This is a genomic window from Endozoicomonas sp. ISHI1, assembly GCF_024606225.1.
Classification (GTDB): Bacteria; Pseudomonadota; Gammaproteobacteria; order Pseudomonadales; family Endozoicomonadaceae; genus Endozoicomonas_A.
The window spans coordinates 1-55,078 of the sequence record NZ_JAGRPU010000037.1; the positions used below are offsets into that span (position 1 = coordinate 1).

A 55,078-nucleotide genomic window follows, 5' to 3' on the forward strand; every position below is an offset into this window, starting at 1 on the left:
GCCAGCATCAAGGTTTTTCGTTTCTGTTTCATGAGGATCGCTACATGATCATTGAATCCTCCTGTGGCAGTGACAAAGCCTCCTGCCCGCTCCAAAAAATCAGGCTCAAGCATCCAGTCTTCAGCGTGTTGGGCCACAACAATGGCGCCCTCTGGCATAGAGCCTGCCGCTTGTTTTCTGGCCAGCCAGAGTGGCCCTGTGCAGAAGCCTTCGCTGACACCCTCACCGATGGCCAGGGTCTCCTGAGGTATAGGCATGGCGAAATCCATCCCGCCAGAGAGTCGGGTGACAGGACGTACCTGCAACAGGAACAGGCGACCCTGATGATCGATGGCAAACTCCACGTCCACAGGGCAGAGCAGCAGGTTTTCCAGCTCTGTCACCACTCGCCTGAGCTCTGAAACCATGTCATCACTGAGTTGTTGTTCGACGTCGTTTGATTGGGTATCGGCATCATCAATGCTTGTTTCCGAATAGCCGTTATTGTTCTTGTGCAGAACAAAGTGACTTGAGATCATTCCGGGAAAATATTGAGAGCTGCCAGCTTCTTCTGTAAGACCCTCGCGATAAATATCAATGCGGTGAGGCGTATTACCGGACTGCCCTGCCACAACACCTCTGGGTTGGCCGGGAGTGTATTCAATCCTGACGGTCTTATCCTGAAAGGATTGAAAACTCATGGCGACCCCACCATATCGGCAGTCAATGCACTGTTGGATGATAAGCGCCATGGGTGGAGGTATCACTCCGGGACAGACTTCAGGCCGGTAACCTGAGGCCATGACCTTAAGGCAGGTTCGTAAAATATCGTCTTCTTCCTGAACTAAAGAGAGGTATTTGCCTGCCTGGGCATCGCCGTAGTTATCTTCATTGATCCCGGAACTGCGGACAATAAGCGGCTGTGATGTTAATAGCCCGTGATCCCTGATGTGTCTCGCCGCTTCTGAATCTTTAACCTGCTTATAAAAGTCCTCACTGGCAATAAATTTCGCCACACCCGTCAGCCAGCTATCTCTTTTGGCTTGCTCTGAGAGCGGCAAAGCATTGAGGCATTCCCTGATGTTCGCCAGACTGATCTCTGCCTCCGGTTCATTGCCGATCCCGGGGAAATAGTGTTCAAGACCCCGGGTATCCAGAGGGTGTTGTTCAAGGGCATTCATAACGTGAGCAGTAACGCACTCGAAGGGGGGAACACGAAAACCGGCTTCCTTCATGCGCTGCAAAAACATCCCCTTGCCGCCAAGTTGTTCCCGACTGGCAGGAGAACAGTCAGCAGCCTCATTTGAAACAGGTGAACGGCAGGCACGCTTGGTTAGTGGCGTTGGGTCGGGAACGCCACCGGGATTAAGATCACTGAAATACCTTTTAGGTGAACGATTAGGTGAACGACTAGCCTCAGTAACCTGATTGGGATCAGTTGTCAGTCTTTGAAAACTTGCTGTGACATAATCAAAAATAGATTTTAACATCAAGATCCCCCCCCTTCATGTTATTACTCATCCATGATTTAATCGCTATCGCATGACGAATAAAACGATTACTTACTTAACTTTTGACAATGATATTTTTATAAAGTTCACTCGCCAGCCTGAAGCACGCAGTAGAAAAAACAACATCAGGGTTTGCACTGGTCAGCGTTGTCTGAATCGATCAGACCTTATTCGCAGATTATCTGAGGTATTGACGAAGTTCGGGGTTTCTTTGTTTTGCTGCCTCGATAAAAGCCGTATCATCTTTAAGCTCTGAAGCAGCATATTTGAAAGCTCGAGGATTTATTGCAATTAAGTCGAGCATACACTGGCGATCCTTCAATGCCTTTTGACTGGCATATGATAAGGCATAAATACTTTCAGCAATGGCCACTCGAATAATGTTTTTATCGCCTTTGAGTCTTTCACTTACAAACATCAGAGAAAATGAATTCTGTGCGACAGCGACCATTGCATGCTTATAATCATCCTTAAGTTTCAGACTGGCATATTGTATCTGAGTACCCGCTCGTCTGACTGATGCCATAACGACTTCGCTATCATCCCTCAGTTCTTCACTCACATATTTCAGTTGATCTGGATGTTTTTCTAACGCGGGTAATACTAAGTCTTTATCATTCAGAACCCGTTGACTGGCATATTTTAACCCATGCTTTAGCAGGGCATTCCTGACCTTTTCTTTATGATCCCCAAGCAACTGACCCGGTGGCGCATAAAACTGCAGATATTCACTGCAGGAGGGTTTGACAACAAAGAATTGACCTTTCAAATGGGAATATAAAAGCTCAACCAATTGCATAGCGCCTGAAGGATATCTGAATAAAAGATGTTGTAAGAGTTGCCTGCGGATGTCCGCATCGATCTCATTACTCTTGAACATTTCCCGAAGCTCGTCCTTCAATTCACGGCTCAAACACTTGGACAGACACTGAACATGATTAATAAACTGCTGGTGCTGGTTTCTTAATAACGAGTAGAAATCAGGAACAATGGTGCAAAAATCATAAGCGATTGTAAAAAGGCAATCTCGAAAGGCGAATCTATCAGCTTCTGTTGCAATATCTCTGTTAAGGCGTTGTGCAAGCAAGTCAAAGTTCCACTGATCTCCTTCAAAAATAACTTTATCCTTCAGCCAACGATCCAAATTATACATAGCATTTAACACAATGATCAGTTTTTCATAAGCCTCCTGCATAGTACCACGTGAACTCATTTGGGAGCATTCGACGAAAATTTCTCCCGCTACAGCGTTAAAACTCAGCTTCATGCTATCAGCATTTTTATCCAGTTCGATTGCTTTTAATAACTTCACCAGAAACCACATACGTTTTAACTTGCTGGGCTCATCACTGCCGTCAGGACTATCAAATTCGTCAGCAAATGTCAGCCGCAGGGTTCGTTCTTTCCCTCCTTCTGCGTATTCAAGTAGCTCGATAAGACAGAAATGATTTCCAAGCTTCTGATTAACAATCAAGGCATTATCCATAATGACGACAGTCGCTGGACGATGTGTTTTTTCAAGAAATGCTCTGTCGGATGGCCTCAATATCGACACATTTTCGTCCAGGGTCGTGCAATCAAGATAGGTGATGGACCCTTCCCTGGATATCCTGCCCTGACCCGCAGCAAGACTGACCGGAGCCAGCGCATTTACAAAGCGCTGATGCAGAGCAAAAATCAGGTCATGGACACTCCGCAGCTGCTCAGCCTCAGTGGGGTTCAGTGCCTGAAGACAGGATTGTAGCTGATGGCAGGCGGCCACCCACTGACGAAACGTTACCTGTCCTTCTTTGCCATCATCCGAGGGAAGGGTAATAGCCTTTAGCCCGGATTGGATGGTCTGTTCCAGCGTCACAAACCGGTTCATCAATTGCGGCAACTCATCCAGCCGTGACTTGAGCTGTTGTGAATCGCTGTTAACCGCCAGCCGCAAGAATGCCCCGTAGCCATTGAGCTGTGCTTTAGCCCCATGAATCAACCTTTGTACGATCTCCTCAGTTTCTGCCAATATCTTTGATCGTTGTGGCGACATGCTCAGTTTTATGGGGTTTGCCAGACAATCCAGTCCACCGCCGGGGGCAAAAAATGCCAACAGCCGGGCATTTTGATCCGTGAGCCATTGAAAACCGCTGGCGACCTTGCGGAATGCGCCCTCTGGGGGGGATAAATCATCCCGTGATGGGATGACCTTTGTTGACGGTAGATCAGAAAATGCAGTGGACAGGCTTCTGTGACAAGCCAGTTTTCCGGTAAGGTCACCGGCAACAATAAAGGCTCCGGGCTCATCGTTAAAACGGGCGCAGGCCAGCGTCGCCTGTTGGCCAGCCTCCTGAGAGGCCAATGCCGAATAATGGCCACCGGCCCGCATCAAGGGTATTTGTTCCTGTTTCAGCAGGATTGCCACATGATCATTGAATCCTGCTCCGGCCAAAACAAAACCTCCTGCCCGGTTCAGGAATTTGGACTCAAGCATCCAGTCTTCAGCGTGGTCAGCCAAGACAATAGCTCCCTCCGGCATTGAATCTACCTCTCGTCGATTGGCCAGCCAGAGGGGGCCAGTGCAATAGCCTTCGCTGATGCTCTCGCCAATGGCCAGAGCCTCTTTAGGTATGGGCATGGCAAAAGCCATGTCACCAGAGAGTCGGGTAATGGGGCGCACCTGCAACAGGAACAGGCGACCCTGATGATCGATGGCAAACTCCACATCCACGGGGCAGAGCAACAGGTTTTCCAGCTCTGTCACCACCTTTCTGAGGGTAGCAACCATTTTATCACTGAGTTTCTGTCCACCGTCGTTTGATTGGGCATTGGCATCATCAATTCTTATTTCCAAATAGCCGTTATTGCTCTTGTGCAGGGTAAAGTGACTTGAGATCGTCCCGGCGAAATATTGAGAGCTGTCAGCTTCTTCTTTGCGATCCTCGCGAAAAATATCAATGCGGTGAGGCGTGTTACCGGACTGCCCGGCCACTACGCCTTTGGGTTGACCGCGTGTGTACTCAACACTGACGGTATTATCCTGAAAAGATTTAAAGCTCATGGCGACACCGCCAAATCGACAGTCAATGCACTGCTGGATAATCAATGCCATAGGCTGCGGTACGCCTTCGCAACAGACTTCAGGCCGGTAAGCTGAAGCCATAACCTTGAGGCAAGTACATAAAATATCGTCTTCTTCCTGAACCACAGAGAGGTATTTGCCCGCCTGAGCGTCGCCGTAGTTATCTTCATTGATACCAGAACTGCGGACAATCACCGGTTGTGATGTGGAGAGTTCGTCCAGCTTACGACGCAAATGCCTGATTTGTCGGGCCGCTTCTGAATCTTTAACCTGTGCGTAGTAGTCATCACTGGCAACAAACTGCGCCAGACCCGCCAGCCAGTTATCCCTTTTGGTTTGCTCTGAAGATGGCATAGCATTGAGGCGCTCCCTGATGATCGCCAGACTGATCTCTGCCTCCGGTTCATTGCCGATCCCGGGGAAATAATGTTCAAGACCCCGGATATCCAGAGGGTGTTGTTCAAGGGCATTCACAACGTGAGCAGTAACGCACTCGAAGGGTGGAACACGAAAACCGGCTTCCTTCATGCGCTGCAAAAACATCCCCTTGCCGCCAAGTTGTTCCCGACTGGCAGGAGAACAGTCAGCAGCCTCATTTGAAACAGGTGAACGGCAGGCACGCTTGGTTAGTGGCGTTGGGTCGGGAACGCCACCGGGATTAAGATCACTGAAATACCTCTTAGGTGAACGATTAGCCTCAGTAACCTGATTGGGATCAGTTGTCAGTCTTTGAAAACTTGCTGTGACATCATCAAAAGTAGATTTTAACATCAAGATCCCTCCCCTTCATGTTATTATTCATCCATGATTTAATCGCTATCGCATGACGAATAAAACGATTACTTACTTAACTTTTGACAATGATATTTTTATAAAGTTCACTCGCCAGCCTGAAGCACGCAGTAGAAAAAACAACACCAGGCTGGCATCAGGGTTTGCACTGGTCAACGTTATCTGAATCGATCAGGCCTTATTCGCAAATTATCTAAGGTATTGACGAAGTTGCGGGTTTCTTTGTTTTGCTGCCTCAATAAAAGCCGTATCACCTTTAAGTCCTGAAACAGCATAATTGAAAGCTTGGGGATTTATTTCAATTAAGTCGAGCATGCACTGGCGATCCTCCAATACCTTTTGACTGGCATATGATAAGGGATAAATACTTTCAGCAATGGCCATTCTGATAATATTTTTATCGTCTCGAAGTCTTTTACTTGCATAACGCAGAGCCAAGGGACATTTAGCGATAGCGGCCTTAACGACATCGCTATCATTCTTCAGCTCTTCACTCAAATCTCCCAGTTCGCAGGGATCTCCTGAAAACGCGGGTAATACAAAGTTTTTATCATTCCGAACCCGCTGGCTGGCATATTCCAGCCCATGCTTCAGCAAGGTATTCCTGATCTTTTCTTTATGATCCCCAAGTGGCTGGCCCGGTGGTACATAAAACTCCAATCTGTAATTCCTGGATGGATTAATAACAAAGCATTGATTTCCGATGTCATACACTTGCTCAATCAATCTAACAGCGCTTACGGGATAAAATAATAAAAAATGGTGTAAGAGCTCCCTGCGGATGTCCTCGCTCATCTCAGCACTCATTAAGATTTCCTGCTCACTTTCTTTTGGTTTTCTCCCACGATCCAATGACAAATGATACATACCGAACCGATGGGCATAATGAGCAAATTGTTGATGGTGTTTGCTCAATAACCGACAGCAAGGGGCAGTCTTGGAGAAGGTGCTTTTATTTTGATAAGACATTGCGAAAAGGCAATGTTGAAAAGCGAATCTATCTGCCTCTGTCGCAACATCAGGATTAAGGCGCTGTGCAAATAAGTTAAAGTCCCACTGACCTCCTTCAAAAATGGGTCTGCCCTTCAGCTCAATATCCAGATTACACATAGCACGTAACACAATGATCAGTTTTTCAAAGGCATGCTGCATGGTTTCAGGTGATCTCATGCGGGAGCATTCGACGTTCATTTCACCCGCTACGGCGTTGCAACTCAGCTTCATGCTATCAGCATTTTTATCCAGTTCGATCTCCTTCAATAACTGCGCCAGAAACCACATACGCCGGAATTTGCCGGATTTCTCATCATTATCAGTTCTATCAAAGTCGTCAGAAAATTTCAGCCTCAAGGTTCGTCCTTTGCCCCCCTCTGCGTTTTCAAGTAGCTCGATAAGGCTCACATGACTGCCAAGATTCAGATTAACAATCACAGCTTCATCCATACTGATAACTGTCCCTGAACACCCTAATGCTTTGATTGATGTTTTGCAGGACTGCCTCAGTATTGGTGCCTTATCATCCGGCTTACCCGGAGCCCTGCAATCAACATAGGTAACGCGATCTTTCTTGGAAAGCCTGCCCTGACCCGAAGCCAGAGCGACCGGTGCCAATACCTCTACAAAACGCTGATGCAAGGAAAAAATCAGCTCATGGACACTTCGCACCTGCTCAGCGCTATCAGGGTTGAGTGCCTGAAGACAGGATTGAAGCTGATGACAGTCTGCCACCCACTGACGAAATATTCCCGGGGATAGCTGTCCTTCTTCGGCGGCTTGCACAGGAAGAATGATACTCTTTAACCCGGATTCGATGGTCTTTTTCAACATCTGGAACCGGTTGATCAGCTGCGGTAATTCATGCCGAAATGACTTGACCCTGTGTGAACGACTCTTGCCCGCCAGTTGCAAGAATGCCTGGCACCCGTCCAGCAGTGCTTCAGCCCCGTGAACCAGCCGTTTTACGCTGTCACAGGTCTCGGCCAGTAAATTTAATCTTTGTGGCGACATACTCAATTTTATCGGGTTTGCCAAACAACCCAGTCCGCCGCCGGAGGCAAAAAATGCCAACAAACGGGCATTTTGATCCGTGAGCCATTGAAAACCGCTGGCGACCTGACGGAACGTGTCTTCAGAGAGGGACAAATCATCCCGTGACGGGACAGCTGTTGCTAACGGCACATCATAAACAGCAGAGGATAGACTTCCATGACTGGCCAGTTTACCGGTAATGTCACCGGCAACAATAAAGGCTCCAGACTTACCCTTAAAGCGGGCGCAGACCAGTGTCGCCTGTTGGCCAACCTGAGCAACCACGGCCGCATAGTGACCATCGGCCAGCATCAAAGTTTTTCGTTGCTGTTTCATGAGGATCGCTACATGATCATTGAATCCTCCTACCGCAATGACAAAACCTCCTGCCCGCTCCAGGAACTCAGGCTCAAGCATCCACTCTTCAGCGTGGTGAGCCACGACAATAGCTCCCTCTGGCATAGAGTCTGTCGCCGGGTGTTTGGCCAGCCAGAGTGCCCCGGTGCAATAGCCTTCGCTGACACCCTCGCCGATGGCCAGAGTCTCTTCGGGTATGGGCATGGCGAAATCCATGCCGCCAGAAAGTCGGGTAACCGGACGAACCTGCAACAGAAACAGGCGACCCTGATGATCAATGGCAAACTCCACATCCACGGGGCAGCAAAACAGGTCTTCCAGCTCTGTCACCGCCCACCTGAGGTCTGAAATCATGTCATCAGTGAGTTGTTGTTCAACGTCGTTTGATTGGCCATCGGCATCATTCATTCTTGTTTCCGTATAGCCGTAATTGTTCTTGCACAGGGTGAAGTAACTTGAGATCGTTCCGGGAAAGTATTGAGAGCCGCCAGCTTCTTCTTTGCGATCCTCGCGATAAATATCAATGCGGTGAGGCGTGTTACCGGACTGCCCTGCCACTACACCTCTGGGTTGGCCGAGAGTGTACTCAACCCTGATGGTATTATCCTGAAAGGACCGAAAGCTCATGGCGACCCCACCATATTGGCAGTCAATGCACTGCTGGATGATCAGTGCCATGGGTGGAGGTATCAGTCCGGGACAGACTTCAGGTCGGTAACCTGAGGCCATAACCTTAAGACAGGTACGCAAAACATCCTCTTCTCCCTGAACTTCAGACAGATATTTGCCCGCCTGGGCATCGCCGTAATTGTCTTCATTGATGCCAGAACTGCGGACAATCACCGGCTGTGATGTTGATGGTCCGTGATCCCTGATGTGTCGGGCCGCTTCCGAATCTTTAACCTGCTTATAAAAGTCCTCACTGGCAATAAATTTCGCCAGACCCGCCAGCCAGCTATCTCTTTTGGTTTGCTCTGAAAGTGATAAAGCATTGAGGCGTTCCCTGATGTCCGCCAGACTGATCTCCGCCTTCGGTTCATCGATGATCCCGGGGAGATAGTGAGCCAGACATTGGACATCCAGAAGCTGTTGTTCCAGCTCATTGATGACCGAAGTGGTCACACACTGAAACGGTGGCACAGACAAACCGGCTTCCTTCATGCGCTGTAAAAACATTCCCTTGCCCCCAAGTTGTTCCCGGTTGGGGGGAAGAACAGCAGCCTGAGCTGAAACAGATGGACGGCAGAAACGCTTGGACAGTGACGTTTGGCTGAGCGGAACACTATGGGTAACAGAATCGCCGAGACGTTTTTTGGAAGCACGATCAGCCCCCCTGTCCTGCTTTGGTCCGGCTGGCAGGCTTTGAGGATTTGATCTGTCAATGTTTGCAGGCAAGGGTAACATAATGATAGCCCTATCAGGTTAATATTCATCCATAATTCAATGGCGAGCCATTGTTTTTGATTCGACAATAATGTTTTTATAAAGTTCACCCATCAGCTTCAGGCACGCAGTAGAAAAAAAACAGTAGGCTGACAACAGGGTTTTCAATGGTCAACGTTGTCCGGATCGATCAGACTTTATCCGCAGGTTATCTGTGGTATTGACGAACTTCGGGGTTTCTTTGTTCTGCTTCATTGATAAAAGCCTTATCATATTTAAGCTCGGCAGCAGCATAATTGAAAGCTCGAGGATTTTTTTCAATTAATTCGAGCATAAACCGGCGATCCTTCAATACCTTTTCAGTGACTAACAATAAGGAATGAATACTTTCAGCAATGGCTATTCGAATAATGTCTTTATCGCCTCGTAGTCTTTCACTGGCATACTGCAAAGATTCTGGATACTTTGCGATAGCGGCCATGACGACATAGCTATCATCCCTCAGCTTTTCACTCAAATATCGCAGTTCTGCGGGATATTCTGAAATGGCAGATAATGCAAAGTTTTTATCATTCAGAACCCGTTGGCTGGCATATTTCAGCCCATGCTTCACCACGGCATTCCTGATCTTTTCTTTATGATCCCCAAGTGGCTGGCCCGGTGGTGCATAAAACTCCAATCTGTAATTGTAAGATGGCTTGATAACAAAGCATTGATTCCCCATGTCATAGACTTGCTCAACCAGTTCAGTAGCTCTTATGGGAGTCAATAATAGAAGATGATTTAAGAGTTCCCTGCGGGTGTCCTCACCGATCTCATCACTCATTAAGATTTCCCGCGCACTTTCTTCCGGTGTTTCCCGACAAATTAACGACATGTGCCATATACTTAGCCGATGAACATAATGAGTAAATTGTTGATGGTGTTTGCTCAATAACTGACAGCAAGGGGCAGTATAGAGCCAGGCACTTTTAGTCCGACTGGACATTACGAATAGGCAATGTTGAAAGGCAAATCTATCCGTTTCTGTCGCAACATCACGATTAAGGCGTTGTGCAAGCAAATTAAAGTCCCACTGACCTCCTTCAAAAATGGGTATGCCCCTCAACTCAACATCCAGATCACACATAGAAGGTAAAACAATCATCAGTTGTTTAAAGGCCTCCTGCATGGTTTTAGTTGATAACATTTGGGCACATTCGACGGTCATTGCACCCGCTACGGCGTTGCAGCTCAACTTCATGCTATCAGCATTTTTATCCAGTTCGATCTCTCTTAATAATTGCGCCAGGAACCACATACGCTTGAACTTGCAGGATTTCTCCTTTTCATCATATCCATCAAATTTATCAGAAAATGTCAGTCTCAAGGTCCGTCCTTTCCCACCCTCTGCGCGTTCAAGCAGCTCAATAAGGCTCACATGACAGCCAAGTTTAAGGTTAACAATCACGGCTTCATCCATACTGATAACAGTCCCTGAACACCCTGATGCTTCGATTGATGTTTTGCAGGACATTTCCAGTAGTGGCGCCTTCTCATCCGGGTTACCCGGAGCCGTGCAATCAACATAGGTAACGCGACCTTTACTGGAAAGCTTGCCCTGAGCGGAAGCCTCAGCGACCGGTGCCAATGCCTTTACAAAACGCTGATGCAAGGCAAAAACCAGCTCATGGACGCTTTGCACCAGCTCGGCGCTCCCAGGGGTAAGTGCCTGAAGAGAGGACTGTAACTGATGACAGTCAGCTACCCACTGACGAAATATTCCCGGGGATAGCTGTCCTTCTTCGGCAGCTTGCATAGGAAGAATGATACTCTCTAAACGGGAGTGAATGGCCTGTTTCAACATCTCGAATCGGTGGATCAGTTGCGGTAACTCATCCCGCAATGACTTGACCCTGTGTGTACGGCTATTACCCGCCAGTTGCAAAAACGCATGATATCCATCCAGCAGTGCTTCAGCCCCATGAACCAGCCGTTTTACGCTGTCACAGGTCTTTGCCAGTAGCTTTGATCGTTGTGGCGACATGCTCAGTTTTACCGGGCTTGCCAGACAATCCAGTCCGCCGCCGGAGGCAAAAAATGCCAACAAACGGGCATTTTGATCCGTGAGCCATTGAAAACCGCTGGCGACCTGACTGAATGTGTCTTCAGAGGGGGACAAATCATCCCATGACGGGACAGCTGTTGCTAACGGCAAATCAGAGACAGCAGAAGACAGGCTTCTGTGACTCACCAGTTTACCGGTGATGTCACCGGCAACAACGAAGGCTCCGGGTTTTTCGTTAAAGCGGGCGCAGGCCAGCGTCGCCTGTTGGCCAACCCGGGCAGCCACTGCCGCATAGTGCCCACCGGCCAGCATCAAAGTTTTTCGTTGCTGTTTCATGAGGATCGCTACATGATCATTGAATCCTCCTGCGGCAGTGACAAAACCTCCTGCCCGCTCAAGAAACCGAGGCTCAAGCATCCAGTCTTCAGCGTGTCGGGCCACGACTATGGCACCCTCTGGCATAGAGTCTGCCGCTTGTTCTTTAGCCAGCCAGAGTGATCCGGTGCAAAAACCTTCGCTGACACCCTCACCGATGGCCAGGGTCTCTTCGGGTATGGGCATGGCGAAATCCATGCCGCCAGAAAGTCGGGTAACCGGTCGAACCTGCAACAAAAACAGGCGACCCTGATGATCAATGGCAAACTCCACATCCACGGGGCAGCACAACAGGTCTTCCAGCTCTGTCACCGCCCACCTGAGGTCTGAAATCATGTCATCAGTGAGTTGTTGTTCAACGTCGTTTGATTGGCCATCGGCATCATCCATTCTTGTTTCCGAATAGCCGTTATTGTTCTTGCACAGGGTGAAGTAACTTGAGATCGTTCCGGGAAAGTATTGAGAGCCGCCAGCTTCTTCTTTGCGATCCTCGCGATAAATATCAATGCGGTGAGGCGTGTTACCGGACTGCCCTGCCACTACACTTCCGGGTTGACCGGGAGTGTACTCAACCCTGATAGTATTATCCTGAAAGGACTTAAAGCTCATGGCGACCCCACCATATTGGCAGTCAATGCACTGTTGGATGATCAGTGCCATGGGTGGAGGTATCAGTCCGGGACAGACTTCAGGTCGGTAACCTGAGGCCATGACCTTAAGACAGGTACGCAAAACATCCTCTTCTCCCTGAACTTCAGAGAGATATTTGCCCGCCTGGGCATCGCCGTAATTGTCTTCATTGATGCCAGAACTGCGGACAATCACCGGCTGTGATGTTGATAGTCCGTGATCCCTGATGTGTCGGGCCGCTTCTGAATCTTTAACCTGCTCATAAAAGTCCTCACTGGCAATAAATGCCGCCAGACCCGCCAGCCAGCTATCTCTTTTGGTTTGCTCTGAAAGTGGCAAAGCATTGAGGCGCTCCCTGATGTTTGCCAGACTGATCTCTGCCTGCGGTTCATCGACGATCCAGGGGAGATCGTTTGCCAGACGCTGGATATCCAGAGGGTGTTGTTCCAGCGCATTCATGACCGAAGTGGTCACACACTGAAACGGTGGCACAGACAAACCGGCTTCCTTCATGCGCTGTAAAAACATTCCCTTGCCCCCAAGTTGTTCCCGGTTGTCAGGAGAACAATTAGCAGCCTGATCTGGAACAGGTGAGCGGCATTTGCGGTTGGAGAGTGGCGTTGCGTCGGGAACGCCAATGGGATCAAGATCATCGAAACAGCTTTCGGGTGAACTATCAGCTCCGGTATTCTGATCGCAGGCAGTTGCCAGACTTTGAGTATCTGATCTACCAATTATTGCTGGTGATAAAGGTAACATAAAGATATCCCTCTCATGTTAATATTCATCCATGATTCGACGGTAAGTCGTTACTTGTATCTGACAATATTGTTTTTATAAAGTTCACCCTTCAGCTTTAAGCATGCAGTAGAAAAAACAACAATAGGCTGGCAACAGGGTTTGCACGGGTCAACGTTGTCTGAATCAATCAGACCTTATTCGCAGGTTATCTGAGGTATTGACGAACTTCGGGGTTTCTTTGTTTTGCTTCATTGATAAACGCCTTATTATCTTTAAGCCCGGCAGCAGCATAACTGAAAGCTTCAGGATTTATTTCAATGAGTTCGAGCATACACCGGCGATCCTTTAAAAGCGTTTTACTGACATAGCTTAAGATAGAAACATTAAAAGCCACTAAGGTTTTAATAATGTTTTTATCATTTCGAATTCTGTCACTGGCATATTCCAGAGCTGCTGGATAATCTTTGATAGCGGCTATGACAACCTCTTCATTATCCCGTGGTTCGGGTCCGGCCTCTTGCAGACAATCGCCATCGATGGTGACTGCAGCCAGGACGACCTGTTTATCATTCTTTAGCTCTTCACTGACACCTTCCAGGCAAGATGGATCCAATGAAATGACTGCTAATACAAGCTCTTTATCATTTCGAATTCGTTGGCTAGCATATTTCATGCCAGCCCTGAGCAGAAAACTCTTGACCTTTTCTTTTTGTCCATCAGACAACTGCGCCGGTGGAAGATGAAACTCCAGACTGTAACTGTAGGACGGCTTGATAAAGTAATACTGATCTTTCAAATGAGGATACAAAAGCTCAACCCATTGATAAGCCTTATCAGGATCTAAGAATAAAAAATGATGGTATAGCTCCCTGAAGATTTCCTTAGAGTGTTGATCACTCATTAACACTTCGCAAAAATTGTCGTTCGATGTAGCTAGCCGTCGACCATAATCAATAAAATGTTGTTGACGGTTGCTTAATAACTGGTAGTAACCCGGATCAATTCGAATTCGCTCCCCCACAGACATTAGGAAAAGGCAATGCTGAAAGGCAAATCTATTGGCTTCTGCCGAAACACCGCTATTAAGGCGTTGTACAAGCGAGTTAAAGCTCCACTGACCTCCTTCAAAAATGGTTCTTTGACTAAAGAACAGATCCAAATTCCGGAGTGATCGTAACACCGTCGTCAGCTTTACAAACGCCTCCCGAATGATTGGACGTGATCTTATTCGGGGGCATTCGACGATAATTTCTCCCGCTATGGCGTTACAATTTAGCTTTATGCTATCCGCATTTTCATCCAGTTCGATCGCTTTCAGTGACTCCACCAGAAACCACATACGTTTGAACTTGCCGCGTGTAATACGGTCATCAGCACTACCAAATTGGTCAGAATATTTCAGCCGCAGGGTTCGTCCTTTCCCACCCTCTGCATGTTCAAGTAGCTCGATAACGCTCACATGAGATCCTAACCTCAGATTAACAATCAAGGCTTCATCCATAATGATGACAACCCCGTTAAGAATCATTAATGCATCGAGGGATGCTTTGCAGGCTGGACTCAATAGTGCTTCCGTTTCAGTCAGAGCCCTGCAATCGATATAGGTGATGCACTGTTCTGGAGAGATCCTGCCCTGACCCGAGGCCACTGTGACCGGTGAAAGCGCCTTTACGAAGCGCTGATGCAGGGCAAAAATCAGTTCATGCACGCTCCGGATCTGCTCAGCCTCATAAGGGTCGAGTGCCTGGAGACAGGATTGTAACTGATGACAGTCTGCCACCCAGTGACGAAATATTCCCGGGGATAGCTGCCCTTTTTCAGTGGCTTGCACTGGAAGGATGATACTCTTTAGCCCTGACCGGATAGTTCGTTTCAGCGTCTCGAACCGGCTGCTCAGTTGCAATAATTCATCCAGCAATATTTCGATCTCGGATGAAGCTCTGCTACCCGCCAGCCGCAGGAATGCATGATACCCATCCAGCAGAGCTTCAGCCCCATGAACCAGCCGTTTTACGCTGTCACAGGTCTCTGCCAGTAGCTTTGATCGTTGCGGCGACATGCTCAGTTTTATCGGGTTTGCCAGACAATCCAGTCCGCCGCCGGAGGCAAAAAATGCCAACAAACGGGCATTTTGATCCGTGAGCCATTGAAAACCGCTGGCGACCTTACTGAATGTGTCTTCAGAGGGGGACAAATCATCCCATGACGGGACAGCTGTTGCTAACGGCACATCAGAGACAGCAGAAGACAGGCTTCTGTGACTCGCCAGTTTTTCGGTAAGGTCACCGGCAATAATAAAGGCTCCGGGCTGACCGTTAAAGCGGGCGCAGGCCAGTGTCGCCTGTTGGCCATCATGAACGGCCACTGCTGCAAATTGTTCGCCGGCCAGCATTAAGGTTTTTACTTCCTGTCTCATAAGGATCGCTACATGATCATTAAATCCTCCTTCGGCAAAGACAAAACCCCCTGCCCGCTTCAGAAAGCCAGGCTCAAGCATCCACTCTTGAGCATGGTGGGCCACGACTATGGCTCCCTCTGGCATAGTGTCTGACGCTCCTTTTTTGGCCAGCCAGATGGAGCCGGTACAATAACCTTCGCTGACAGCCTCGCCACTGGCCAGACTGTCTTCCGGTACGGATACGGCAAATTCCATGCCGCCAGTGAGTCGGGTTATGGGGCGCACCTGAAACAGAAACAGACGATCCTGATGATCGATGCCAAATTCCACATCCACGGGGCAGCACAACAGATCTTCCAGCTTTGTCACCGCCTCCCTAAGGTCTGAAACCATATCATCACTGAGTTGTTGCTCAACGGCGTTTGATTGCGCACCGGCATCATCGATTCTTGTTTCCGAATAGCCGTTATTGTTCTTGCGCAAGGTGAAGTAACTTGAGATTGTTCCGGGAAAGTATTGAGAGCTGTCGGCTTCTTCTTTACGATCCTCGCGATAAATATCAATGCGGTGAGGCGTGTTGCCGGACTGCCCTGCCACTACACCTCTGGGTTGACCGAGAGTGTACTCAACCCTGATGGTATTATCCTGAAAGGACCGAAAGCTCATGGCGACCCCACCATATTGGCAATTAATGCACTGTTGAATGACCAGCGCCATAGGTGGAGATATCACTCCGGGACAGACTTCAGGCCGGTAACCTGAGGCCATGACCTTAAGACAGGTACGCAAAACATCCTCTTCTCCCTGAACTTCAGACAGGTATTTGCCCGCCTGGGCATCGCCGTAATCATCTTCATTGATCCCGGAACTGCGGACAATAAGCGGCTCTGATGTTGATAGTCCGTGCCCCCTGATGTGTCGGGCCACTTCTGAATCTTTAACCTGCTCATAAAAGTCCTCACTGGCAATAAATGCCGCCAGACCCGCCAGCCAGCTATCTCTTTTGGTTTGCTCTGAAGGTGGCAAAGCATTGAGGCGCTCCCTGATGTTCGCCAGACTGATCTTTGCCTCCGGTTCATCGACGATCCTCGGGAGACAGGGGCCTAAACGATGACTATCCAGCGGGTATTGCTCGAGAGCCTCCATGACCTGAGCGGTCACACACTGGAATGATGGAACAGGCAAATCGGCGTTCTCCATGCGCCACAAAAACAACCCCTTGCCCCCAAGTTGTTCCCGGTACATGAGAGCCTTATCTGAAGCAGAACGGCAGCTGCGCTTAACCAGCGACACTGGGTCAGTAATACTACTGGCACCAGGAGAACTTAATTGCCTTTTGGCTGAACGACTGACCCTGCTGGATGAACCAGAAGCCCCGGCATTCTGATTTTGATTCGTTCCCGGAATTTCAGGATCAAAGGTAGCAGGTAACATCAAGATATCCCTCTCATGTTAATATGAATCCATGTTTTGATAGCTGGCACATCAATAAACCACCTCCTTTTGACAATAATTTTTTAGTAAAGTTCACCCGGCAGCCTGAAGCAGGCAATAGAAAAATAACAATAAGCTGGCAACACGTTTTGCACTGGTCAACGTTGTCAGAGCCAATCAGACCTTATCCGAACATTTTCTGGTGTATTCAATCACTTTGGGATTTCTCAGAATGGCTGAATCGATAAAAGCTTTATCACGTTGAAGCTCGGCAGCCGCATATTTGAAAGCCAGAGGTTCCTTTGCAATTAAGTCGAGTATATAGTCGCGATCATTCAACACCGTTTCACTGGCATCCATTAAGAATTTAATGCTATGAGCAATGACACTATTAATAATATTTTTATCCCTTCGGATTCTTTCACTGGCATACCGAAGAGCTTCAGGACTTTTTTCGACAGCTGTCATAACAAACTCATAATCATCCTGAAGCTTCGGGCTGGCATGACCCATACAATAGCCATTCCGATTGACTGCGGCTAAGACAACTTCTTTATCTCTCTTCATTTCTTCACTTGCATATTGCAGATCAAGTGGATGTTTTGCAATGGCTTCTAATACCAGCTCTCTATCATTTCGTACACGTTGGCTGGCATATTTTAATCCGTGCTTCAGCAAAACATTCTTGAGCTTTTCTTTATTATCCGGAAGCGAGTGAAACGGGGGAATATAAAAATTCAGTCTGTAACTGTAGGATCGATTGATAATAAAGTATTGATTTCTCAGGTCATACACATGCTCAACCACTCGAATAGCGTTTTTGGGATCAAACAATAAAAAGTGATGCAAAACTTCCTTGCGGGCGTCCTCACTGATCTCATCACTCATTAACATTTTCCGAACACTGTCCTCCGGCTTTCTTCCGCATAATACTAACCACTGACACTCATCCAGTCGCTCAGCAAGATTAACAATCTGTTGGAGGTGGTCGCTTAATAACTGGCAGCAAGCGGGAGTAATACAGTAACCCTTTCTGTAAAACAATGAGAAAAGGCAATGTTGAAAGGCAAATCTATCGGCTTCTGTCACAACTTGCCTGTTAAGGCGTTGTGCAAGCAAGTTAAAGTCCCACTGATCTCCTTCAAAGATGGCAGTGTGTTCCAATTGTTGATCCAGATTAAACATAGCGTCTAGTACAATCAGCAGTTTTCCAAAGGCATCTTGCATGGTTTCACGTGATTCCATTCGGTGCCATTCGATGATTATTTCTCCTGCCACTGCGTTGCAAGACAACTTAATACCATCAGCATTTTTATCCAGTTCGATCGCTTTCAGTAACTGCACCAAAAACCACATACGTTTTAACTTGCCAACTTTATGATCGCAATAAAACTCATTAAACACGTCAGAAAATTTCAGCCGCAAGGTTCGCCCTTTTCCTCCCTCTGCGTGTTCAAGTAGCTCGATGAGACCCACGTGAAATCCTAACATCAGGTTTACAATCAGGACATCATCCAGACTGACGACAGTGGCTGAAAGCCCTGATTTTTTGATGGATGCCTTGCAGGAAGGACTCAACAGCGTCAACGTTTTACCCGGAGTCGTGCAATCAACATAGGTGACATCCCTTTCCCTGGTCAGCCTGCCGCGACCCGAAGCCAGAGCGACCGGTGCCAGTGCCTTTATGAAGCACTGATGCAGGGCAAAAATCAGCTCATGAACACTCAGAACCTGCTCAGCCTTTCGAGGATCGAGTGCTTGAAGACAGGATTGTAGCTGATGACAGGCTGACACCCACTGGCGAAACAGTCTCTGGGATACCTGCCCTTCCTCAGCGGCTTGCATGGGCAGAATGATACTCTCTAACCCGAATCCAATGGTTTGTTTCAGCGCCTCAAACCGGTTGCTCAGTTGCGATAAATCTTTCAGCAATGGCTTCACCCCGGATGAACCCTTTTCACCCGCCAGCAACAAAAAGGCCCGGTAACCTTTCAGCTGTGCTTCAGCCCCATAAATTAACCTTTTTACACTCTCCTTAGTCTCTGCCAGTATCTTTGATCGTTGCGGCGACATGCTCAGTTTTATGGGGTTTGCCAGACAATCCAGTCCGCCGCCGGAGGCAAAAAATGCCAACAAACGGGCATTTTGATCCGTGAGCCACTGAAAACCCCTGGCGACCTGACTGAATGTGTCTTCAGAGGGTGACAAATCATCCCATGACGGGACAGCTGTTGCTAACGGCACATCAGAGACAGCAGAAGACAGGCTTCTGTGACTCGCCAGTTTTTCGGTAAGGTCACCGGCAATAATAAAGGCTCCGGGCTGACCGTTAAAGCGGGCGCAGGCCAGTGTCGCCTGTTGGCCATCATGAACGGCCACTGCTGCAAATTGTTCGCCGGCCAGCATTAAGGTTTTTACTTCCTGTCTCATAAGGATCGCTACATGATCATTAAATCCTCCTTCGGCAAAGACAAAACCCCCTGCCCGCTTCAGAAAGCCAGGCTCAAGCATCCACTCTTGAGCATGGTGGGCCACGACTATGGCTCCCTCTGGCATAGTGTCTGACGCTCCTTTTTTGGCCAGCCAGATGGAGCCGGTACAATAACCTTCGCTGACAGCCTCGCCACTGGCCAGACTGTCTTCCGGTACGGATACGGCAAATTCCATGTCGCCAGTGAGTCGGGTTATGGGGCGCACCTGCAATAGGAACAGGCAACCCTGATGATCGATGGCAAACTCAACATCCACAGGGCAAAGCAACAGGCCTTCCAGCTTTGTCACCATCTCCCTGAGTGTTGAAACCGTATCATCACTGAGTATATGCCTTCCGTCGTCTGATTGAGGTTTCGCATCATCAATTCTTGTTTCCGAATAGCCGTTGTTTTCACTGTTTTTTTGGAGGATGAATGGATTTGAAACCGTTCCGGGAAAGTATTGCCAGCTTTTAGCGCCTTCTTCGCGAAAAATGTCAATGCGGTGGGGCGTATTACCTGACTGTCCTGCCACTACCCCCCTGGGCTGACCGGGTGTGTACTCAACCCTGACAGTATCATCCTGAAAGGATTGAAAGCTCATGGCGACCCCACCATATTGGCAGTCAATACACTGCTGAATGATCAGCGCCATGGGGGGTGGTATCACTCCGGGACAGACTTCAGGCCGGTAACCTGAGGCCATGACCTTAAGACAGGTACGCAAAACATCCTCTTCTCCCTGAACTTCAGAGAGGTATTTACCCGCCTGGGCATCGCCGTAGTCGTCTTCGTTGATGCCAGAACTGCGAACAATCAACGGCTGTGATGTCGAGAGTCCGATCAGCTGACTGCGCAGATCTCTCATATGCCGGGCCACTTCAGAATCTTTAACCTGTTCGTAAAAGTCACTGCTGGCAACAAAGGTCGCCAGACCCTCCAGCCATTCATTCCTTTTGTCTTGCTCTGAAGGTGGCAGGGTATTGAGGAGTTCCCTGATCTTCATCAGACTGCACTCCGCCTCTGGTTCAGGGACAATCCCCTGGAGGTAGCGCGCTAAACAATGGGTATCCAGCGGGTGTTGTTCAAGTGCATTCATTGCCCGGGCTGTAACACATTTGAACGGTGGCACAGGCACTTCTATTGCCTGCATACGCTGCAAAAACATTCCCTTACCCCCAAGTTGTTTCCGGTTGGATGGAGAATAGTCAGCAGCCTGATCTGAAAAAGATAAACTGCTGGCTCTGCAGATGCGCTTGACCAGTGGCGTTTCGTCGATCGCAACGCCAGTGGTATCAGGACCACCGAAATGACTTTGGAATGGACTACTGGCCCCAGTATCCTGAATTGGATTCTTTGTCAGTACGTGGTGATGTGATTTGTCAAATTCGGCAGGTAACACAACAATATCCCTTTTAAGTTAATATTCACCCATGATTTAGTAGCTTCCGCTTTAATTAATTACTTTCTTTTGACCATGATGTTTTCATAAAATTCACTCGTCGGCCTGAAGCAAGCAATAGAAAGAACCACAACAAGCAGGCAACATGGTTTGTAGTGGGGAACCTTGTCTGGATAGATCAGACCTTATTCGCAGATGATGCGGCGTATTCAAGAACTTCGGGGTTTCTTTGTTTTGCAGCCTCGATAAAAGCGGTATCATCTTTAAGCCCGGAAGCAACATATATGAAAGCTCGAGCATTCTTTGCAATTAAGTCCAGCATATACTCGCGATCACTCAATACCTTTTCACTGGCAAATGATAAGGTATCAATACTATCAGCAATGGCCATTCGAATAATGTCTTTATCAGTTCGGAGTCTTTCACTTGCATAACGCAGAGCCCAGGGATACTTTTCGACCGCAGCCACGACGATATCTCTGTTATCCCTCAGCTTTTCACTCAAATATTGCAGTTCCAGGGGATGTTCTGAAATGGCGTGTAATACAAAGTCTTTATCATTACGAACCCGTTGGCTGGCATATTCCAGCCCATGCTTGCGCAGGGCATTCATGACCTTTTCTTTATGATCCCCAAATGATGGGCCCGGTGGCGCATAAAACTCCAATCGGTAACGGTAAGATGGATTGATAACAAAGCATTGATTTCCCAGGCCATACACCTGCTCAACCAATCTGGTAGCGCTTTTAGGATTTAATAATAAAAAATGATGTAAGAGCTCCCTGCGGGTGTCCTCACTGATCGCATCACTCATTAACATTTCCCGCAGACTGTCTTCCGGTTTTTCCCGAAGAAACACTGACCACTGACACTCACCTAACCGCCGGGCATGACGAACAAACTGTTGGTGGTGTTTGCTTAATAAGCTGCGACAAGCGGCAGAAGTGTACCACCCCCCTCCACTCCGATAAGACATTAAGAAAAGGCAATGTTGAAAGGCAAATCTATCCGCTTCTGTCGCAACGTCACGATTAAGGCGTTGTGCAAGCAAGTTAAAGTCCCACTGACCTCCTTCAAAAATGGGCTTGTTCCCAAACTGACGATCCAGATTGTACATAGCACGTAACACCTTGATCAGTTTTTCAAAGGCATCCTGCATGATTTTCGGTGAGGTCATTCGGGAGCATTCGACGGTCATTTCACCTGCTACGGCGTTACAACCCAGCTTCATGTTATCGGTATTTTTATCCAGTTTGATCTCTTTCAATAATTGCCCCAGAAACCACATACGCCTTAACTTACCGGATTTACCATCGTCACCAGGTCGATCAAATTTGTCAGAAAATGTCAGCCGCAAGGTTCGTCCTTTACCCCCCTCCGCGTGTTCAAGTAGCTCTATAAGGCCCACATGACTTCCAAGATTCAGGTTAACAATCGAGGCTTCATCCATACTGATTACAATCCCTGAAAGCCCTAAATCTTCCATGTATTCTTTGCCAGACGGCCTCAATAGCGGTGACTTTTCACCCAACACACCCGGAGTCGTACAATCAACATAGGTGATGTCCTTTTTCGTGAAGATCCTGCCCTGACGCGAAGCCAGAGTGACCGGTGCCAATGCCTCTACAAAACGCTGATGCAAGGCAAAAATCAGCTCATGGACACTCTGCACCTTCTCAGCCCTCTCAGGGTTGAGAGCCTGAAGACAGGATTGCAGCTGATGGCAGCCTGCCATCCACGAACGAAACATTCCCCGGGATAGCAGCCCGTCTTCTGAGGCTTGTATGGGCAGAATGATACTCTTTGAATGGGATCGGATAGTCTTTTTCAGCAACTCGAACCGGTTGTTCAGTTGCGGTAATTCTTTCAGCAATCGCTTGACCTTGGGTGGACTGTTGTCGCCCGCCAGCAGCAAAAAGGCCCGATAACCCTTCAACAGTGCTTCAGCACCATGAATTAGCCGACTTACGTTATCCCTCGTCTCAGCCAGTCGTTTTGATCGTTGTGGCGACATGCTTAATTTTATGGGGTTTGCCAGACAATCCAGTCCACCCCCGGAGGCAAAAAACGACAATAGGCGGGCATTTTGATCCGTGAGCCATTGGAAACCGCTGGCGACCTGACAAAATGTGCCTTCAGGGGGAGACAAATCATCCCGTGATGGGAAGGCTTTGGTTAACGGCACATCGGAAACAGCAGAGGCCAGGCTTCTGTGACTGGCCAGTTTTTCAGTAATATCACCAGCCACAATGAAGGCACCAGATTTACTGTTAAAGCGGGCGCAGGCCAGCGTGACCTGCTGGCCATTCTGAGCGACTATTGACTTATACTTGCCACCCGCCAGCATTAAGGGCTTTTTTTCCTGTCTCACAAGGATCGCTACATGATCATTGAATCCGCCCTCGGCAATGACAAAACCACCTGCCCGCATCAGGAACCCGGACTCAAGCATCCAATCTTCGGCGTATCGGGCCACCACAATGGCTCCATGTGGCATAGCCTCTGTCTCTCGTTCTTTAGCCAGCCAGATGGCTCCGGTGCAATAACCTTCGCTGACGGCCTCGCCATTGGCCAGACTGTCTTCGGGTACGGGCATGGCAAAATCCATGCCGCCAGAAAGTCTGGTTATCGGACGCACCTGCAACAGGAACAGGTGACCCTGATGATCAATGGCAAACTCCACATCCACCGGGCAGAGCAACAGGTCTTCCAGCTTTGTCACCATCTCCCTGAGTGCTGAAACCGTGTCATCACTGAGTCGCTGCCCACCGTCGTCTGGTGGGGCATCTGACTTATAAATGATTGTCTCCGAATAGCCGTTATTATCCGTGTTTTTTTGAAGGATGAATTGACTTGAAACCGTCCCGGGAAAGTATTGAACGCTTTCAGCCCCTTCTTCGCCAGAAATATCGATGCGGTGGGGCGTGTTACCTGACTGTCCTGCCACAACACCCCTGGGCTGACCGGGTGTGTACTCAACCCTGATGGTATCATCCTGAAAGGATTGAAAGCTCATGGCGACCCCGCCATATCGGCAATCAATGCACTGCTGGATGATCAGTGCCATGGTGGGTGGTATCACTCCGGGACAAACTTCAGGCCGGTAACCTGAGGCCATGACCTTGAGACAGGTTCGCAGAACATCCTCTTCTCCCTGAACTTCCGAGAGGTATTTACCTGCCTGGGCATCGCCGTAGTTGTCCTCATTGATGCCAGAACTGCGGATAATCACCGGCTGTGACGTGGATTGTTCTTCAAGCTGACAGCGCAGATTCCTGATGTGGCAGGCTGCCTCAGAATCTTTAACCTGTTCGTAAAAGTCACTACTGACAATGAATTGTGTCAGACCCTCCAGCCATTTATCCATTTTGTTTTTCTCTGATGGTGGCGAGGTATTCAGGTATTCCCTGATTTTTATCAGACTCCACCCTGCTTCCGGTTCAAAGACGATCCCGGGTAGATAGCGGGCTAAACGATGGGAATCCAGAGGGTGTTGTTCAAGCGCATTCATTACCCGGGCTGAAACACATTTGAACGGCGGGACTGGCAGCTTTATTGCCGCCATGCGTTGCAAAAACATCCCCTTGCCCCCAAGTTGCTCACGGCTTGGGAGAGAATCGTTAGTAGCCTGATCTGAAATTGATAAACGGCAGGTGCGCTCGGTGAGTGACGTTGGGTCAGATAAGCCATTGGGATCAGGATCACTGAAATAATTTTTGGGTGAACTCTCAGTCCCATTAGTTGAACTGCCAGCTTGAGTATTCTGATTTGTGTTCGTTGTCAGGGTTGGAAAATCTGATCTGCCAACATTAGCAGGCAACATAAGGATATCCCTCTCATGTTAATATTCATCCATGCCTCAATGGCTGGTAGTTACCCTCATTCGACAATAATCTTTTTATAAAGTTCACCCGTCTGCCTGAAGCACACAATAGAAAAAACAACAGTAAGCTGGCAACACGGCCTAAAATGGTCAACCTTGTCTGAATGGATCAGACCTTGTTCGCAGATCGCTGAAATCAGTGGTTGCCGACAGACAATCCACTGAATTTGCACAGAGACACCTAAAACCTGACGTATCTAAGAACTTCAGGGTTTATTTGTTTTGCTGCCTCGATAAAAGCCTTATCACTTCCAAGCTCGAAAGCAACAAACATGAACACACGAGGATTCTGTGCAATTAAGGTCAGCATGTACTCGCGATCATTCAATAATGTTTTACTGGCACCTATTAAGATATCAATATTGACAGCCATTAAGCTTTCAATAAGGTTTTTATCGCTTCGGATTCTTTCAGCGGCATAACACAAAGCTTTCGGAGACTTTGCGACAGCGGCCTTGATGACATCAATATCATTCCTCAGATCGTCACTCAAATATGGCAGTTCTCCTGGATGTTCTGAAATGGTGGGCAATACAAAGTCTTTATCATTCCGAACCCGTGAACTGGCATATTTCAGTCCATGCTTGCGCAGGGTATTCATGACCTTTTCTTTATGATCCCCAAGCGGTGGACTCGGTGGCGCATAAAACTCCAATCCGTAACGGTAAGATGGATTAATAACAAAACACTGATTACCCAAGTCATAAAATTGCTCAACCACACTGATAGCGCTTTTAGGAACTAATAATAAAAAATGATGCAAGAGCTCCCTGCGGCTGCCCTCACTGATCTCATCACTCATTAACATTTCCCACAGACTGTCTTCCGGTTTTTCCTTAAGAAACACTGACCTCTTACACACACCCAACCGCCGGGCATGATGAGCAAACTGTTGGTGGTGTTCCTTCAAAAACCGCCAGCAAGGGTCAATGAGCCCACGAGTCCCACTCAGAAAAGACTTTACAAAAAGGCAATGTTGAAAGGCGAATCTATCCGCTTCTGTCGCTATATCACGATTAAGGCTTTGTGCCAGCAAGTTAAAGTCCCACCGACCTCCTTCAAAAATGGGCGTACCGTCTAAATCACAATCCAGATCAGACATGGCACGTAACACAATGATCAGTTTTTCAAAGGCATCATGCATGGTTTGAGGTGATTTCATTCGGGGGCATTCGACGGTCATTTTACCCGCTACAGCGTTGCAACCCAGCTTCATGCTACCCGCATTTTTATCCAGTCCGATCTCCTTCAATAATTGCGCCAGAAACCACATACGCCTGAACTTGCCGGGTTTATCACCGTAGGTTAAATCAAAGTTGTCGGAGAATGTCAGCCGCAAGGTTCGTCCTTTACCTCCCTCTGCGTGCTCAAGTAGCTCGATAAGACCCACATGAACCCCTAACTTCAGGTTAACAATCACGGCTTCATTCATACAGATGACAGTTCCTGAAAGTTTTAGCTCTTCCATAGATGCTTTTCCGGAAGAACTCAATAGCGTTGCCTTTTCACCCGGGGTCGTACAGTCGACATAAGTGATTTTATTTTTCGTAAACACCCTGCCCTGAGCCGAAGCCAGAGCGACCTGTGCCAATGCCTCTACAAAGCTCTTATGTAAGACAAAAATCAGCTCATGGACACTCTTCACCTTCTCAGCCTCAACAGGGTTGAGAGCTTGAAGACAGGATTGCATTTGATGACAGTCTGCCACCCACGGGCGAAACATTCTCCGAGATAACTGGCCGCCTTCAGCGGCTTGCATTGGCAGAATGATACTCTTTAAACCGGAGCGGATGGTCCGTTTCAGCGTCTCGAACCGGTATTCCAATTGCGGTAATTCTATCAGCAATCGCTCGACCTTGGGTGGACTGTTGTCGCCCGCCAGTAGCAAAAAGGCCCGATAACCCTTCAACAGTACTTCAGCCCCATGAATTAGCCGATTTACGTTATCCCTCGTCTCAGCCAGTAGTTTTGATCGTTGTGGCGACATGCTTAATTTTATGGGGTTTGCCAGACAATCCAGTCCACCCCCGGAGGCAAAAAACGACAATAGGCGGGCATTTTGATCCGTGAGCCATTGGAAACCGGTGGCGACCTGACTGAATGTGTCTTCAGGGGGAGACAAATCATCCCGTGATGGGAAGGCTTTGGTTAACGGCACATCGGAAACAGCAGAGGCCAGACTTCTGCGACTGGCCAGTTTTTCGGTAATATCACCAGCCACAATGAAGGCAGCAGATTTACGGTTAAAGCGGGCGCAGGCCAGCGTAACCTGCTGGCCATTCTGAGCGACTACTGACGCATACTTGCCACCCGCCAGCATAAAGGGCTTTTTTTCCTGTCTCATGAGGATCGCCACATGATCATTGAATCCGCCCTCAGCAATGACAAAACCACCTGCCCGCATCAGGAACCCGGACTCAAGCATCCATTCTTCGGCGTGTTGGGCCACCACAATGGCTCCATGCGGTACAGTGTCTGCCTCTTGTTTATTGGCCAGCCAGATGGGTCCGGTGCAATAACCTTCGCTGACGGCCTCGCCATTGGCCAGACTGTCTTCGGGTACGGACATGGCAAAATCCATGCCGCCAGAGAGTCTGGTTATGGGACGCACCTGCAACAGGAACAGGCGACCCTGATGATCAATGGCAAACTCCACATCCACCGGGCAAAGCAAGAGGTCTTCCAGCTTTGTCACCATATCCCTGAGTGCTGAAACCATGTCAACACTGAGTCGATGACTGCCGTCGCCTGATTGGGGGTTCGCATCATCAATTCTTGTTTCCGAATAGCCGTTATTTTCACTGTTTTTTTGGAGGATGAATTGATTTGAAACCGTTCCGGGAAAGTATTGCCAGCTTTCAGCGCCTTCTTCGCGAGCAATATCGATGCGGTGGGGCGTATTACCTGACTGTCCTGCCACTATGCCTCTGGGCTGACCGGGTGTGTACTCAATCCTGACAGTACCATCCTGAAAGGACTGAAAGCTCATGGCGACCCCGCCATATTTGCAGTCAATACACTGTTGAATGATCAAAGCCATGGGTGGTGGTATCATTCCGGGGCAAACTTCAGGCCGGTAACCCGAGGCCATGACCTTGAGACAGGTTCGCAGAACATCCTCTTCTCCCTGAACTTCAGAGAGGTATTTGCCCGCCTGTGCGTCGCCGTAGTTATCTTCATTGATGCCAGAACTGCGGACAATCACCGGTTGTGATGTGCACTGTTCGTCCAGCTGACAGCGCAGGTTTCTGATGAGTCGGGCTGCTTCAGAATCTTTAACCTGTTCGTAAAAATCATGACTGGCAACAAATTGCGCCAGACCCGCCAGCCATTTATCCCTTTTGTTTTGCTCCGAAGGTGGCAAAGTATTGAGGTGTTCCCTGATCTTTATCAGATTCCACTCTGCCTCCAGCTCAAGGACGATCCCGGGGAGATAACGGTCTACACGATGGGTATCCAGAGGGTGTTGATCAAGAGCATTCATTACCCGGGCTGTCACACATTCAAATGGCGGAACATCCAGGCCGGCTTGCTTCATGCGTCGCAAAAACATCCCCTTGCCACCGAATAGTTCCCGGTTGGAGGGAGAACAGTTTGCAACCTCATCTGAAACAGATAAACTGCAGAAGCGCTTGTCTAATGGCGTTTGCCCGGTCAGAGCGCCACTGACATCAGGACCACTGAAATACCGTTCGGACGGACTGTTGGCTCCGGTATCCTGATTTGGCTTCATTGTCGGGGTTTGACGGACCGATGTGTCAATACGAGCTGGTAACATCAAGATATCCTTCTCATGTTAATATTCATCCATGCCTCAATGGCTAGTGATTATCCCCTTTTAGACAATAATGTTTTTATAAAGTTCACCCGTCAGCCTTAAGAACGCAATAGAAGAAACAACAACAAGCTTGCAAGACGATTTACACTGGTCAACGTTGTCTGAATAGATCAGACCTTATTCGCAGACCACCTGACGTATCTACCAACTTCAGGATTTCTTTGTCTTGCCGCCTCGATAAAAGCATCATCAATTTTAAGCTTGGAAGTAGCATATTTGAAAGCCAGTGGATTCTTTGCAATTAAGTTCAGCATGTACTCGCGATCATTCAATAACGTTCTACTGGCATTTTTTAAGATATTAACACTGACAGCCATTAAGCTTTCAATAATGTTTTTATCGCTTCGAATTCTTCCACCAGCATAACTTAAAACACTGGGCAACTCTGCGACAGCGGCTTTGACGACATCACTATCATTCCTCAGCTCCTCACTCAAATATTGCAGTTCTGTGGGATGTTTTGAAATGGTGGGTAATACAAAATCTTTATCATTCCTAACCCGATGGCTGGCATATTTCAATCCATGCTTCAGCAGGATCTCCCTGACCTTTTCTTTATGATCCCCAAGCAGTTGGCACGGTGGTAGATAAAACTCCAGTTTGTAACGGTAAGATGGATTGATAACAAAGCATTGATTACCCAAGTCATACAATTGCTCAACCAATTTAGTAGCGATTATGGGATTTAATAACAAAAAATGATGCAAGAGCTCCCTGCGGGTGTTCTCACTTATCTCATCACTCATAAACATTTTCAACAGAACACCCCCCGGTTTTCCCTGGAGAAAATCTGGCCACCTGGACAACAACCGGGCATGATGAGAAAACTGTTGGTAGTGTTTGCTTAAAAGCTGGCTGCAAGGGACAAGAATGTACCTGCGGCTCTCATTACGATAAGACATTACGAAAAGGCAATGTTGAAAGGCGAATCTATCCGCTTCTGTCGCCAGATCACGATTAAGCCGTTGTGCAAGCAAGTTAAAGTCCCACTGACCTCCTTCAAAAATGGGACTGGAATTCAAATCAAGATCCAGATTACATATAGCACGTAACACAATGATCAGCTTCTCAAAGGCATCCTGCATGGTTTGACGAAATTTCATTCGGGGGCATTCGACAGTCATTTCACCCGCAACGGCGTTGCAACTTAGCTTCATGCTACCCGCATTTTTATCCAGTTCTATCTTCTTCAATAATTGCGCCAGAAACCACATACGACTGAACTTGCCGGATTGATCATCGTCATCCGTTCCATTAAATTGGTCAGAAAATCTCAGCCGCAAGGTTCGTCCTTTCCCTCCCTCTGCACGCTCAAGTAGCTCGATAAGGCCCACATGACTTCCTAACTCCAGGTTGACAATCACAACTTCATCCGTACTAATGACAGTCCCTGAAAGCTCTAGCTCTTCCATAGACGCTTTGGCCGAGGCCCTCAATAGCGGCGGCACCTTCTCATCCGGCTCAGCCAGAGTCGTGCAATCGATATAGGTGATTTTCTTTATCGTAGAGATCCTGCCCTGACAAGAAGCCAGAGTGACCGGTGCCAATGCCTTTACAAAGCGCTTATGCAGGGCAAAAATCAGCTCATGGACACTCCGCACCTGCTCAGCCTCCTCAGGGCTGAGAGCTTGAAGACAGGATTCCAGCAGATGACAGTCTGCCAGCCACGGACGAAACATTCCCGGAGATAGCTGCCCGTTATCAGCGGCTTGCATTGGCAGAATGATGCTCTTTATCCCGGACCGGAGGGTCTGTTTCAGCGCCGCGAACCGGTTGAACAGTTGCAGTAATTCTTCCTGCAATGGCATGATCTCAAGTGAATCGCTATGCCGCGCCAGACGCAAGAATGCCTGATAACCCTCCAACAGTGCTTCAGCCCCATGAATCAGACGATTGACGTTATCCGCAGTCTCAGTCAGTAGCTTTGATCGTTGTGGCGACATGCTTAATTTTATGGGGTTCGCCAAACAATCCAGTCCACTGCCGGGGGCAAACAATGCCAACAGGCGTGTATTTTGATTCGTGAGCCATTGGAAACCGCTGGCAACTTTATGAAATGTGCCTTCAGGGGGAGACAAATCATCCCGTGACGGGACAGCTTTTGCCAGCGGCACATCAGAAACAACAGAAGACAGGCTTCTGTGACTGGCCAGTTTTTCGGTAATGTCACCGGCCACAATGAAGGCACCGGATTTACTATTAAAGCGGGCGCAAGCCAGCGTGACTTGATGGACACCCTGAGCGATCACTGCCGTATACCTGCCACCTGCCAGCATTAAGGGCTTTTTCTCCTGTCTCATGAGGATCGCCACATGATCATTGAATCCTCCTTCTGCAATGACAAAACCACCTGCCCGCATCAGGAAACCGGGCTCAAGCAGCCATTCTTCGGCGTGTCGGGCCAGGACGATGGCTCCGTGTGGCATTATGTCTGACTCTTGTTTTTTGGCCAGCCAGATGGGCCCGGTGCAATAGCCTTCACTGACGGCCTCACCAATGATCAGACTGTCATCGGGTATAGGCATGGCAAAATCCATACCGCCAGAGAGTCGGGTTATGGGGCGTACCTGCAACAGGAACAGGCAACCCTGATGATCAATAGCAAACTCCACATCCACCGGGCAAAGCAACAGGTCTTCCAGCTTTGTCACCACATCCCTGAGTGCTGAAACCGTGTCATCACTGAGTCGATGACTGCCGTCGCCTGATCGGGGGTTCGCATCATCAATTCTTGTTTCCGAATAGCCGTTATTTTCGCTGTTTTTTTGGAGGATAAATTGATTTGAAACCGTTCCGGGAAAGTATTGCCAGCTTTCAGCGCCTTCTTTGCGAGCAATATCGATGCGGTGGGGCGTGTTGCCGGACTGTCCTGCCACTATGCCTCTGGGCTGACCGGGTGTGTACTCAATCCTGACAGTATCATCCTGAAAGGACTGAAAGCTCATGGCGACCCCGCCATATTTGCAGTCAATACACTGTTGAATGATCAAAGCCATGGGTGGTGGTATCATTCCGGGGCAAACTTCAGGCCGGTAACCCGAGGCCATGACCTTGAGACAGGTTCGCAGAACATCCTCTTCTCCCTGAACTTCAGAGAGGTATTTGCCCGCCTGTGCGTCGCCGTAGTTATCTTCATTGATGCCAGAACTGCGGACAATCACCGGTTGTGATGTGCACTGTTCGTCCAGCTGACAGCGCAGGTTTCTGATGAGTCGGGCTGCTTCAGAATCTTTAACCTGTTCGTAAAAATCATGACTGGCAACAAATTGCGCCAGACCCGCCAGCCATTTATCCCTTTTGTTTTGCTCCGAAGGTGGCAAAGTATTGAGGTGTTCCCTGATCTTTATCAGGCTGCACTCTGCCTCCGGCTCAGGGACGTTCCCGGGGAGATAACGGTCAAAACGATGGGTATCCAGAGGGTGTTGTTCGAGAGCATTCATTACCCGGGCTGTCACACATTCAAATGGCGGAACATCCAGACCGGCTTGCTTCATGCGTCGCAAAAACATCCCCTTGCCACCGAGTTGTTTTCGATTGGAGGGAGAACAGCTGGCAACCTCATCTGAAACAGATAAACTGCAGAAGCGCTTGTCTAATGGCGTTTGCGCGGTCAGAGCGCCACTGGTATCAGGGCCACTGAAATACCGTTCGGATGGACTGTTGGCTCCGGTATCCTGATTTGGCTTCATTGCCGGGGTTTGACGGACCGATGTGTCAATACGAGCAGGTAACATCAAGATATCCTTCTCATGTTAATATTCATCCATGCCTCAATGGCTAGCAGCCTGTCGGACTTAAGCGTCCGTAGCGAGGATTGCAAGAAATTGAGGATAAAAATTTCTGCTTCTGAGGAGAATAGCGAGCTATTTGACGAAGAAGCAGGAATTTTTAGACCAATTTATTGCAACCGCAGTAGGACGGCCTTAAGTCCGACAGGCTGCTAGTGATCACCTCCTTTCGACAATAATGTTTTTATAAAGTTCACCCGTCAGCCTGAAGAACGCATTAGAAGGAAAAACAACAAGCTGGCAAGATGATTTACACTGGTCAACCTTGTCTGAATCGATCAGGCCTGGTTCGCAGATCACCAGACGTATCCACGAACTTCGGGGTTTCTTTGTCTTGCTGCCTCGATAAAAGCCTTATCTATTCTAAGCCTGAAAGCAACAAAGATAAACGCACGAGGATTCTGTGCAATTAAGTTCAGCATGTACTCGCGATCATTCAATAATGTATTATTGGCATATCTTAAGGTATCAACATTGACAGCCATTAAGCTTTCAATAATGTTTTTATCACTTCGTACTCTTTCACTGGCATGGCACAAAGCTTTGGGATATTCTGCGACAGCGGCCTTGACTACATCTACATCATTCCTCAGCTCCTCACTCAAATATCGCAGTTCTGCAGGATGTTCTGAAATAGCGGGTAATACAAAAACTTTATCATTTCGAACCCGTTGGCTGGCATATTGCAGTCCATGTTTCAGCAGGCAATTCCTGACCTTTTCTTTATGATCGCCAAGCGGTTTACCCGGTGGCACATAAAACTCCAACCTGTAACAGTAAGATGGATTAATGACAAAGCATTGATTTTCCAAGTCATACACTTGCTCAACCAATCTGGTAGCACTAGTGGGATTTATTAGCAAAAAATGATGTAAGAGTTCCCTGCGGATGTCCTCAGAAATCTCATCACTCATTAATCTTTCACTCAGAAGTTCCCCCGGATTTTCCCTGAGTAACGTTGACTGCCGAGACAGACTTAGCAGCCGGGCACCATAGGCAAACTGTTGGTAGTATTTACTCAAAAACCGGCAGCAACCGGAAGTAATGTGCCAAACACTTCCATTTAGATGAGACTTTACAAAAAGACAATGTTGAAAGGCGAATCTCTCTGCTTCAGTCGCGACATTACGATTAATACGTTGTGCAAGGATGTTAAAGTCCCACTGCCCTCCTTCAAAAATGGGCCTGGAATTCAAATCAAGATCCAGATTATACATAGCACGTAACACAATGATCAGTTTTTCAAAGGCATGCTGCATGGTTTGACGTAATTTCATTCGGGGGCATTCAATGGTCATTTTACCCGCTACAGCGTTGCAACTCAGCTTCATGCTGCCAGCATTTTTATCCAGTCCGATCTCTTTCAATAATTGCGCCAGAAACCACATACGCCTGAACTTGCCGGATTTATCATAATCGGTTACATCAAAGTTGTCGGAGAATGTCAGTCGCAAGGTTCGTCCTTTACCCCCCTCTGCGTGTTCAAGCAGCTCAATAAGACCCACATGACACCCTAACTTCAGGTTAACAATCACGGCTTTATCCATACTGATGACTGTCCCGGAAAGCCCTAGCTCTTTCATAGATGCTTTATCGGAGAGCCTCAATAGCGGTGCCTGTTCACCCGGGGTCGTACAATCGACATAAGTAATGTTTTTTTCCGTAGATATCCTGCCCTGATCTGAAGCCAGAGTGACCGGTGCCAATGCCTCTACAAAGCGCTTATGCAGGGCAAAAATCAGCTCATGGACACTCCGCACCTGCTCAGCCTCCTCAGGGATGAGGGCTTGAAGACAGGATTGGAGCAGATGACAGTCTGCCAACCACGAACGAAAAATCCCCGGGGATAGCTGCCCGTCTTTAGCAGCTTGCATTGGCAGAATAATACTGTTTAAACCGGATCGGATGATCTGTTTTAGCGCCTCGAATCGGTTGCTCAGTTGCGATAACTCTTCCAACAATGGCTTGACCTCGGCTGAGCCGGTGTCACCCGCCAGCCACAAAAATGCCCGGTAACCCCCCAGCAGTGCTTCAGCCCCGTGAATCAGCCGATTTACGTGGTCCCTGGTCTCAGCCAGTCGTTTTGATCGTTGTGGCGACATGCTCAATTTTATAGGGTTTGCCAGACAATCCAGTCCGCTGCCGGGGGCAAAAAGTGCCAACAAACGGGCATTTTGATCCGTGAGCCATTGAAAACCGCTGGCTACCCCGTGGAATGCGCCTTCAGGGAGAGATAAATCATCCCGTGACGGGACAGCTTTTGCCAAAGGCACATCAGAAGCAGCAGAAGCCAGGCTCCTGTGACTGGCCAGTTTCTCGGTAATGTCACCGGCCACAATAAAGGCACCGGGCTTACGCTTAAAGCGGGCGCAGGCCAGCGTGACTTGCTGGCCATTCTGAGCGACCACTGACGCATACCTGTCACCAGCCAGCATCAAGGGCTTTTTTTCCTGTCTCATGAGGATCGCCACATGATCATTGAATCCGCCCTCGGCAATGACAAAACCACCTGCCCGCATCAGAAACCCGGACTCAAGCATCCATTCTTCGGCGTGCTGGGACACGACAATGGCTCCATGTCGCATCAAGCCTGCGTCTTGTTTTTTGGCCAGCCAGATGGGTCCGGTGCAATAGCCTTCGCTAATGGCCTCGCCACTGGCCAGGCTGTCTTCGGGTATGCGCATGGCAAAATCCATACCGCCAGAGAGTCGGGTTATGGGGCGCACCTGCAACAGGAACAGGCGACCCTGATGGTTGATGGCAAACTCCACATCCACTGGGCAGAACAACAGGTTTTCGAGCTCTGCCACCATCTCCCTGAGTACTGAAACCGTGTCATCACTGAGTCGCTGCCCGCCGTCGTCTGACCGGGAATTCGCATCATCAATTCTTGTTTCCGAATAGCCATTATTTTCACTGTTTTTTTGAAGGATGAATTGATTTAAAACCGTTCCGGGAAAGTATTGAGCCTTTTCAGCGCCTTCTTCGCGAGCAATATCGATGCGGTGGGGCGTGTTACCGGACTGTCCTGTCACTACACCCCTTGGCTGACCCTGTGTGTACTCAATCCTGATGGTATCATCCTGAAAAGATTGAAAGCTCATGGCGACCCCGCCATATTGGCAGTCAATACACTGCTGGATGATCAGTGCCATGGGTGGGGGTATCATTCCGGGGCTGGCTTCGGGCCGGTAAGCTGAGGCCATGACCTTGAGGCAGGTACGCAAAACATCCTCTTCTCCCTGAACTTCAGAGAGGTATTTACCCGCCTGGGCATCGCCGTAGCTGTCTTCGTTGATGCCAGAACTGCGGACAATCACCGGTTGTGATGTGCACTGTTCGTCCAGCTGACAGCGCAGGTCCCTGATGTGTCGGGCTGCTTCAGAATCTTTAACCTGTTCGTAAAAATCATGACTGGCAACAAACTGCGCCAGACCCGCCAGCCATTTATCCCTTTTATTTTTCTCTACAGGTGGCAAGGCATTGAGGTGTTCCCTGATCTTTATCAGGCTGCACTCTGCCTCCAGCTCAAGGACGATCACGGGGAGATAGCGGGCTAAACGATGGGAGTCCAGAGGGTGTTGTTCAAGCGCATGCATTACCCGGGCTGAAACACATTTGAACGGCGGGACAGGCAGATTTATTGCCGCCATGCGTTGCAAAAACATCCCCTTGCCCCCAAGTTGCTCACGGCTTGGGAGAGAATCGTTAGCAGCCTGATCTGAAATAGATAAACGGCAGGTGCGCTCGGTGAGTGACGTTGGGTCAGATAAACCATTGGGATCAGGATCACTGAAATAATTTTTGGGTGAACTCTCAGTCCCATTAGTTGGGCTGTCGACTCGGGTATTCTGATCTGTGTTCGTTGTCAGGGTTGGAAAATCTGATCTGCCAACATTAGCAGGCAACATAAGGATATCCCTCTCATGTCAATATTCACCCATGCCTCAATGGCTGGTAATTACCCTCTTTCGACAATAATGTTTTTATAAAGTTCACCCGCCAGCCTGAAGCGCACAATAGAAAAAACAACAATAAGCTGGCAACGGGGTTTAAGCTGGTCAACCTGGCCTGAATAGATCAGACCTTATTCGCAGAAGGCCTGACGTATTTAAGAACATTGTGGTTTTTTTGTCTTGCTGCCTCGATAAAAGTCTCATCGTGTTTAAGCCCGGACGCAACATAATTGAAGGCATAAGAGTTCTGTTGAATTAAGTCCAGCATATACTCCCGATCATTCAATAACGTTTCAGAGGCAAAATATAAGCAAGAAATTTGATCAGCAATTGCACTTCGCACGATTTCTTTATCGCTGCGTACATTTTCACCGGCATAACGCAGAGCTGCCGGATAAGTTGTGATAGCGGCCATGACGACCTCTTTATCGTCCTGAAGTCTTTGGCTGGCATAATCCAGATTCCTACCATCCTGAGTGACTGCGATCATGACAACGTTTTTATCGTCCTGAAGTTTTGGGCTGGCATATTCCAGCTGGTCACCATCCTGAGTCACTGCGGCCATGACGACCTTTTTATCATCCTTCAGTTCTGCACTCACATATTTCAGGTCATCTGGATAGGCTTCAATAGTGGGTAATACAACATCCTTATCATTTCGAACCCGTTCGCTGGCATACACCAGCCCATTCTGAAGCAGGATATTCCTGACCTTTTCTTTATCCTCCGGAAGTGGCTGACCCGGAGGAACATTAAACTCCAGTCTGGCATTAAAGGATGGTTTGATAACATAGTACTGACCTTCCAGATGAGGATAGACAGACACAAACAATGGAATAGCATGGTCCGGATGTACCAATAAAAGATGCTGTAAAAGTTCCCTGCGGGTATCCTCACCCATCTCACCACTCATGAATACTTCCTGAAGATTGTGCCTTGATTGACCTAACCGTCGAGGATGATCAATAAACTGTCGTTGGTGGTTGCTTATTAACTGGTCGCAACCCTCAGAAATATGGCACTGGACATAAGTGTAGAATTTCTCATCATAAAACATTGAGAAAAGGCAATGTTGAAAAGCGAATCTATCGGCTTCTGTCGCAATACTACGATTAAGGCGTTGTGCAAGCAGGTTAAAGTCCCACTGGTCTCCTTCAAAAATGGCTATGCTCTCCAATTGCAGATCCAGATTATACAGAGCGTTTAACGCAATGATCAGTTTTTCAAAGGCATCCTGCTGGGCTTCAAGTGATGTCATTCGGGAGCATTCGACGATAATTTCACCCGCTACAGCGTTGCAGCTTAGCTTCATGCTATCAGCCTGTTTATCCAATTCGATCACTTTCAGTAACTGCACCAAAAACCACATACGCTTTAACTTGCCTTCTTTACTGACACCATCAGGTTTATTAAATTGGTCAGAAAACTTCAGCCGCAGGGTTCGTCCTTTACCCCCCTCAGCATGCTCAAGCAGCTCAACAAGGCCCACATGACTTCCTAACTTCAGGTTAATAATCAAGGCATCATCCATACTGATGACAGTCCCGCCTCTTGGTGATTGTTCGATGGAAGTTTTGGCGGACGGCGTCAATAGCGGTGTCTTTTCACCCAAGCGACCCGGAGTCGTGCAATCGACATAGATGATGTTCTTTTTGATAGATATACTGCCCTGACCCGAAGCCAGAGAGACCGGTGCCAGCGCCTCTACAAAGCGCTGATGCAGGGTAAAAATCAGCTCATGGACACTTCGCACCTGATCAGCCGTATTGGGTTTGAGTGCCTGAAGATGGCATTGGAGCTGATAGCAGTCTTCTATCCATTGACGAAAACTTCGCCGGTATATCCGCCCTTCTTCACTGGCTCGCATTGGCTGAATGATACTCTTTAATACCGATCGGATGGTCTGTTTCAACGTACCGAACCGGCAGATCAATTGTGGTAATTCGTTCAGCAATTGATCAACCACGGATGAACGGCTTTCAATCGCCAACTGCAAGAATGCCCGGTACCCATGCAGCAGTTTTTCAGCCCCCTGAATCAGCCGGTTTACGTTATCTATGGTCTCAGCCAGTAACTTTGATCGTTGTGGCGACATGCTCAGTTTTATCGGGTTTGCTAGACAATCCAGTCCGCCACCGGGGGCAAAAAATGCCAGCAGACGGGCATTTTGATCTGTGAGCCATTGAAAACCGCTGGCGACCTCACAGAATGTGCCTTCAGGGGGAGACAAATCATCCCGTGACGGGACGGCTTTTGCTAACGGCACATCAGAAACAGCAGAGGACAGGCTTCTGTGACTGGCCAGTTTTTCGGTAATATCACCAGCCACAACGAAGGCACCAGATTTACTGTTAAAGCGAGCACAGGCCAGTGTCGCCTGCTGGCCATCCTGAGCGACCACTGTCTCATACTCACCGCCAGCGAGCATTAAGGGTGTTTTTTCCTGTCTCATGAGGATCGCTACATGATCATTAAACCCTCCTTCGGCAATAATAAAACCGCCTGCCCGTTTCAGGAACTCAGGCACAAGCATCCACTCTTCAGCGTGGTGGGCGACGACAATGGCTCCATCTGGCATGGCGACTGCGTCTTGTTCTTTGGCCAGCCAGATGGAGCCGGTGCAATAGCCTTCGCTTACGGCTTCGCCACTGGCCAGACTGTCTTCGGGTACAGGCATGGCAAAATCCATACCGCCAGAGAGTCGGGTAACGGGGCGTACCTGTAACACAAACGGGCAACCCTGACGATCGATGGCAAACTCCACATCCACCGGGCAGAACAACAGGTTTTCCAGCTTTATCACCATCTCCTTGAGTTCTGAAACCGTGTCATCACTGAGTCGCTGCCCGTCGCCGTCTGATGGGACATCCGCATCATGAATTCTTTTTTCCAGATAGCCGTTATTATCCGCGTTTTTGCGAAGGATGAAGTGGCTGGAAAACATCCCGGGAAAGTATTCCCAGATGTCAGCGCCTTCTATGCGAGCAATATCGATTCGGTGGGCCGTGTTACCGGACTGCCCTGCCACAACGCCTCTGGGTTGACCAGGTCCATACTCAACCCTGAGAGTATCATCCTGAAAGGATTGAAAGCTCGCGGCGACCCCACCATATCGGCAATCAATGCACTGCTGGATGATCAGTGCCATGGGTTGAGGTATACCTTCAGGACAGACTTCAGGCCGGTAACCTGACGCCATAACCTTAAGACAGGTACGCAAAACATCCTCTTCTCCCTGAACTTCAGAGAGGTATTTGCCCGCCTGGGCATCGCCGTAGTTATCTTCGTTGATACCAGAACTGCGGACAATCACCGGCTGTGATGTGGACTTTTCGTCCAGCTGACAGCGCAGATCCCTGATGTGTTGGGCTACTTCAGAGTCTTTAACCTGTTCGTAAAAGTCACTACTGGCAACAAATTGCGCCAGGCCCGCCAGCCATTCATCCTTTTTGCTGTGCTCTGAAGGTGGCAAGGTATTCAGGTGTTCCCGGATGTTGGTCAGGCTGCTCTCTGACCCCGGCACAGTGACAATCCCGGGGAGATAGCGCGGTAAACAATGGGTATCCAGGGGAAGTTGTTCAAGAGCGTTGATGATTCGGGCTGTAACACATTGGAACGATGGGACACGCAGTCCTATTGACTGCATGCGCTGCAAAAACATTCCCTTGCCCCCCAATTCTTTCCGGACGTGGGCTGAATAGCCAGCAGCCTGACCTGAAACAGATAAATGGCAGGTGCGCTTGGTGAGTTCCGTTTGGCAGATCGTAACGTCACTGTTATTACGATCACTCAGGTATCCTTTGTCTGAACTGTCAGTCCCGGTCTTCTGAACTGGCTGAGTTGCCAGAGTTTGATGAGCAGGTTTATTAAAACAAGCAGGTAACATCATGGTATCCCTCCTCATGTTAACCTTCATCCATGATTTAATCGCTAGCGCACAAATAAATTAGTTTACTTTTGACCATGATATTTTTATAAAGTTCACCGGTCAGCCAGAAGAACGCAATAGAAAGAACGTAGAAAGAACGGCAATAAGCTGGCAACACGGTTTGTTTGCACTGTCAGAATAGATAAGACCTTATTCGCAGATTACCAGACGTATTTAAGTACTTCCTGGTTTCTTTCTCTTGCTGCCTCGATAAAAGCTTCATCATTTTCAAGATCAGAAGCAACAAAATTGAAGGTGCAGGGGTTCTGTTCAATTAAGTCCAGCATATACTCTCGATCATTCAATAACGTTTCATTGGCATAACATAAACAATCAATATCAACAGCCATTGCGCTTTGAATAACTTCTTTATCGCCGCGTACATTTTCGCCGGCATAACGCAGAGCTTCTGAATAGGTTGCAAGAGCGGCCATGACGACCTCTTTAGCATCCTGTAGTTTTGGGCTGGCATAAACCAGGTTAATACCATCCTGAGTGACGGCGGCCATGACGACCTCTCTATTGTCCTGAAGCTTTGGGCTGGCAAATTCCAGCTGGCTACCATCCTGAGTAACTGCGGCCATGACGACTTTTTTATCATCCTTCAGTTCTGCACTCACATATTTCAGGTCATCTGGATAGACTTCAATAGTGGGTAATACAACGTCCTTATCATTTCGAACCCTTTCGCTGGCATACAACAGCCCATTCTGAAGCAGGATATTCCTGACCTTTTCTTTATCATCCGGAAGTGACTGATCCGGAGGGACATCAAACTCCAGTCTGGCATTGCAGGATGGTTTGATAACATAGTATTGACCTTCCAGATGGGGATACACTGGCACAAACAATGGAATAGCATGTTCCGGATCTATCAATAAAAGATGCTGTAAAAGTTCTCTGCGGGTGTCCTCAGCGATCTCGTCACTCATGAATACTTCCCGAAGATCGTCCTCTGATTCACCCAACCGTCGACAATGTTCAATAAACTGTCGTTGGTGTTTTCTTAATAGCTGGTCGCAGGCCAGAGAAATGTGGCAATTGGAAGTAATGTACAAACTATGATCATAAAACATTGAGAAAAGACAATGTTGAAAAGCGAATCTATCGGCTTCTGTCTCAATATCACGATTAAGGCGTTGTGCAAGCAGGTTAAAGTCCCACTGATCTCCTTCAAAAATGACTACCTGCTCCAATTCCAGATCCAGATTACACGAACCATTTAACGCAATGATTAGTTTTTCAAAGGCATCCTGCTGGGCTGGAAGTGATTTCATTCGGGAGCATTCAACGATAATTTCACCCGCTACAGCGTTGCAGCTTAGCTTCATGCAACCAGCCTGTTTATCCAGCTCGATCACTTTCAGTAACTGCACCAAAAACCACATACGCTTTAACTTGCCTTCTTTACTCACGATATCAGGTTTATTAAATTGGTCAGAAAATTTCAGCCGCAAGGTTCGTCCTTTACCCCCCTCTGCATTCTCAAGTAACTCGACAAGGCCAACATGACTTCCTAACTTCAGGTTAACAATCAAGGCATCATCCATAAGGACGACAGTCCCTTTACTCCGTGATTGTTTGATGGACGTTTTGGCGGACGGCGTTAATAGCGGTACCTTTTCACCCAGGCCACCCGGAGTCGTGCAATCGACAAAAGTGATGTTCTTTTTGATAGATATCCTGCCCTGACCCGAAGCCAGAGACACCGGTGCCAGCGCCTCTACAAAGCGCTGATGCAGGGTAAAAATCAGCTCATGGACGCTCCGCACCTGATCAGCCGTATTGGGTTTGAGTGCTTGAAGACAGCATTGGAGCTGATAGCAGTCTTCTATCCATTGACGAAAATTTCGCCGGGATACCTGCCCTTCTTCAGCGGCTTGCATTGGCAGAATGATACTCTTTAACCCGGATTGGATGGTCTTTTTCAAGGTCTCGAACCGGCAGATCAATTCTGGTAATTCATTCAACAATCGTTGGACCTCGGGTGAACAGCTTTCAATCGCCAACTGCAAGAATGCCCGGTAACCATCCAGCAGTTTTTCGGCCCCGTGAATTAGCCGGTTTATGTTATCTATGGTCTCAGCCAGTAGTTTTGATCGTTGTGGCGACATGCTCAGTTTTATCGGGTTTGCCAGACAACCCAGTCCACCATCAGGGGCAAAAAATCCCAGCAGGCGGGCATTTTGATCTGTGAGCCATTGAAAACCGCTGGCGACCTGACAGAATGTGCCTTCAGGGGGAGATAAATCATCCCGTGACGGGGCAGCTTTTACCGACGACACATCAGAAACAACAGAGGACAGGCTTCTGTGACTAGCCAGTTCTCTGGTCATGTCACCAGTGACAATGAAGGCACCAGACTTTCCGTTAAAGCGAGCACAGCCCAGTGTCGCTTGCTGGCCATCCTGAGCGACCACTGTCTCATACTCACCACCAGCCAGCATTAAGGGTGTTTTTTCCTGTCTCATGAGGATCGCTACATGATCATTGAACCCTCCTTCGGCAATAACAAAACCTCTTGCCCGTTTCAGGAACTCAGACACAAGCATCCACTCTTCAGCATGGTGGGCCACGACAATGGCTCCGTGTGGCATAGTGTCAGCCTCTTGTTTTTTGGCCAGCCAGATGGGCCCGGTGCAATAGCCTTCGCTGACGGTCTCGCCAATGGCGAGACTATCTTCCGGTATGTCCATGGCAAAATCCATGCCGCCTGAGAGTCGGGTTATAGGGCGCACCTGCAACACGAATAGGCAACCCTGATGATCGATGGCAAACTCCACATCCACAGGGCAGAGCAACAGGTCCTCCAGATTTGTCACCACCTTCCTGAGTTCTGAAACCATGTAATCACTGACTGGTTGTCTACCGTCGTTTGATTGAACATCTGCATCATTAATTTCTCTTTCCGAGTAGCCGTTGGTGTTTTTTTGCAGGATGAATTGACTTGAGACTTTCCCGGGAACGTATTGATAATGGCCAGTTCCTTCTTTGCGATCCTGACGAAAAATATCGATACGGTGCGGCGTGTTGCCAAATTGCCCTGACACCACGCCTTTGGGTTGACCGCGAGTGTACTCAACCCTGACGGTATCATCCTGAAAAGATTGAAAGCTCATGGCGACCCCGCCATATTTGCAGTCAATGCATTGTTGGATGATCAGTGCCATAGGTGGTGGTATCACTCCGGGACAGACTTCAGCCCGGTAACCTGAGGCCATGACCTTGAGGCAGGTTCTTAAAACATCGTCTTCTCCCTGAACGACAGAGAGGTATTTGCCCGCCTGAGCGTCGCCGTAGTTGTCTTCGTAGATGCCAGAACTACGGACAATCACCGGCTGTGATGTGCAGAGCTGACAGCTCAGATCCCTTATATGTCGGGCTGCTTCAGAATCTTTAACCTGTTCATAAAAGTCATGACTGGCAACAAATTGCGCCAGGCCCGTCAGCCATTTATCCCTGTTGTTTTGCTCCTCAGGTAGCAAGGCATTGAGGTGTTCCCTGATCTTTATCAGACTCCACTCTGCCTCCGGCTCAAGGATGATCCCGTGGAAATATCGGTCTAAACAATGGAAATCCAGAGGGTGTTGTTCGAGAGCATTCATTACCCGGGCTGTCACACATTCAAATGGCGGAACATGCAGATCAGCTTGCTTCATGCGCCACAAAAACATTCCCTTGCCCCCGAGTTGATTGCGGTCGGAGGGCGAATAGTGAGCAACCTGATCTGAAACAGGTAAACTGCAAAAGCGCTTGTCTAAAGGCGTTTGACTGATCGGAACGCTACCGGTGTCAAGACCACTGAAATACCGTTTGGATGGACTATTTTCGGCATCCTGTTTTAGATTCATTGCCGGGGTTTGACTATCCGATCTGTCAATACGTTCAGGTAACATCCAGATATCCCTCTCATGTTAAAGCTCATCCATGAGTTAATGACAAGCGCATCAACAAGTTACTTTCTTTTGACAATAATGTTTTTATAAAGTTCACCCGCCAGTCTGAAGCACATAACTTTGTCAGGATGAAAAATTGAGCATCCTGAACTTCTTACTTGGGTATATATTTAACAACTTCGCTATTTCGTTGGATGGCCGAATCGATAAAGTCCTGATCTTCTTGAAGCCTGTACGCAGCATATTCGAAAGCCTGAGGATTCTCTTCAATTAAATCCAGCATATACTCGCGATCATAAAATACCCTTAAACCGGCATATCTTAAGTGAGTGAAATCATCCGCTATTAAGATTTTAATCATGTTTTTATCGCTTCGGATTCTATGACTTGCATACTCGAAAGCTCCTGGATAATTCGCGATAGCAGCCATGACAACCTCATCATTATCTTTCATTCCCAGGCTGGCATATTCCAACAGATTACCCTCTTGAGCGACTGCGGCCAGGACGACCTCTTTATTACTTTTCAGTTCTTCACTCACATATTTCAGGTTATCAGGATGTACTGCAATGATGGCTAATACAAGGTTTTTATCATTTCGAGCCTTTTGGCACGCATATTTCAAGCCATTCTTCAGAAAGAAATTCCTGACCTTTTCTTTATCTTCCGAAAGTGACTGACCTGGTGAAACATCAAACTCCAGCCTGTAACTGTAAGATGATGGTTTGATAACATAATATTGATCTCTCAAATCGGGATAAACATCATCAACCAATGGAATAGCGCTTTGGGCATCTAACAATAACAGATGGTGTAAAAGTTCCCTGCGAGTGTCCTCACTGATCTCATCACTCATTAACACTTTCCGAAAATATTCCTCTGGCTTTTTCCAGCACTCTTCTAACTGTTGAACATAGTGAATAAACTGTTGGTGTTGTTTGCTTAATAACTGCCAGCAATCGGGAATAATCGTGAAAAAGTCGTAAATCGTTGCGAAAAGGCAATGTTGAAAGGCAAATCGATCAACTTCTGTCGTAACACCTCTATTAAGGCGTTGCTCAAGCAAGTTAAAATCCCACAGATCTCCTTCAAAAATGGTGCAGTCCTCTAGATAAATATCCATATTCTCAATAGAGTGCAACGCTGTTATCAGTTTTTCAAAGGCATCCTGCATCGTTTGGCGTGATGTCACTCGGGGGCATTCGACAATAATTTCTCCTGCTACGGCGTTGCAACTTAGCTTCATGCCAGCAGCATATTTATCCAGTTCGATCGCTTTCAGCAACTGCACCAGAAACCACATACGTTTCAACTTGCCGGGGGCATCAATGCCATCAATGAGATCAAACTCGTCAGAAAATGTCAGCCGCAAAGTTCGTCCTTTCCCCCCCTCTGCGTCTTCAAGCAGCTCGATAAGACCCATATGACTTCCAAGCTTCAGGTTAACAATCAAGGCACCATCCATACTGACGACAGTAGCTGGACGATCTAATTCTTTGAGGGATGCTTTGCAGGAAGGACTCAATAGTATTGCGCTTTCACCCGAGCCACCCGGAGTCGTGCAATCAACATAAGCGACTTCCTCTTCCCTGGTTAGCCTGCCCTGACCCGCGGCTAGTGTGACCGGTGCCAGCGCCTTTACGAAGCGCTGATGCAGGGCAAAAATCAACTCATGGACACTCCGCACCTGCTCAGCCTCTGAAGGGTTGAGCATCTGAAGACAGGATTGCAGCTGTTGACAGGCGACCACCCACTGACGAAACGATACCTGTCCTTTTTCAGAGCCATCCAGTGGCAAGATGACCACCTCTAACCCTGACCGAATGGTCTGTTTCAGCGTCTCGAACCGGTTGATTAACTGCGGCAATTCATCCAACAATCGCTCGACCCTCGGCGCCCTCCTGCTTCCCGCCAGTAGCAAAAAGGCCCGGTAACCCTCCAACAGGGCTTCAGCCCCATGAATGAGAAGATTTACTCTGTCCTTAGTCTGTGCCAGTAAGTTTGATCGCTGTGGCGACATACTCAGTTTCACCGGGTTTGCCAGACAATCCAGTCCGCCGCCAGGAGAATATAGCGCCAGCAATCGGGCATTTTGCTCTGTGAGCCACTTAAAGCCACTGGCGACCTGACGAAGTGTGCCTTCAGGGGGGGACAACTCATCCCGTGACGGAGCGGCTTTCGCCAATGATATATCAGAAAAAGCAGAGGACAGCCTTCTGTGACTGGCCAGTTTTCCAGTATGATCACCGTCCACAATAAAGGCCCCGAAGTTACCGTCAAAGCGGGCGCAGGCCAGCGTAATCTGTCGGCCATCCTGAGCAACCACTGCCGCATACTCGCCAGCGGCCAGCATTAAGGGTTTTTTTTCCTGTCTCATGAGGATGGCTACATGATCATTGAATCCTCCTTCGGCAATGACAAAACCACCTGCCCGCATCAGTACATCGGGCTCAAGCATCCATTGTTCGGCGTGTCGGGCCACGACAATGGCCCCGTGGGGCATAGAACCTGCCTCTCGTTTTTTGGCCAGCCAGATGGGTCCGGTGCCATAGCCTTCGCTGAAGGTCTCGCCAGTGGCCAGACTGTCTTCGGGTATGGGCATGGCAAAATCCATGCCGCCAGAGAGTTCGGTTACAGGACGCACCTGCAACAGGAACAGGCGCCCCTGACGATCAATAGCAAATTCCACATCCACCGGGCATAGCAACAGGTCTTCCAGCTTTGCCACCATCTCCCTGAGTGCTGAAACCGTGTCATCACTGAGTTGCTGACTGGTGTCGTCTGATTGAGTACCCGCATCATGAATTCTTGTTTCCGAGTAGCCCCTATTATCTGTGTTTTTGCGCAGGATGAAGTGACTTGCAACTGTTCCGGGAAAATATTGAGAACTGTCAGCGCCTTCTTTTTTGCGGGAAATATCGATGCGGTGGGGCGTATTACCGGACTGTCCTGCCACTGCGCCTCTGGGTTGACCGGGTGTGTACTCAATCCTGACGGAATCATCCTGAAAGGATTGAAAGCTCATAGCTACCCCGCCATATTGGCAATCAATGCAATGTTGAATAATCAGCGCCATGGGTTGAGGGATACCCTCGGGACAGACTTCAGGACGATAACCTGAGGCCATAACCTTAAGGCAGGTACGAAAAACATCCTCTTCTCCCTGAACTTCCGAGAGGTATTTGCCTGCCTGGGCATTGCCGTAGTTATCTTCGTTGATGCCAGAACTGCGGACAATCACCGGCTGTGATATGAAGGGTCCGTCCAGCTGACAGCGCAGACCCCTGACATGCCGGGCCGCTTCAGAATCTTTAACCTGTTCGTAAAAGTCATGACTGGCAATAAATTTCGCCAGACCCGCCAGCCCGTTATCCCTTTTGGTCTGCTCTGAAGGTGGCAAGGCATTGAAGTATTCCCTGATGTTCTTCAGGCTGGTCTCTGGCCCCAGTTCATCGACTATATCAGGACAATAAGGGGCTATACGAAGAGTATCCAGAAGGTGTTGTTCAAGAGCATTCGTCGTCTGGGCTGTAACACTTCTGAAGGGTGGAACAGGTAAACTTGCTTCCTGCATACGCCGCAAAAACATCCCCTTGCCCCCAAGTTGTTGCCGGTTGGAGGGAGAGTTGTCATTAACCTGGTTTAGTGGGGTTGAAATATGTATACGGCAGATTCGATTGGCTAGTGGCGTTTGACAGGGAAAGATAATGGCATTAAAGGAACTGAAATATCTTTTGGGTAAACGGTTAGCCCCGTTAGCTGGAATGAGAGTCCCGGTATTCTGATTTGGATTCGTTGTCGGGATTTGATGATTTGAACGATCAAAATGAGCGTGTAACCCAGACATCCCTCTGATGTTTATGTTCTTCTTCCAGACCGGCATCTGCAAGCACGTTGCCATATTAAGTGACCGAAGCCATGTCGACGCCCTTATCATTCTCTAGTTCTCCATTCACCTATTTCAGACCATCTTGATGTACCGAGATGATTGCCAGTACAAGTTTTTTATCATTTCGCAACCGTTGTCTGGCATATAGCGGATCATTAGCAAGTAATATCAAGATACCCGTCTCATGCCAGTATTCATCTATAATCCGACGGCTGTGCGTTAAGAAATTATTTTTATTTCGACAATGATGTTTTTATAAAGTTCAACCGTCAGCCTGGAACACACAATTTAATCAGGGTATAAAAATTCAGCCGTTCAGATGCCAACAAGAACACTCATGAGCAGACCATGACAGGCCCTGAAAACCAAAGAGTGAAGCACTCTTGCCGATAGAGACATTGTTCGGAAAACAGTCGGGACTTGATGCCAGACCCGGCTTCCAAAACAATAACAATGGTCAGCCTTTACAGCTCACCAGGTAAATGGCACTCTGAGCTCATGAAAAACAAGATCATCATTGCAGACGACCACCCATTATTCAGAGCCGCATTACAGGCAGCTCTGCGTCAGGGGCTGGAGAGCCCTGAAATTTATGAAGCCGGATCTATCGCAGCCTTGCAGAATATCCTTGAACAAGTGCTGTCTCCTGATTTGATCCTTCTTGATCTCAACATGCCGGGTGCTCATGGCCTTTCCGGCCTGATCTTTCTGAGGGGGCAATATCCTCAAGTCCCGGTTGTTATTGTTTCCGCTTCTGAGGATTCGCAGATCATCCATCGCTCCATGCAACACGGCGCCCATGGATTTATCCCGAAATCCTCGCCACTGGATGTTTTGAAAAATGCCGTGACCCAGGTGCTTGAAGGTGATAACTGGTTACCGGAATGGCTGCCCGAACTGCCAGAACAGGGTCAGGGATCAGAACTGGAACTAAAGCTCGCCGCATTGACACCACAACAATTCAGAGTACTGGGAATGATCAGCGAGGGACTGTTGAACAAACAGATTGCTTATGAACTGGAAGTATCAGAAGCCACTGTAAAAGCACATGTCACAGCCATTTTCAAAAAGCTGGGCGTTCGCAACAGAACCCAGGCAGTGATTGCCATGAATGAGCTGGAAATTGATCAGCCCTCCGCAGGTGATGACGGCCCATCTACCACTCACGCTTAATCTACTCATGGCTCAAAAAGGACTCTGGCAGGCGCCGTGAGCGATGACATCAAGGCTCTGAGTGAGGCAGGTTTGATCGGTTTTCCCATCAACTTGATATCCTGATCACGACAACGGTCACGAACACTGTCCTGTTTATCGGCAGTAATAAGAATCGCTGGCAGAAACAAAGACGACAGTTTACGTAATTCTCCGGTCAGCTGGATGCCATCCATACAATCATCGAGGCGGTAATCGATCAGCATAACATCTGGCAGCCCACACTCTTCGACAACCTTAAATGCTTCTTTCACACTACCGGCAGAATTGACCTGACAACCCCAGCGGGTCAGCAAGCTTTCCATGCCCAGCAATATTTCTGGTTCGTTATCAATGCAAAGTACCGTCATTCCACTCATGTTTTTTTTGGATGCCGCTCTTGAAGGAATCTGCCTGACTATTTTGGCCTCTGCGAGAGGCACCCGGATGGAAAAGGTCGTACCCGCATGCTCACGGGATCTCAACTCGATGGATTGATGCAGCACTGCGGCAATTCCACGGGCAATAGAAAGCCCCAAACCCAGCCCTTTTTCGCCCTGGTGTAGCCGCTCAAATTCTCCGAAAATAGCGGATTGCAATTCCTCCGGTATACCAGAACCATTGTCTCTGACCTCGATACACAGCTCTCCCGAACGCTCTCTGCAACACAGCATGACTTTCCCTTCCTGATCGTTACAGTAGCGGAAAGCGTTCGTGAGGAAATTCTGTAACACCCTTCTTAACAAAACCGGATCACTGTGTACCCAGACGGACTGCTGAACTACTCTAAAGCTCAGATAATTTTCCTGTGCCAACAAGTCGAACTCAGCTTTCAAAGGGTCCAGAATTTCAGCCAGCGGAAAGTCTCTGAAATTCGCCTTAAGCTTACCAGCCTCCAGACGGGATAAATCAAGCAGATCCTTGATCAGTTCTTCTGCAGATTGAAGAGAACTGTTCAGATGACTGGACAGTTGCTTGTGTTCAGTCTCCGTCAGACTGGAATCCAGAGTAGAAGCGAACAACCGGGCGGCATTCATAGGCTGCATCAAGTCATGGCTAACAGCGGCAAAAAACTTGGATCTCAACCGATTTGCCCGTTCTGCAGCCCCCTTGGCACTCATCAACTCACGGTTCAGGCGATGCAACTCACTGGTTCTTTCCTCAACCCTTTGCTCCAGACTTTCGTTGATTTCTTTCAGGGCTGTTTCTACCTGACGAAACTCGGTGATGTCAGTAAAGCTCATTACAAAGCCTCCGCCTGGCATCGGATAACCCCGAGTTTCAATGACCCGATCATCATCACGTATCCGTTCGGACTTATGGGCTGTTCCCTGCATCATATGATGGATACGCTTGCGAACATGAGTAGCCGCATCTCCGGGACCACAGAGGCCCATTTCGGCATTGTAACGAATGATATCAGCCACATCTCGCCCAACTTTGATCATCTCTTCCGGATAAGAAAAAAGTTCCAGATATCGCTGATTCCAGGCCACCAGCCTGAGATCGCGATCAACGACGCTCACCCCGATATTGATGTGTTCTATGGCACCGGTCAGCAACTCACGGTTAAACTGCAAAACTTCGGACGCCTCACCAACCACGGCTTCGACATCTTCAATTAATGCATTATCTCCCGTCAGTCCCGTTTTCATCACCAGCCTTGCTGAAGAAGCCCCCATGATGCCGGACAGCACCCTCTCTACCGTCGCAATCATTTCACTATCAGCAAGATAAGGGCGCTCCAGTGTCGTTTGATTGGCAATCAGTTTTCTGGCCTTCTCCACTCCCATATAACGACTTGCCAGTGACTCCAGTTCATTAACGGTGACGGTTATATCATCATAAAGATCGCCCTCGACCATCGAAGCATCGACAAACTTTCTGGCCTGCCGGCTTTCCAGTGGTGAAACCCTGAACAGGAGGCAACCGAGGATATAAACCAGAGCATTAATCACCAGTGCAAAAAAGCTCGCTCCCTGAAGGGTACCGGTCAGATCAAATCCAAACAGCGCGCCGGGTTTAAAGACCTCAATCCCAAACACGCCCTTCTCAAGCAGCGCTTTGTCCAACCAGCCGGACTGCACAAAGAGAGGAACAATCAAGGTGATAAACCAAACCAGACTACCTGCCACAATGCCTCCCGAGGCAGCTTTATAGTTGCTTTCCCTCAGATAAAGCGAACCCACTACAGAAGGCGCCAACTGTGCCACTGCGGCAAAAGAGATCAGGCCCAGGCTAGCCAGCAAATGATCTTCTCCGGTACTGATAACTCGATAGGCGATATAAGCCAGCAATAGAATTCCGATAATGATAGTGCGTCTTACATTTCTCAGCAGACCACTGAAGCGGTAAAACTCATTGCTGCCATGCCCTGAACTTCTGAGAATCAGCGGCATCATAATCTCATTGGAAATCATATTCGTTAACGAGATCGTTGCTACGATCACCATACTGATGGCGGCGGATAGCCCCGCCATGAAAGCCAGCACCGCCATGCTGTCGTTTCCCAGAAGCATTGGCAGAGCCATCACAAAGGAATCAGGCGATACCGTCTCCCCCAACCAGGTATTTCCGGCAAATGCCATGGGCAGTACAAATACCGCGGTCAGAAGCAGATAGACAGGAAACATCCAGCGAGCGCGGTTTAGATCCCTGATATCACGATTTTCCACCACCAGAACATGGAACTGTCTCGGCAGGCAGATAAAAGCCGCCATGGCGACCATAATTGGGGCCATCAGAGTCAAAAACAGACTCTCATCCGTGGGTTTAGCCAACGCAGTTTCAAAATGAACCAGTGGATCGCTGGCTTCTGTAAAAAATCGATAAGTGATCCAGCCTCCAACCACCAGAAAGGCAATCAGCTTCAATAGAGACTCAAAGGCGATGGCCAGCATGACGCCATGCTGATGTTCTGTAGTATCCAGTCTGCGAGTGCCAAACATAATCACAAACACAGCCAGCAGCAGGGTGACCAACAGAGCTGCATCCTGCTGCTGCCCGGGAGCCATGGCAGCGGGAGACAGAAGTTCAAAACCCATGATGATGGCTTTCAGCTGCAAGGCGATATAGGGCAGAACGCCAACGACCAGTAAAAGGGTAACCAGGATAGCCAGTCCCCTGGACTTGCCATGACGCGATGCAATGAAGTCAGCGATAGAGGTAATATTTTCGCGCTTGCTTACCCGTGCCAGCTTGTTGAGCAGTTTCCAGAAAAATACAAAGACCAGAATGGGCCCGATATAGATACTCGGAAATGACCAGATGTTCTGAGATGCCTGACCCACAGCACCAAAAAAAGTCCAGGCAGTGCAATAGACAGCCAACGACAGACTGTAAATATAGGGGCGCCATTTTTCTCGTAATTGTGCGCCTGCATGATCACCATACCAGGCTACCGAAAACAATCCCCCCACATAGAGAAGGGCTATGAGAGCCAACCACCATCCAGCCATACTTTCTTACTTTTTTCTAATTCAATAACAGAATTATTCTACCAAAGTCTAATTTCCTGAAGAAGGTATCGCCTTAAGATGACAATCAGGCATCACAATGCTAAAAACTACAAACACCCTATCAATACATTGCCTGAAGAAAAATTAGAATAACTCTAGGGATTCATTATGACTGAAGTGTGTGTGTACCCGGTAACTGAGGTTCAGAGAGAGAATACACTGGCAGATAACGAGCGTTATCATGAGATGTACCAGCAATCTGTCGTTAACCCAGAAAGGTTCTGGCGAGAACATGGCAAGAGAATCGACTGGTTCACCCCTTACACACAGATCAGGAATGTGTCGTTCGATCACGAAAATGTCGATATTAAATGGTTCTTCGACGGCACCACCAATGCCTCTTTCAACTGCCTGGACCGTCACCTCGACAAACAAGCCGATCAGGTTGCCATCATCTGGGAACCGGATGAAGAAGACCAGCCCTGTAAAGAAGTCACCTACAGAGAACTTCACGAACAAGTCTGTCGTTTTGCCAATGGCCTGAAGAGTCAGGGTGTTGGCAAAGGTGATGTTGTAGCCATTTACATGCCAATGGTCGTTGAGGCCATCGTAGCGATGTTGGCCTGTTCACGTATTGGCGCCATTCACTCGGTCATCTTCGGCGGCTTTTCACCTGAAGCTCTGGCAGGAAGAATAATCGACTCCAGTGCCAAACTGATCATTACCGCCGATAAAGGTATTCGTGGCGGACGCAAGATTCCCTTGAAAAACAACGTTGATCAAGCTCTTGAAAACCCGGCAGTAACCAGCATTGAAAAGGTCATTGTTTTACGACACACCGGTGAAGAGGTTAACTGGCAGGAAGGTCGTGATATTGACTGGCAGGAGCTGACTGCCACGGCTTCAGAGCACTGTGTTCCCGAAGAGATGAATGCAGAAGATCCACTATTTATTCTCTACACTTCGGGCTCCACGGGTAAACCTAAAGGCATACTTCACAGCACCGGCGGTTATCTGGTTTATGCCTCTATGACCCATCAGTATGTGTTTGACTATCAGGAGGGTGATGTATTCTGGTGTAACGCTGACATTGGCTGGATTACAGGTCACACCTATGTCACTTATGGCCCACTTCTGAATGGCGCCACCATAGTAATGCATGAAGGTGTACCCAACTACCCGGCCTGCAACAGAATCAGTAAGGTCGTTGACAAACATCAGGTTAATATTCTGTATACCGCTCCCACGGCCATACGTGCACTCATGGCTGAAGGCGATGCGGCTGTCGAAAACACTCACCGCTCCAGCCTCAGGCTACTGGGCAGCGTTGGAGAGCCCATCAACCCCGAAGCGTGGAGTTGGTACTACAAAACCATCGGCAATGAACAGTGCCCCATAGTAGATACCTGGTGGCAGACAGAGACAGGTGGAGCTATGTTGACACCGCTCCCTGGCGCTACTGATCTGAAACCCGGTTCTGCAACCCGCCCATTCTTCGGTATCAGACCCGCCCTGGTTGACAACGAAGGTCGTATACTCGAAGGTGAACAGGAAGGCAATCTGGTTATTCTCGATAGCTGGCCCGGACAAGCCCGGACTGTCTTTGATGACCATGAGCGCTTTATTCAAACCTACTTCTCCAGCTTTAAGGGTATGTACACCACTGGCGATGGCGCCCGTAGGGACGCAGATGGCTATTACTGGATCACGGGGCGTGTTGATGACGTACTTAATGTCTCCGGCCACCGAATGGGTACTGCTGAAATTGAGTCGGCACTGGTCTCTCATAAAGACGTCGCGGAGGCCGCTGTCGTTGGCTTTCCACACGACATCAAGGGACAGGGAATATACGTCTACGTAACACTAATAGCCGAGTCTGAGTACACAGATGAGTTCAAGAATGAATTAAGACACTGGGTTCGCAAGGAAATCGGCCCTATCGCCTCACCGGATATCATTCAGTGGGCTCCGGGCCTCCCCAAAACCCGATCCGGTAAAATTATGCGCCGAATCCTCCGTAAAATTGCCTCAGGTGAGTATGAAAACCTGGGAGATACATCAACACTGGCGGACCCTTCTGTTGTAAAAGCTCTCATTAAGGACCGTGCATTAGCGGGCTGACCTTGCTCCCGGGTTGATATCTTTAATCCCTCAAGGAGCTCTGCATCCCGGGGCTCTTTGATCCAATCTACATCTGGTTATTAACCGCAGCCTTTTAATCTTTTATTGACTTTAAGGATCATCGTCCATACTATGCGCTCCTCGTTGATGCGGGGTGGAGCAGCCTGGTAGCTCGTCGGGCTCATAACCCGAAGGTCGTCGGTTCGAATCCGGCCCCCGCTACCAACATACAGCAACAGTTGATGACCAGACGACTGTTGGACAGATTTTGGTGCGGGATGGAGCAGCCTGGTAGCTCGTCGGGCTCATAACCCGAAGGTCGTCGGTTCGAATCCGGCTCCCGCTACCAACATACAACAACAGTTGATGACCAGACGACTGTTGGACAGATTTCGGTGCGGGATGGAGCAGCCTGGTAGCTCGTCGGGCTCATAACCCGAAGGTCGTCGGTTCGAATCCGGCTCCCGCTACCAACATACAACAACAGTTGATGACCAGACGACTGTTGGACAGATTTCGGT

The 55,078-nt window shown here is 48.5% G+C and carries 16 protein-coding genes and 3 tRNA genes; 5 read left to right on the top strand and 14 right to left on the bottom strand.

The annotated features are described in order from the left end of the window. From KBW69_RS18940 to KBW69_RS19000, 13 genes are all read right to left on the bottom strand, one after another. Window positions 1–1,469: PEP/pyruvate-binding domain-containing protein (locus KBW69_RS18940; RefSeq protein WP_257281876.1), on the bottom strand; the 1,469-nt coding region annotated here is incomplete at its 3' end. A gap of 199 nt (window positions 1,470–1,668) precedes the next feature. Further along, entirely contained in the window at window positions 1,669–5,322 is a 3,654-nt protein-coding gene (locus KBW69_RS18945) for a PEP/pyruvate-binding domain-containing protein (RefSeq protein WP_257281877.1), read from the bottom strand. 210 nt (window positions 5,323–5,532) lie between these two features. Beyond that, window positions 5,533–9,132, bottom strand: coding sequence for a PEP/pyruvate-binding domain-containing protein (locus tag KBW69_RS18950; protein WP_257281878.1), 3,600 nt, complete (start codon window positions 9,130–9,132; stop codon window positions 5,533–5,535). Between the two features lie 187 nt (window positions 9,133–9,319). Next, window positions 9,320–12,922, bottom strand: coding sequence for a PEP/pyruvate-binding domain-containing protein (locus KBW69_RS18955; RefSeq protein ID WP_257281880.1), 3,603 nt, complete (start codon window positions 12,920–12,922; stop codon window positions 9,320–9,322). Window positions 12,923–13,109: 187 nt separating this feature from the next. Then, window positions 13,110–16,736, bottom strand: a complete 3,627-nt coding sequence (locus tag KBW69_RS18960; protein ID WP_257281881.1) for a DUF4116 domain-containing protein — start codon at window positions 16,734–16,736, stop codon at window positions 13,110–13,112. 177 nt (window positions 16,737–16,913) lie between these two features. Continuing rightward, window positions 16,914–20,609, bottom strand: a complete 3,696-nt coding sequence (locus KBW69_RS18965; protein WP_257281882.1) for a DUF4116 domain-containing protein — start codon at window positions 20,607–20,609, stop codon at window positions 16,914–16,916. Window positions 20,610–20,787: 178 nt separating this feature from the next. Then, window positions 20,788–24,432, bottom strand: a complete 3,645-nt coding sequence (locus KBW69_RS18970) for a PEP/pyruvate-binding domain-containing protein (RefSeq protein WP_257281883.1) — start codon at window positions 24,430–24,432, stop codon at window positions 20,788–20,790. A 241-nt stretch (window positions 24,433–24,673) separates the two neighbouring features. Next, window positions 24,674–28,270 carry a PEP/pyruvate-binding domain-containing protein gene (locus tag KBW69_RS18975; protein ID WP_257281884.1) on the bottom strand — a complete coding sequence of 1,199 codons (3,597 nt, stop codon included), beginning with the start codon at window positions 28,268–28,270 and terminating at the stop codon, window positions 24,674–24,676. A 170-nt stretch (window positions 28,271–28,440) separates the two neighbouring features. Beyond that, window positions 28,441–32,064, bottom strand: coding sequence for a PEP/pyruvate-binding domain-containing protein (locus KBW69_RS18980; protein WP_257281885.1), 3,624 nt, complete (start codon window positions 32,062–32,064; stop codon window positions 28,441–28,443). A gap of 350 nt (window positions 32,065–32,414) precedes the next feature. Continuing rightward, window positions 32,415–36,029 (bottom strand): PEP/pyruvate-binding domain-containing protein, encoded by a 3,615-nt coding sequence (locus KBW69_RS18985; protein WP_257281886.1) that lies wholly within the window; start codon window positions 36,027–36,029, stop codon window positions 32,415–32,417. A 169-nt stretch (window positions 36,030–36,198) separates the two neighbouring features. Then, entirely contained in the window at window positions 36,199–39,963 is a 3,765-nt protein-coding gene (locus KBW69_RS18990; RefSeq protein WP_257281887.1) for a DUF4116 domain-containing protein, read from the bottom strand. A gap of 200 nt (window positions 39,964–40,163) precedes the next feature. Continuing rightward, the gene (locus tag KBW69_RS18995) at window positions 40,164–43,898 is read right to left on the bottom strand and encodes a DUF4116 domain-containing protein (protein ID WP_257281888.1); all 3,735 of its coding nucleotides are present in this window, start codon (window positions 43,896–43,898) and stop codon (window positions 40,164–40,166) included. A 154-nt stretch (window positions 43,899–44,052) separates the two neighbouring features. Further along, a complete protein-coding gene (locus KBW69_RS19000; RefSeq protein WP_257281889.1) occupies window positions 44,053–47,745 on the bottom strand; it encodes a PEP/pyruvate-binding domain-containing protein in 3,693 nt (1,230 codons plus the stop codon). A 540-nt stretch (window positions 47,746–48,285) separates the two neighbouring features. Here KBW69_RS19000 and KBW69_RS19005 point away from each other — a divergent pair. Continuing rightward, on the top strand, window positions 48,286–48,960 hold the full coding sequence (locus KBW69_RS19005) for a response regulator transcription factor (protein ID WP_257281890.1): 675 nt from the start codon (window positions 48,286–48,288) through the stop codon (window positions 48,958–48,960). 5 nt (window positions 48,961–48,965) lie between these two features. On the opposite strand, the gene KBW69_RS19010 is transcribed toward KBW69_RS19005, so the two are convergent. Next, complete coding sequence (locus KBW69_RS19010; protein WP_257281891.1) at window positions 48,966–52,436, bottom strand: PAS-domain containing protein; 3,471 nt, start codon at window positions 52,434–52,436, stop codon at window positions 48,966–48,968. A 168-nt stretch (window positions 52,437–52,604) separates the two neighbouring features. Here KBW69_RS19010 and acs point away from each other — a divergent pair, with 168 nt between their 5' ends. The 4 genes from acs (at window position 52,605) to KBW69_RS19030 (ending at window position 55,030) form a co-directional block, all read left to right on the top strand. Next, complete coding sequence (gene acs, locus KBW69_RS19015; RefSeq protein WP_257281892.1) at window positions 52,605–54,557, top strand: acetate--CoA ligase; 1,953 nt, start codon at window positions 52,605–52,607, stop codon at window positions 54,555–54,557. 148 nt (window positions 54,558–54,705) lie between these two features. Further along, a tRNA-Met gene (locus KBW69_RS19020) sits at window positions 54,706–54,782 on the top strand. A gap of 47 nt (window positions 54,783–54,829) precedes the next feature. Then, window positions 54,830–54,906, top strand: a tRNA-Met gene (locus tag KBW69_RS19025). 47 nt (window positions 54,907–54,953) lie between these two features. After that, window positions 54,954–55,030, top strand: a tRNA-Met gene (locus KBW69_RS19030). The last annotated feature ends 48 nt before the right edge of the window (window positions 55,031–55,078 follow it).

Coding starts and splice junctions, on each gene's coding strand:
- KBW69_RS18945 (WP_257281877.1), bottom strand. CDS start 5,322: ATGTTAAAATCTACTTTTGATGATGTCACAGCAAGTTTTCAAAGACTG.
- KBW69_RS18950 (WP_257281878.1), bottom strand. CDS start 9,132: ATGTTACCCTTGCCTGCAAACATTGACAGATCAAATCCTCAAAGCCTG.
- KBW69_RS18955 (WP_257281880.1), bottom strand. CDS start 12,922: ATGTTACCTTTATCACCAGCAATAATTGGTAGATCAGATACTCAAAGT.
- KBW69_RS18960 (WP_257281881.1), bottom strand. CDS start 16,736: ATGTTACCTGCTACCTTTGATCCTGAAATTCCGGGAACGAATCAAAAT.
- KBW69_RS18970 (WP_257281883.1), bottom strand. CDS start 24,432: ATGTTGCCTGCTAATGTTGGCAGATCAGATTTTCCAACCCTGACAACG.
- KBW69_RS18975 (WP_257281884.1), bottom strand. CDS start 28,270: ATGTTACCAGCTCGTATTGACACATCGGTCCGTCAAACCCCGACAATG.
- KBW69_RS18980 (WP_257281885.1), bottom strand. CDS start 32,064: ATGTTACCTGCTCGTATTGACACATCGGTCCGTCAAACCCCGGCAATG.
- KBW69_RS18985 (WP_257281886.1), bottom strand. CDS start 36,029: ATGTTGCCTGCTAATGTTGGCAGATCAGATTTTCCAACCCTGACAACG.
- KBW69_RS18990 (WP_257281887.1), bottom strand. CDS start 39,963: ATGATGTTACCTGCTTGTTTTAATAAACCTGCTCATCAAACTCTGGCA.
- KBW69_RS18995 (WP_257281888.1), bottom strand. CDS start 43,898: ATGTTACCTGAACGTATTGACAGATCGGATAGTCAAACCCCGGCAATG.
- KBW69_RS19000 (WP_257281889.1), bottom strand. CDS start 47,745: ATGTCTGGGTTACACGCTCATTTTGATCGTTCAAATCATCAAATCCCG.
- KBW69_RS19005 (WP_257281890.1), top strand. CDS start 48,286: ATGAAAAACAAGATCATCATTGCAGACGACCACCCATTATTCAGAGCC.
- KBW69_RS19010 (WP_257281891.1), bottom strand. CDS start 52,436: ATGGCTGGATGGTGGTTGGCTCTCATAGCCCTTCTCTATGTGGGGGGA.
- acs (WP_257281892.1), top strand. CDS start 52,605: ATGACTGAAGTGTGTGTGTACCCGGTAACTGAGGTTCAGAGAGAGAAT.